This window comes from Streptomyces arenae, from assembly GCF_022343545.1.
Classification (GTDB): Bacteria; Actinomycetota; Actinomycetes; order Streptomycetales; family Streptomycetaceae; genus Streptomyces; species Streptomyces humi.
In genome coordinates this window covers 1-57,671 of the sequence record NZ_JAKQYH010000057.1, presented here as the reverse complement: position 1 = coordinate 57,671, position 57,671 = coordinate 1, and the positions used below count along the sequence as shown (strand labels likewise).

Sequence of the window (57,671 nt, the reverse complement as noted above, 5' to 3'; positions counted from 1 at the left end):
ACCATGAACAGGCAGCCCTTGAGGCAGCCGAGGCCGGGGATCCGCATCGGGTTGGCGCTGCGGCGGCGGGGCTCCCGGGGCTCTCGCGGGGCCCGCTGCGGTTCGGCGGGGGGCGCGTAGCGCTGCTGCGGCTGCTGCGGCGGGGCGTACTGCTGCGGCTGGTGGCCGTAGCCGGCCGGCTGCTGCTGCCCGTACCCGCCCGGTCCGCCCTGCTGTCCGCGCGGCTGCGGCCGGCGCACCGGCTGCTGCTGCGGGGCCTGGCGCGGCTGCTGCTGCGGCCGGGCCACCTGGCGCTGGGGACGGCGGCGCAGCGGGTCCTCGCCCGGGTCGAGGTACTGGACCTGGGTCTGCTCGTTGCGGTCACGGGCCGCGCGGAGCTGGGTCTGCCAGGGGTGCGGCTGCTCCGGCTGCTGCGGTCCGCCGCCCGGCTGCCCCTGGGGCACCGGCGGCATGACGGCGGTGGGGTCGGCGGCGCCGGTGTTCGGCAGCACCGCGGTCGGGTCCGCCGCACCGGCCGGACCGCCGGTGTGCGGGAGGACGCTGGTCGCGGCGTTCGGGTCGTACCCGCCGGTGTTCGGCAGCACCTGTGTGGGATCGGCGGAGCCCGGTACGGCCGCCGGCGCCGGGTCGGGAGCCAGCAGGGCGCCCACGCCCTCGGCCGCGGCGATCTGCGCGGAGTTCGCGTGCACGCCGATGCCCTCGGCGACGACCCGCAGGCCGCGCGCGAGGTTCTCGGCGCTGGGCCGGTCGTCGGGGTTCTTGCGCAGGCACCGCTCTATGACCGTCCACAGCGGGTCGGGGACGGTCGAGGGGCGGCGGGGTTCGGCGCTGAGATGCTGGTGGAGGACCTCGAGGGCACTGCCGCCGGAGAACGGCGGGCGGCCGGTGACCAGCTCGTACAGCAGGATGCCGGCGCCGTAGATGTCGACGGCGGAGGTCTGCGGGCGGCCCTCGGCGGACTCCGGTGCCACGTACGCGGGCGTGCCGACGAACTCGTGGGTGCGGGTCAGGCCCGGGGAGTCGGCGAGGCGGGCGATGCCGAAGTCGGTCAGCATCGGGTGCATCTGGCCGTTGAACTGCTGGAGCAGCACGTTGGCCGGTTTCAGGTCGCGGTGCACGACGCCGTCGGCGTGGCTGGCGGCGAGCGCGTCGGCGACCTGCGCGGTGAGCAGGGCGGCGGCGACGGGCGTGAAGGGGCCGCTCTCGCGCAGGTAGCGGTGCAGGTCGGGACCCTCGACGAGGTCCATGACCAGAGCCAGGAGATCACCCTCGACGACCAGGTCGCGGACCCGGACGATGTTCGGGTGGGTCAGCCGGAGCAGGACGGAGCGCTCCCGCAGGAAGCGCATCACGATGTCGGGGTCGCTCGCGAGCTCTTCCTTGAGGACCTTGATCGCGACGGTCTCACCGGGCTGGCCGGGCACGGCCGCCTCGGCGCCCGCGGTCTCCCGCTGGCGGGCACGCCAGACGGTCCCGGTGGCGCCGCGTCCGAGCGGCTCCTCCAGGAGGTACTTGCTGCCTACCGGCCGCACGTCATGCGCTCCCTGTTGCTTGCCGAGTTGCTTGCCGAGTTGCTTGCCGTGTTGTCTGTCGAGTCGCTTGCTGGTGTGTCCTGGTCCTGTGTGTCCGACCCACTGTAGTGCCGTGCCGCCCGGCACCGGTCTGTCGTCCGGCTTGCCTTCCCCGCCCCCGTAGGCAGCCGATAAGCGTTCCGGACGTATCCCCATACGTAGGTGTTCCCGCGCGCGTTCGATGGAAAGACGCTCGCTTCGGTCCGTCGGTTGCCGGGCCCGGACGTGACCGATCTCAAGTGATCGCGCACGCGGTACTGGTCAGGCACTTTTGGGGGCAGAGCTGACCAATCAAGATCACTTACCATCGGGTCGTGGGCGTGTTGTCAGTGGCAGGTGCGAGGATGCGTACGACAGCAGAACTGGCCGACGTGCTTGTGGCGGTGGGGGGAATTCCGCGCCCGCGCAGAAGGGACCGCTGACGGCGATGCAGATCCGGCTGACCGTCGTAGACCCGCTGGGCCCTGCCGCGCAGCGGGGCCGGGCCGTGAGCCGCGACGTGCTGGTGACGGCGCCGGCGGGCACGGATCTGGCCGCGGTGGCCTCCGGACTGGCCGCGGCGGTCACCGGGGACGGCAGCCTGGGCGGCCGCGAGCAGAGCAGCGCCCCGGTCGTGCTGTACGCCGGAGTGGAGCGGCTGGACGCCCGCCGCCGCATCCTGGGCGAGCCCCCGCTGGTCGACGGCGCCGTGCTGTCCCTGGGCGCCCCCGCGGCCCCCGAGCCGCATCCCGAGCTGGACGACGCCCCTACCCAGCTGCACGTGATCGCCGGCCCCGACGCGGGCGGGGTCCACCTGCTGCACGGCGGCCAGATCACCATCGGCCGCTCCGCCGACGCCGACATCCCGCTCGACGACCCGGACGTCTCCCGGCTGCACTGCGCCGTGACGGTCGGCGCCGACGGCCGGGTCTCCGTCGCCGACCTGCACTCCACGAACGGCACTGCGCTGGACGGCACCCGCGTCACCGACCGCCCGGTCCGCCTCACCCCGGGAGCGCTCCTGCGCGTCGGGGAATCGGCCCTGCGGCTTACGCCGTCCGGGGGGCCGGGGGCCCGGGTGGGCACGGCACCGGACGGCGAGGGCTGCGTACGGGTGCTGCTCGGAGACGAAGGGCCGCTCGCAGGCGAGGGCGAGGAGTCCGACGGGAGCGGTGCCACGGGCGGGACCGGCGGTCTCGCGGGCACCGCGCGCGGGACGGCGGTGGCCGACGGCCCGGCCGCCCCCGCGGGCCGCACCCAGCACGCCTATGGAACAGCGGGCTGGGGAGCCCCGGGCCCAGCGGCCGCGGGCCGGGAACACGGTCCGGCGCAGTCGCCGGTCGTACCCGCGCAGGGAGAGGCACCGAGGATCGAGCGCCGGGGCGGACCGACGCCCTCCGGGGCGGGCGCGGCCGGGCGGGCCGGCGGGGCCCTGGGCGGGCGCGCGGGCGAGTCGTCGTCAGCCGGGTCCGGGTCGGTGGACGGCCGGTTCCCGGCCGGGGCGGGACACCACGAGTCCTCGCCCATGGGACATCGCGGCGGACCGTCCGGCCCTCACGGCGCGGCCACGGACAGCTCAGGCCCCGGTCCCGACTCGCACCCCGGCTACGACTCGGGCCACGGTCACGGCTCGGGCCACCGTCACGACTCCGGATCCGGCACCCGCTCCGGCTCCGGCTCCGGTGACACGCACGCCGGCCGCGCTGGGCTCTACGGCGGTCCCGGGGCCCGGGACACCGGTGCCGACCGCACGCCGCCCGGGACCACGGCGCCCGCATCCGCGACGCCCGGGACCACCCGTCCGCCCGCCTCGGATCCGGCCGCCGCCGCACGGGCCGCCGCCGGCCCGGCCCCCACCCCTTCGGCACCGCACCGAACCGCGCCGGACGCCTCCGCGCCGGCCGACCACACCTCCGCCGGCACCCCTTCCGAGGGCGCCGCCCCCGCCGGCAGGCGCAAGGGCACCCCGCTGCGCGGTACCGACGCCCCCGTCCTGCCCGGTGCGCGCAGGCGCGGCGGTCTCGGGGCCTGGGCGCGGCGGCTGGCCGGCGGCCGCGGTGAGCCCCTGTCCGCCGCCGACGGCGAGACCGTGACCGAGGCCGGCCTCGCCCCGTCCGCCGATGTCGCCACCCAGCCCGAGACCTGGCCCGACCCTGCCGCCCTGCTGCTGACCGCGCTCGGCCCGGGCCCCCGCCTGTGGGAGCGCGGCCCCGGCCACCCGGAGGCGCTCACCGTCCGGCTCGGCACCGCGGACCGCCCGTCGCCCGACGGCTCCGGCCTGCTGCCCGCCGTCCCCGTCACCGCCGGCCTGCGCGAGGCCGGCGCCCTCGGCCTCGCGGGTCCGCGCAGCCGCCTCGCCGGGCTGGCCCGCGCGGTGCTGGCCCAGCTCACCGCGCTGCACTCGCCCGACCTGCTGGAGATCGTGCTGATCAGCGCGGACCGGGCCCGCCCCCTGGAGGACCGGACGGCCGAGTGGTCCTGGCTCGGCTGGCTCCCGCACGTCCGCCCCGGGCACGGCCAGGACTGCCGGCTGCTGCTGGCCTACGACCGGGAACAGGCGGCGGCCCGGGTGGAGGAGCTGCTGCGCAGGGTGGAGGACCTGTCCGCGCCCCGGCGCCCGGCCACCCCGGCCGACCGCCCGGCCCTGACCGGCACGGCGGACGCCCCGTCGGCGGCAGCCGCCCACCGGCCCTCCTGGGCCCGCGGTGACCTCGGCGACCCCGGCGCCGACGGTGCCGACGGCAGGGGCGGCTTCCCGGGTCCGTACACGGTCGTCGTCGTGGACGGCGATCCCGGCGGTGCGGCGCTGCGTGACGCGGTGGCCCGGCTGACCGTCGCCGGTCCCCGGGCCGGGGTGCACGTGCTCTGCCTGGCGGAGACGGCTCCCACCTCCCCCGCCTCCCCGGTCGCCGAGACCTACGAGCAGGCGTGCGCGGTCACGCCGACGTTCCGGGAGTGCGGGGCGGTGGCCCTGCTCAGCGGTGACGTGGCGACGGCGCTGCATCTCGTGCGGGTCTCCGCCGGTCCCGTCGGGCCCGGCACCCTGGCCGCGGTGGACGCGGTCTCCGCCGCCTGGGCCGAGCGGTTCGCGCGGGCACTGGCCCCGCTGCGCTCCGACGGCCCGGCCGGCGACCGGCACGCGCGCGTGGCCGCCCCACTGCCCCAGTCCGCCCGGCTGCTGGACGAGTTGGGGCTGGCCCGGGCCACCCCCGCCTCGTTGATGGCCCGTTGGGCCGACGCGGCCGACGACACCGAGTCGCTGGGCGGCCGGGCCCGAGCGGTGCTCGGCGCCGGACCGCACGGCCCGCTCGTCGCGGACCTGGTGACCGAGGGACCGCATCTGCTGATCGAGGGCCCGCCCGGCAGCGGCCGTACGGAACTGCTGCGGGCGCTGGTCGCCTCACTGGCGGCGGCCGAGCGCCCCGACCGGCTCGGGATCGTGCTGATAGACGGCCGTGACGGCGTCGGCACGGGAGCCGGGCAGGGCGAAGGCCTGAGGGTGTGTACGGACATACCTCACGTCACCACCCACCTCACCGCCAACGACCCCGTGCGGATGCGGGAGCTCGCGCAGTCGCTGAGCGCCGAGCTGAAGCGGCGGGCCGAGTTGCTGGGCCGCGGCGACTTCACCGAGTGGCACGCCCAGCGGGAGATCTCCGGCCGGATCGTCCCCCAGCGCGGCCGCCCGGCCGCCTCGGGAGCCGCGGACATAGAAGCCCCGCCCAGCTCGACGCTCCGGCTGCGCCCGTCGGCCGGTGCCGCGGCCCGCCGGCGCACCGAGACACCGCCGCCGCCCCCGCTCCCCCGCCTGGTGGTCGTGGTCGACGACCTGGACGCCCTGGTCTCCCCCGCGCTCGGCTCCCCGGGCCGCCCGGCCGCCGGTTCCGTGATGCGGGCGCTGGAGGCGGTGGCCAAGGAGGGCGAGCGGCTCGGCGTCCACCTGGTCGCGGCGGCCGGTACGGGCGGTCGTACGGCGGAGACCGAACCCGCCCGGCAGGCCACCCTGCGCGTCGCGCTGGACGCACCGGCCACCGGCCCCGACGAACCGGCACCGGGCCGCGGCCGTCTCACCACCCCGGACGGCCGTGCCACGGCGTTCCAGGCGGGCCGTGTCACCGGCCGTATCCCCCGCACCGCCACCCAGCGCCCCACGGTGGTCGCCCTCGACTGGCACCGCATGGGCGACCCGCCCGCCCGCCGCCCGGTCCGCGAACTGGGCAACGGCCCGACGGACCTGGCCCTGCTGGCGAGCGCGGTGGAACGGGCCGCGAAGGAAGTCTCGGCGGCGGAGGTCCCGTCACTCCTGTGATCCCGCCCCGGTGACCGGCCGCTGACCGGCCGATGATCACGAGGCGATCACGATCCCCCGTACTGACCTGTACGCACCCTTGCCGCGCAGGCGGCCCCCGCGTACACCGGAGCGCACGGGACAGAGTTCTGACGTTCAACGAAGAACGACGAACGGGGAAGTGATGCGCACAACCAGCAACACCATCCGGACACACAGGGCCCTCACCGGCCTCGCCGCGGTCCTCGCGGGAGCCCTCGCCCTCAGCGCCTGCGGAAGCAGCGACAAGAAGAAGGACGACGGCGGCGACACCACGAGTGCCGCCCCGACGAGCAGTCTCGCCCTCCCGAAACTCGACGGCACCACCCTGGAGGTCGCGGCCGTCTGGACCGGGCAGGAGCAGAAGAACTTCAAGCAGGTGCTGGCGGAGTTCGAGAAGCGCACCGGCGCGAAGGTGACCTTCGTGCCCGCCCAGGACCCGATCATCAACTTCCTCGGGTCGAAGATCGCGGGCGGTCAGCCGCCGGACATCGCGCTGCTGCCGCAGCCGGGCGCGATCAAGCAGGCCGTGCAGAAGGGCTGGGCGAAGCCGCTGAGCGCCGACACGGTCACGGAGGTGCAGAAGAACTACTCGCAGGGCTGGCAGGACATCGGCAAGGTCGGCGGGAAGCAGTACGGCGTCTACTACAAGGCCGCCAACAAGTCGCTGATCTGGTACAACACCAAGGTCTTCGAGAACGCGGGCGCCAAGGAGCCGAAGACCTGGCAGGAGCTGCTGACGGCGGCGCAGGCGGTCTACGACTCGGGCGTCACCCCGTTCTCCGTGGGCGGCGCGGACGGCTGGACGCTGACCGACTGGTTCGAGAACGTGTACCTCTCCCAGGCGGGCCCGGAGAAGTACGACCAGCTCGCCCAGCACAAGATCAAGTGGACCGATCCGTCGGTGAAGCAGGCGCTGACCACGCTCGCCCAGGTGTGGGGCAAGAAGGGGTACGTCGCGGGCGGCGCGGCGGGCGCGCTGCAGACGGAGTTCCCGGCCTCGGTCACCCAGACCTTCACCGGCGGTGACCAGCCGAAGGCCGCGATGGTCTACGAGGGCGACTTCGTGCAGGTCAACATCGGCGAGACCAAGGCGAAGGTGGGCACGGACGCCAAGGTGTTCCCGTTCCCGAGCGTGGGCTCGACCGCGCCCGTGGTCTCCGGCGGTGACGCGGCCGTGATCTTCAAGGACTCCAAGGGCGCGCAGGCGCTCGCGAAGTTCCTGGCCTCCCCGGACGCGGCGACGATCCAGGCGAAGCTCGGCGGCTACCTCTCGCCGAACAAGAGCGTGGCGAACTCGGCGTATCCGAACGAGGTGCAGCGCAAGATCGCCCAGGCCCTGATCGCCTCCGGTGACGACTTCCGCTTCGACATGTCCGACCAGGCCCCGCAGGCGTTCGGCGGCACCCCGGGCAAGGGCGAGTGGAAGGACCTCCAGGACTTCCTCCAGAACCCGAAGGACGTCGCGGGCACCCAGGCGAAGCTGGAGAAGGACGCGGCGGCCGCCTACGGCAGCGGAAGCTGACGCGGCGATGGCATCGCCCACCGCGGTGGGGGTCCCCGGGACCCCCACCGCGCCCGCCCCGCGCAAGAGCGTGACCGGCACCCGCAGAACCGTGGCGGCCCTGTTCCTGCTGCCCGCCCTGGTGCTGCTCGGTGCGCTCGTGGTCTACCCGATCGGGTACTCGCTGGTCCGCAGCTTCTACAACGCCGACGGCAGCGGATTCGCCGGCTTCGACAACTACAAGGCGATCTTCACGGACGACGGCATCCGCACCGCCCTGAAGAACAACGTCATCTGGGTGGTGTTCGCACCGACGGTCTCCACCGCCCTCGGACTGATCTTCGCGGTGCTGACCGAACGGATCCGCTGGGGAACGGCGTTCAAGCTGGTCGTCTTCATGCCGATGGCGATCTCCATGCTGGCCGCCGGCATCATCTTCCGGCTCGTCTACGACCAGGACCCGGACAAGGGCGTCGCCAACGCCGTCTGGGTGGGCGTCCATGACACCTTCGCCCGGTCGTCGGCGTTCCCGAACGCGCACCCGGGCCGGGAGTCGCCCCTGAAACCGGATCAGGGCGGCTTCCTCACCACGGCGGCCGTGCACACCGGCCGGACCGTCACCCTGCCCCTGGTCGGGGTCGCGCCCGACCAGATGCCCGACGGCGCGAAGAGCGCCGTGGCGGCGAAGCCGGACCCCGGGAAGATCACCGGGACCACCTGGCAGGACTTCACCCGCGGCAAGGGCGTCGGCAGGCCGGGCGCCCCCGACCCGTCCGAGCTCGGCTACGACGGGATGCGGATCGAGGCGGTGAAGGACGGCAAGGTGGTGGCGTCCACGAAGGCCGCCGCCGACGGCACCTTCACCCTGCCGGCCACCGCCGACGGGGCACGACTGCGACTGCCGGCGAGCAACTTCAAGCAGCCCTACAACGGCGTCGACTGGCTCGGCCCGTCCCTCGTCACCCCGGCCATCATCGGGTCGTACGTGTGGATGTGGGCGGGCTTCGCGATGGTGCTGATCGCGGCCGGGCTCGCGGGCGTGCCCCGGGAGCTCCTGGAGGCGGCACGGGTCGACGGGGCGACGGAGTGGCAGGTGTTCCGCAAGGTCACGGTGCCGCTGCTGGCGCCGGTCCTCGCGGTCGTCACCGTCACGCTGATGATCAATGTGCTGAAGGTGTTCGACCTGGTGTACATCATCGCGCCGGGCTCCTCGCAGGACGACGCGAACGTGCTGGCCCTGGAGCTGTACCGGAAGGGCTTCTCGGAGGGACAGCCGGGCATCGCGAGCGCGATCGCGGTGTTCCTGCTCCTCCTCGTCATCCCGGTGATGTGGTTCAACGTGCGCAGGCTGAGGCGGGAGGAGCGGCGATGAGCTGGCTGCTGGAGAAGGTCAACGGCGGTCTGGTGCGCGTCTTCCTGATCGTCGTGGCGCTGTTCTGGCTGGTGCCGACGATCGGGCTGCTGGCGTCCTCGCTGCGCTCGCCGGAGGACATGAGCGCGAACGGCTGGTGGCATGTGTTCAGCAAGCCGTCCCAGCTGACGTTCGACAGCTACCAGAAGCTCCTGGAGAACGGCGACATCACGCACTCCCTCTGGAACACGGTCCTGATCACCGTCCCGGCGACGATCCTGGTCGTGGTCATCGGGGCGCTGGCCGGGTACGCGTTCGCGTGGATGGAGTTCCCGGGCCGGGACTGGTGGTTCCTGATCGTGGTCAGCCTGCTGGTGGTGCCGGTCCAGGTGGCGCTGATCCCGATCGCCGAACTCTTCGGCAAGATCGGGCTGTTCGGGACGATCCTCGGGGTGATCCTGTTCCATGTCGGCTTCGGACTGCCGTTCGCGGTGTTCCTGCTGCGGAACTTCTTCGCGGAGATCCCGCGCGAGCTGCTGGAGGCGGCCCGCCTGGACGGCGCGGGTGAACTGCGGCTGTTCACACGGGTGGTGATGCCGCTCGGCGGGCCGGCGATCGCGAGCCTCGGCATCTTCCAGTTCCTGTGGGTGTGGAACGACATGCTGGTCGCGCTGGTGTTCACCAAGTCGGGCACGCAGCCGATCACGGTGGCGCTTCAGACCCAGGTACGGCAGTTCGGCAACAACGTCGACGTGCTGGCGCCCGGCGCGTTCATCTCGATGGTGATCCCGCTGGCCGTGTTCTTCGCGTTCCAGCGGCAGTTCGTGACCGGTGTGATGGCGGGCGCGGTCAAATAGCAGCACAAGCAGCACCAGAAGAGGGCGAGTCGGTCACCGGCTCGCCCTCACCCGCTCATCGGACGTAACCCGTATGACGTAAGGAACCGTAACCACATCACTCCATTGGCCGTTCCCGGGCAGAACGCCCGCGCCGACCGACCCATGGATGTCCCTTGCCCAGGTTCAGTGTCATTGTCCCCGCGTACAAGGTCCAGGCGTATCTGCCCGAGTGCCTGGAGTCGGTGCTCACGCAGTCGTATCCCGATCTCGAACTGATCGCCGTGGACGACCGTTCGCCGGACGCCTGCGGCACGATCATCGACGAGTACGCGGCCCGCGACGCGCGCGTGCGCCCGGTGCACCTGCCGGAGAACCAGGGCCTGGGCGGCGCCCGCAACGCGGGGATGGCCCAGGCGTGCGGCGACTACCTGGTCTTCCTGGACGGCGACGACACCCTGACCCCGGACGCGCTGCGGGCGGTCGCCGACCGGGTCAAGGAGACCGGCGAGCCGGACGTCCTGGTGTACGACTACGCGCAGACGTTCTGGACGGGCCGGGCGGAGCGCAACAAGCTGGCGTCACAGCTGACCGAGCAGGGGCCGGCGCCGTTCCGGCTCGATGACCGGCCGGGGCTGCTCCGGGTCCTGATGGTGGCGTGGAACAAGGCGTACCGGCGGGAGTTCGTCGAGGAGCAGGAGTTCGCCTTCCCGCCCGGCTACTACGAGGACACCCCCTGGACGTACCCGGCCCTGATGGCCGCCGGGTCCATCGCGACCCTGGACCGGGTGTGCGTGCACTACCGGCAGCGACGGCGGGGCAGCATCCTCGGCACCACCAGCCGCCGGCACTTCGACATCTTCGACCAGTACGACCGGGTCTTCGCGTTCGTCGACGCACGGCCCGAACTGGCCCACTGGCGGCCGCTGTTGTTCCGCCGGATGGTCGACCACTTCTCGACGGTCTTCACCAGGCGGGAGCGGCTGCCCCGCGGCACCCGCGGCGAGTTCCTGCGCAACGCCCGTGCGCACTGCCGCCGTTACCGGACCAAGGGCACCCCCGTCCGGTGGCGCACCCGGCTCCGGCACGCCCTCGTCCACCACGGCCTGCACCGCACCTACCGCGCCGTGCAGCTGGCGATGTGGGCCCGCCGCCGTACGGTCAAGGCGGGCGTCAAGGCCGCCCGCGGACTGCGCTCGGCCCTGCTCCAGCTGCACTACCGCGTCCAGCTGCGCCTCCCGCTGCGCGCCGACCGCGCGGTCTTCGCCGCCTACTGGAACCGCGGCCACGGCTGCAACCCGGGCGCGCTCGAGCAGGCGTTCCGCAGTCATGCCCCGCACATCCGGACCGCCTGGATCGCCCGCCCCGAGCACCAGCACACGATCCCGCCGGGCCCACGCCGGCTGCGCCCCGGCACCCTCGCCTACTGGACGGCGCTGGCCCGCTCCAAGTACCTGGTCAACAACGTCAACTTCGACCGGCGGCTGAGGAAGCGCCCCGGCCAGGTGTTCGTGCAGACCCAGCACGGCACCCCGCTCAAGCACATGGGCCTGGACCTCCAGGACCACCCGGCGGCCGCCGCCGACCTGGACTTCGAGGAACTCCTGCGGGGCGTCGACAAGTGGGACTACCTGCTGTCCGCGAACCGCCACACCACGCTGACCTGGGAGCGCGTCTACCCCGGCGACTACACCACCCTCGAGTACGGCTATCCGCGCAACGACGTCTTCCAGCAGGCCACTTCGGCCGACGTCAGCCGGATCCGCGCGTCGCTGGGCATCCCCGAGGGCTCGGTCGTCCTCCTCTACGCACCCACCCACCGCGACTACCGGCGCACCCAGCGCCCCGTCCTCGACCTGGACCGGATCGTGCGCCGCCTCGGCCCGCGCTTCGTGATCCTGGCGCGCGCCCACTACTGGCACGGCGGCCCCCTGGGGACGGGCCCCCGGGTGATCGACGTCAGCGGCCACCCGAGCGTGGAGTCCCTCTGTCTGGCCTCGGACGCGCTGGTCACCGACTACTCGTCGATCATGTTCGACTACGCCAACCTGGACCGGCCGATCGTCGTGCACACCGAGGACTGGGACGCCTATGACGCGGCCCGCGGCACCTACTTCGACCTGCGTTCCAACCCGCCCGGCGCGGTCGCCCGCACCGAGGACGAGCTGATCGACATCTTCGCCGACGGCCACTGGTGCGGCTCCCGCTCCGCCCAGCTGCGCACCGCCTTCCGGGAGCGGTTCTGCCGGTACGACGACGGGCGCGCCGCCGAACGGGTCGTACGCCATGTGGTGCTCGGCGAACCGGCCGGGCTGCCGGAGTTCGTCCCCCTGTCCGAACGGCACCCCGTTCCGTCGGCCGCCTCGGGCCTCGGCCAGTCCCCGTTGGCCACCGTTCCGCAACCTTCCGGCCATCTGCCCGTCACCGACGGGCACTGACCGCCGTTTGCCTTCCGAGGAGCTCTTCCATGCCCCCCAACACCTCGCGGCCCACTCCGTCCCGGCCGTCCACCTGGCGACCGGCGGGGCGACCGGGCCGCATGCACATCTGAGAAAGAGCAGCATGCCCCGCTTCAGCATCATCGTCCCGTCCCACGGGGTCGCCGGCCGGCTGTCCCAGGCGCTGGACTCCGTCCTCGCCCAGTCCTTCGGCGACCTGGAGCTGATCCCGGTCCCCGACGGTCCCGACGCCCCGGCCGCCTCGGTCGCCGCCGGATACGCCGAGCGGGACGCCCGGGTGGTCCCGGTGCACTCACCGCCGTCCGCCGGACTGGCCGGGGCCCGCAACACGGGGATGCGGGCGGCCCGCGGCACGTACCTGCTGTTCCTCGACGGCGACGACCTGCTGGTGCCGGGCGCGCTGGCGCGGCTGGCCGGACGGCTCACCGACACCGGTGACGTGGACGTCCTGTACTTCGGGCACGAGCGGGCACCGTGGTGGGAGGGCGAGCCGACCGCCCCGGCGGCACCGCTGCTGGCGGCCGCCCCGCCGGGCCCGTGCGCACCGGAGCAGGCGCCGGAGCTGACCGGGGTGGCGCTGCCGGCCTGGAGCGCGGCCTACCGCCGCGACTTCGTCGTGGACCGGCGGCTGGTGTTTCCCGACGGCCACTTCACGGACGTCGGCTGGGGCGGCCTGACCACCGTCGCCGCCGAGCGGATCGCGGCGCTGCGGTCGGTGGTCGTACGGCACCGGCTGCGCCGGCAGGGCAGCCGGCCGAACCTGCCAGGTGCGCACCAGCAGGACCTCCTCGACCAGGCGGAACTGGTGCTGGAGCGGGCGGCCGCGCTGCCGGGCGACCGGGCACGGGCGCTGTTCGAGCAGGTCTTCGCACTGGTGCTGCGGACGGCCGCGCGCCCGGACCGGATGCCGTCCGGGCACCGGGCCTTCTTCCGCCGGGCCGGACGGCTGCACCGCACCCACCGGCCGGCCGGGTTCCGGATGCCGGGCGGCAGCGTGGGCGTGCAGCACCGGCTCCTCGCGGCCGGGGCGTACACGGCGTTCCGCGCGCTGCGCGGGGCCAACCGGGTGGCGGCCGCCGTGGCCGCGCGGCTGCCCCGGCCGCGGATGCCGCTCACCCGGCTGCGCTACGCCCTGGAGCTGCGCCGCCCGCTGGACGCGAACCTCGCCGTGTACTGCGCCTACTGGGGGCGCGGCTACACCTGCAACCCGGCCGCGATCCACGCCGTGGCCCGCAACCTCGTCCCGCGCATCCACTCGGTGTTCCTGGTCGAGGCGGGCCGGGAACACACCCTGCCGAAGGGCGTCGACCACGCGGTGATCGGCAGCCGCCGCTACTGGCAGGTGCTGGCCCGCGCCAAGTACCTGATCAACAACGCCAACTTCGCCGAAGGGGTCGTCAAGCGGCCCGGCAGCGTCCACCTCCAGACGCAGCACGGCACCCCGCTGAAGAAGATGGGCGTCGACCAGTCGACGTACCCGGTGGTCGCCGCGCGCACCGGCAGCTTCACCAGGCTGCTCGGCCGCGTCGACCGCTGGGACTTCAACCTGTCCGCCAACCGCCACTCCACCCAGACCTGGGAGCGCGCCTTCCCCGGCTCGTACCAGGCACTGGAGTACGGCTATCCGCGCAACGACGTGTACTACACGGCGTCCGCCCACGACGTGATCCGGATCCGGCGGCGGCTGGGCGTCCCGGACGGCAGGACGGCCGTCCTGTACGCGCCGACCCACCGCGACCACCACACCGGGTTCGAGCCCGGCCTCGACCTGGAGGCGTTCTGCGAGGCGGCCGGCGAGGACGTGGTCGTGCTGCTGCGCGCGCACTACTTCTACGACCAGGGCCGGCTCACCGCGGGCACCGGCCGGGTCATCGACGTCACCGGGCACCACTCCACCGAGGACGTCTGCCTGGCGGCGGACGCGCTGGTCACCGACTACTCCTCCATCATGTTCGACTACGCCAACCTCGACCGGCCGATCGTGGTCTATGCCGACGACTGGGAGGTCTACCGGGAGACCCGGGGCGTCTACTTCGACCTGATGGCCGAGCCGCCGGGACCGGTCGCCCGTACCCCCGAGGAACTGGCCCGGATCTTTCGCGACGGCTCCTGGCGCGGCCCGGTGTCCAAGGAGCTGCGGTCCGCGTTCCGGCAGCGGTTCTGCCAGTTCGACGACGGCCTGGCCGCCGAACGGGTGGTACGGCGGGTGCTGCTGGGCCAGCCGCCGGAGTCGGTCCCGGCGGTGATCCCGCTGGCGGAACGCCTGCCCGCACCGGCCGCGACCCTCGTCAGGAGCTGACCGTGCCCCGATTCAGTCTGATCGTGCCCTGTTTCAAGGTGCAGGGCTTCCTGCGCGAGTGCCTCGACTCGGTCCTGGAGCAGTCCTTCCACGACATCGAGGTGATCGCCGTCGACGACCGCTCCCCGGACGGATGCGGCGCCATCCTCGACGAGTACGCGGCCCGCGACCCGCGCGTGCGGGCGCTGCACCTCCCGGAGAACGTCGGCCTCGGCCGCGCCCGTAACGCCGGACTCCCTTACGCCACCGGCGACTTCGTCTTCTTCCTCGACAGCGACGACACCCTCGTCCCGGGTGCGCTGCACGCGATCGCCGACCGGCTCGCGGAGTCCGGCGACCCGGACGTGCTGGTCTTCGACTACGCCCGCACCTACTGGTGGGGCGGTACCCGGCGCAACGCCCTCGCGGAGGTCCTCGGCGCCCGGTCGGACACCTTCACGGTCGCCGAACACCCGGAGATCCTCGACCTGTTGATGGTCGTCTGGAACAAGGTCTACCGGCGGGACTTCGTCGAGGAGCACGGCTTCCGGTTCCCGCCGGGCTACTACGAGGACACCCCCTGGACCTTCCCGGTCATGCTCAGCGCGGCCCGGATCGCCACCCTCGACCGGATCTGCCTGAACTACCGCCAGCGCCGCCAGGGCAACATCCTGTCCACCACCAGCCGCAAGCACTTCGACGTCCACGACCAGTACCTACGGGTCTTCGCCTTCGTCGACTCCCGGCCGGAACTGGCGGACTGGCGGCCCTACCTGCACCGGAAGATGGGCGAGCACTGCCTGGACATCCTGGCCAAGCCGGACCGGCTGCCGCCCGCCGCCCGGGCCGAGTTCTTCCGGCGCACGGCGGAGCTGTACCGGGCGTTGCGGCCGGAGGGGGCCGGCCTGGGCGTCCTGGGCGGCTCGTACACCGGGTACCGGCTCCGGCAGCAGGCCGGGCGGGCGGGCCGCGAGGCCGGCCGGCAGGCGCTGCGGGTACGGCGGGCGGCGGGCGTCCGGACCCGGCGCGCGCTCAGCGGCCTGCGTGCCCTGCGGCCGCTGGACGAGAACCTGGTCCTGTACTCGGCGTCCTCACACCGGGGCCTGCTGGGCGACCCGGCGGCCGTCTACCGCGCGGCCCGGGAGATCGCGCCGGACCTGCGCGGTGTGTGGGTGGTGAAGGACGAGGAGGTGGCGGCGGAGCTGCCCGCGGGGGTGGAGCACGTGCTCCTGGACTCCCCGGAGTACCTGCGGCTGACCGCCCGCGCGAAGTTCTTCGTCAACGACGTCAACTGGCCCGGCGCGCTGGTGAAACGGCCCGGGAGCGTGCACGTCCACACCCATCGGGGCACCCCGCTCAAGTACCTGGGCGCCGACCTGCTGGGCAAGCCCGGCGCCCGGCTCGGTTTCGACGTGCCGCAGATGCTGCGCCGGGCCGACCGCTGGGACCACAGCCTCGTCGCCAACCGCCACTCGGAGCTGGTCTGGGAACGGGCCTACCCCTGCCACTTCACCTCGGCCCGCACCGGCAGCCCCCGCAACGACGTACTGGTCGACGCGGCCCGCACGGGACCGGGCGGTGCCGGTGCCGGTGCCGGCGGCAGCGCGGGGGCGGGTGTGGTGGGTGGGGGTTTTCGGGAGCGGTTCGGTATTCCGGCCGATCACACCGTCGTGCTCTACGCGCCGACCCGCCGCGACTACGTCCGGGGCGGTCACACCGACCGCATCGACCTGACCGGGTTCGCGGCCGATCTCGGGCCGGGCCACACCCTCGTGGTCCGGCTGCATCCGGCGCTGGCGACCGGCCCGGCCCGCGGGCTCGGGCTGGCCGAGCTGCACCGGCGCGGGGTCGTGGTCGACGCGACCGGCGAACCGCACGTCGAGGAGGTCATGCTGGCCTCGGACGTACTGGTCACCGACTACTCGTCGATCATGTTCGACTACGCCAACCTGGACCGGCCGATCGTCGTGCACGCCGACGACTGGCCCGCGTTCACCGCGAGCCGGGGTGCCTACCTCGACATCACCGCCGAGGCGCCCGGCCATGTCTCGCGCTCCTACCGGGAGTTGGTCTGGCTGTTCACCTCGGGCGGCTGGCGGGACGAGGAGTCGGCGCGGCTGCGGGCCGACTTCCGGTCCCGGTTCTGCGAGTTCGACGACGGAAGGGCCGCCGAACGCGTCGTACGGACGCTGCTGCTGGGCGAGCCGATGCCGCCCGCCGCCGCCCGGGTGCCGGAACCGGCCTCCGGACACGATCTGCTGGCGTCGACATGAGACCGCGCACCTGGGTGCTGGTGCTGGCCGCCGTGTGCGCGGTGCTGCAACTCGCCGACGTCACCGGCCGGGACACCCCCGACTCCAAGAACTACGTGTCGTACGCGCTGGCGCTCGGCGGGACGGGCAAGCGGCAGGCGGCGGCCGAGACGGTCGACTGGGTGTGCGCCGGCCGGGCGTCGGCCGCGCGGCGCGCGCAGAGCGTGGACGTGCTGCGCTTCCACGCGCCGAGCCCGGCCGGCCGGGTGTACGCCGACTGCCGGTCCGCGGAACTGCGCCGGGTGACACGGCGGTTGCGGGCGGGCGGCGCCCAGACGGACGGGCACATCGTGCCGTTCGTCGGCCCCCGGCTGCGGGCCGTCTTCGAGGTGCGGCCCGGTTATCCGGTGTTCCTGCTGCCGTTCGTCGCCGTGTTCGGGGTGACGTGGGGGGTGTGGCTGGCGAGTGTGCTGGTCACGGTCGCGGGCGGGATGCTGGTCTTCCTGGTCCTGCGGACGCTGTCGGTCCCGGTGCCGCTCGCGCTGACCGGCCAGGCCCTGTACTACGTCCTGCCGGTCGGTACGACCGCGATGCGTCCCATGGCCGAGGGCCTGCTGCTGGCGCTGACCCTGACGGCGGTGTGGGGCTGCGCGCTGGCCCTGACCCGGCGGGCGCGGACGGGCACGGCGCTGGTCGCGGGCGCACTGCTCGCGCTGTTCACCGTGAAGCACTCGCAGGCGCTGTTCCTCGGGGCGGACCTGGCCGGGGCGGGAGCGGCGGTCGCGCTGTGGCGCGGGCGGCACGGCCGGGCCCCCGGGCGCGGGGTGGTGGCGATCGCGGCCGCCGGGTGCCTGGCGGTCGCGGGCACGCTGCTGCTGGCCCGGCTGCTGCGCTACCCCTCCGAGACGGAGAGCGTGCAGGACCTGCTGACCAACCACTACGCCCACCCGGACCGGCTCCGTCCGTGGCGGGAGTTCCTCCATCTGGAGGGGAACTTCTGGGTGGAGTGGCTGCGCCGGCAGGCGAAGGAGCCCCTGTTCGCGGCCGCGCTGGCGGCCGGGGCGTGGGGGACGTGGCGGCGGCCCGCCTTCGGGGTCTTCCTGCTGGCGGCGGCGGGCACCGGGATCCTCACCCAGGCCGGGCACCCGGACATCACCATCGGCGGCGACCGGCTGATCGTGCTGGCCTGGCTGCTGCCGGTGGTGGGGGTGCCGCTGCTCCTGGAGCCGCTCGCGCACCGGATGGCTGCGGTGCCCGCGCAAGGGGCCCGTGCGGCGGTCGGCGTTCACCCGATGAGGTGAGCGTCGAGGTCTTTTCTTCGGACCACTCGATGAGGTGATGGTCGGCACATCGGACCGGGCGGGCGGGAACACCTCCCCAATGGTCCGCCCCGTCCGTCCCCGCCGGTGAGCACCGGCGCCCTGGTCCGGCGCGCCGCGCGCGGCTCCACGGCCCTGCGCGGCGGCCGGGTCCGCAGGCTCACCCCGTACCAGCTCTTCGGTCTGCTGTTCTGGCTGCTGATGACGCTGGCGTACTGGCGGTTGCCGCCGTGCTGCGACGCCGGCCGGCACGCGGCGGCGGTGGAAGGGCTGCGGGCCGGCCTGGCGGACCCCGCCGTCTCCCCGTACGTGCTCGCCCAGGGCACGCTGGCGAGGCTGACCGGTCTGACCGGGTGGCAGGTGCTGCGGCTCTGCGGCCCGCTGAACCTGCTGGTGCTGCTGACCGGGCTGGGACGGCTGGTCCGGGTGCTGACCCCGCGCCCGTTCGCGCCGGTGCTGGCGCTGGCCTTCATGGCGGTGCTGTGGGGCACGGAACCGGTCCGGGGCGGCGGCTCGGTGGCGTTGCTGCCGCTGGCCGGGAGCCTCGGCTATCCGTCCGCCTTCGCCCTCGGCCTCACGTTCTGGGCCTGGGCCCTGACCGGCGCCCGGGCCCGCGATCTGCGCCGGGTCCGCTTCGTCGGCCCGACCGGCCTGCGCAGCCCGACCGGATACGCGGCGCTCGGCGTCCTGTACGGGGTGGTGGCGCTGGCCGACCCGGTGCTCGGGGCGGGCGCGGCGGCCGGCGCGGCGGCGTTCACGGCGGGCCGGCAGCGGGGGTGGCGGGGCGCGGTGTGGATGCGGTGGGCGCTGCTGTGCGCGGTGGCGGCCGGCGTGGTCGCGCTGGGAACACACGCCCACGTGCCGCCCCAGCCGTACGAGCGGTACGACGCGCTGGCCACCCAGTGCTGGCTGGCCCTGCTGCCGGGCGTACCCGCACTGTGGCTGCGGTCCCGGAGGGCAGGGGAAGTGAACTGCGACTGGCCGGGCCGGTGGGTCGCGGATGGGGGTCGGCGCGGGAGGTGGGCGGCCGGGGGTGCCGTGTGGGGTGCGGTCCGGCGTGATCCGCTGGTGCTGCTGTTCGCGGTGGAGTGCCTGGTGATGGCGGTGGGTGGCCGGCGGCACGGCTTCGGCGAACTGCTCGGTCTCGCGCTGCTGGCCCCGCAGTGCGCGCTGGCCGTGGAACTGGCGGCACCGCGGCCCTGGCCCGGGTGGCGGCGGGCGCTCGGCTGGGCCACGGCCGGCGGGACCTGCCTGGGCTTCCTGGCCGCGCAGGCCGGAGCGGTCGTACCCCGCTCGGTGGACCCGGTCGGCTTCGTGCAACCGCCGCGCTGGCCGTCGTACGACTGGGCGGTGCGGCACATCGGCCCCGGCGAACCGGTGGTCACGGACGCGTACTACGCCGTGCGCCTGCTCCCCGGCTACGGCGTCGAGCTGGCCGACGGACACGACCACCGCCCCCGGGTGCGCTGGCTGCTGCTGACGCGGCGGGAGAGGCTGCCCGCGGAGGCGGTGGTCGTGGACTGGAGCCGGCGGACCGGTGAGGTGCTCGCGCGGCTCACCCGGCCGAAGGAGGCACCGGTGGCGGCGCGGCCGGCTACTCGACGATGAGCTCGACGGGGATGTTGCCCTTGGTGGCCTTGGAGTAGGGGCAGTAGTCGTGGGCCTGGTGGACCAGCTTCTCGCCGGTCTCGTTGGCGAGCTCCTCGGGGAGCTCGACGCGCAGGGTGACCTTGAGCGCGAAGCCGCCGTCGGACTCGTCCTTGCCGATGCCGACCTCGGCGGTCACGGAGATCTCACCGGTGTCGACCTTGGCCTGGCGGCCGATGGCGCCGAGGGCGCTGGCGAAACAGGCGGCGTAACCGGCGGCGAAGAGCTGCTCGGGGTTGGTGCCCTGGCCGTTGCCGCCGAGCGCGGGCGGGAACGCCAGCGCGAGGTCCAGCTGCCCGTCCGAGCTGACCGCCCGTCCCTCCCGGCCGGTGGCGGTGGCGGCTGCGGTGTAGAGCGCGTCCATGGAAGACCATCCCTCTCGAGGTTGGTGGTTCGGTGTTCCGGCGGCTCCGTTCCGGCCGCCCTCACGACGCCAAGTAGAGCACACAATTAAGTTGTGCACAACTTAATGGCTCGCAAGCGCTACGATGGGGCCATGACCGCGACGACTCCGACCCCCGCGCCTGAGGCAGAGTGGCTCCGCCTGGACCGCCAGATCTGCTTCTCCCTGCACGCCGCGTCCCGCGCCTTCAACGGCGTCTACCGGGTGATCCTCAAGGACCTGGGTCTCACCTATCCGCAGTACCTGGTGATGCTGGTGCTGTGGGAAGAGGGCGACCTGCCGGTCAAGAGGCTCGGCGAACACCTGCGCCTCGACTCCGGCACCCTCTCGCCGCTCCTCAAGCGCCTGGAGGCGGCCGGCCTGGTCCGCAGGGAGCGCAGCACACGGGACGAACGCTCGGTGGAGGTACGGCTGACGGAGACCGGGACGGCGCTGCGGGAGCGGGCGTTGGAGGTGCCCCGCCGGATCGTCTCGGCGACCGGTTTCGACGTGGACGAGATCCGCGATCTCAAGGCCCGCCTGGACCAGCTGACGGGGACCCTGGACGCGGCGGCCCTGGAGGAGGGTTCCTGCTGACCGCCCCGCGGTTCACGGCTGACCGTCACCACCCCGGATCGGCCGCACGTACAGCCGCAGCGCGATCCGGTCCACCACCATCTCCTGCCGCAGCACGAACTGCTGGTTCAGCACGGCGTACTTGGCGCGCTCCGTGGGCAGCCGCGGCCGGTACCCCCGGACCATCGCGTACTTCTCCACCACCGCCCACACCTCGTCGGCACCCGCCAGCCTCCGCCGCAGCGTCGCCACTCCCACCTCGCGCCCGTACAGGGTTCCCGAGGCCGGCCCCGGCTCGGCCAGCGCCACGTCCCTCGTGCCCCTGAAGTCCTCCGGATAGGTCAGCTCCGTACCGCGCGCGTGGGCCGGCAGGAACAGCACCGGGTCGCCGGGCCGCAACACGCGCGCCACCGCCCTCGCGACCGCGCCGAGGTCGTCCGGCCGGGTCCCCGGCACCCGGTCGGCCCGCAGCAGCGGAACCTGGTGGGTGAAGGCGAGGACCACCGCGAGCACCCCGGCCAGGGTGAACGCCGGCGACCTGGGCGCGGTCCCCGTGCCGTGGGACCAGAGCCTGCCGAGCATCCCGGCGAGCCGGTCCGCGCCGAGCGCCACCAGCAACGGCGCTCCCGCGAGCGCGTACAGCACATACCGGTCGACGTACAGCGGTGTGAACTGCGACGCCAGCATCAGCGCCACCGGTGGCAGCACCGCGAGCGGCAGCGCGACCGCCGCGAGCGTCACCTCACCGCGCCGGCCCACCAGCCGGGTCAGCCCGAGCAGCCCCAGCGCCAGGCACGCCCAGTACACCCCGTCGGTCGGCCCGAGGTACTGGCGCAGCAGCTCCTGCGCGGTCTCCACGTCCGGCTCCGTCAGCCATGCCACCTGGGCCGACTGGGTGCCCGAGACGACGACCATCGGCAGCAGCGACAGCACCACGCCCCCGGCCGCGCAGCACCACCCCCGCCACACCCTTCCCGACGAACGGGCCAGCGCCAGAGTTCCCGCGTGCGCGAGCAGCAGCAGGACCGCGAACTCGTGCAGCCAGCAGGTGACCGCGAGGACCCCGCCGTACAACGCCCAGGTCCGCCGCCCCCCTTCGGCCGCCGCCCGCACGAACACCAGGGTCGCGCCGGTCGCCCCGGCGGCGACCAGGGCGTAGGAGCGGCCCTCCTGCGCGTAGTGGCCGACCAGGGGGGTGACCGCGAACAGCAGCCCGGCCCACAGGCCGACGCGGGGCCGGGCGAGGCGGGCACCGAGGGCGGCCACCAGGCTCGCGGTGACGGCGGCCGCGCACACCGAGGGCAGCCGGAGATCCACCTCGCCGGGACGGCCTGGGGCGACGGCGAGGACGACGTGCATCAGCAGGTAGTACAGGCCGTGCACCGCGTCCACGCCGTGCAGCAGCCGCCAGATCTGCGGCACCGTGCGCCGGGCGACCTGGTACGTGACGGCTTCGTCCCGCCACATGCCGCCGCGGTGCAGCCCCCAGAGCCCGACGGCGAGCATCACAGCGCCCGGAACGGCGACGGCCGCGGCACGACGCAACCGCCCCGTGCGCCCGGAGGGCCCACGGCGCCCGGGCGAGGGCCCGGGGCCTTCGCCGGGCGGCACCTCGGGTGACGGTGCGTCCGACGGTTCCGGCCGACTCGACGGAGTCGGCCGGCCGACGTCCGTCGAGCGCCTGGTCCGCGGACGTGCTTTTGCGAGAGGCCCGATACTCACCACGGCCCGATCTTTTGCGATTAGCCAACCTTTGCCGGGTAATGACGGCGTATCGGCATGGATACACCATCCGGGCGGCTTACGCTCACGGTTGATGAATCGCCGCCCGTACTTCCCGCTCCCACCCGCCCCGTTCGCCTCACCTGTTCGACTCCCGCGCCCGGAGCACTCCCTGCGGCTCCTCCGGCTCGCCGCCGGCTGGCTCGCCACGCGCGCGCTGATGCTGTGGCTCCTCGCCCACAACAACGAGCGACCCCTGGGACACGGAGCGGTCGCGCGCGAAGTCTGGCGGCTGTACTTCCACTGGTACGGCGTCCTGTCGCACGGCGCGTTCCCGGCGCACGACACGTTGTGGCAGTACCCGCCGGGCGCCGGGGCGGTGCTGCTCGCGCCGGGACTGGTGCCCGGACTGAGTTACTTCCAGGCGTTCGTGGCGCTCACCCTGCTCACCGACGCGCTGGTCACGGCGGCCCTGGCCCGGGCCGGCGGCCGCCCTGGCCGCACCCTGCTCGGGGCGGCCCTGTGGACCGGCGGCCTCCCCCTCCTCCTCCACCTCCCGCTCGCCCGCTACGACGTGGAGGTGACCGCCTTCGCCGTGCTCTCCCTGCTGGCACTGTCCCGCTCCCCGCGCGCGTGCGGGACGCTGGCGGCCCTGGGCGCGCTGGTGAAGGTGTGGCCGGCGCTGGTCCTGCTGGGTCTGGAGCGGGGCAGGCCGACGCGGTCGGCGTGGCTGTCGGCGGCTCTGACGGGGACCGTGACGCTCGCCGCGCTCGTGGTGTCGTTCCGCAACCCGCTGGCCTTCCTCCGCCAACAGGGCGGCCGGGGTGTGCAGATCGAGTCGCTCGGCGGCACCGCGCTCAGCCTCGCGCGGCACGCCGGCTGGCGCGGCAGGGTCCGCTACCGGTACGGCGCGATGGAACTCGTCGGCCCGCACGTGCACGCCGTCGCGACCGCGTCCCTCGCGCTCACCGCGGCCGCCTTCGCGCTCCTGCTGGTGTGGCGGGTACGGGCGAGACACTGGACCGCGGCCACCCCGTACGACGCGGCGCTGAGCGCCGTCCTCCTCTTCACCGTCACCAGCCGGGTGATCAGCCCGCAGTACATGATCTGGCTGCTCGGCCTGGCCGCGGTGTGCCTGACCTCCCGGCACACCACGCAGCGCCCGGTCGCCGCGCTGGTCGTCGCGGCGACCGCGCTCAGCTCCGTCGCCTATCCCACGTTCTACGCCGAGGTCGTCGGCTGCACCTGGACGGGCTGCCTGCTGATGCTCGTCCGCAACGGCCTGCTGGTCACCGCCGCCGTCCTGTCCCTGACCCGCCTGTGGCGGGCCACGGGCGGGCCGCGGAGCACGGCGCCCGACGCTGCCGCAGGCGCCCCGGTCGGCGCCCCTGTCACGGGGAGTCACCTCGCGCGCCCCCAGTTGTCGGCGGCACCTGCTTCACTGAAGGGTGACTGAGGACCTGCACGGCAACTGACGGAGGGGACCGCCACCCATGACCTGGCTGATCACCGGCGGCGCCGGTTACATCGGGGCGCACGTCGTACGCGCGATGACCGAGGCGGGCGAGCGGACGGTGGTCTACGACGACCTGTCCACCGGCATCGCCGAGCGGGTGCCCGAGGACGTGCCGCTGGTGACGGGCTCCACGCTGGACGGCGAGAACATCGCGCGCGTGCTGGCCGAGCACGAGGTGACGGGCGTGGTCCACCTCGCGGCGAAGAAGCAGGTCGGCGAGTCGGTGGAGCTCCCCCTGCACTACTACCGGGAGAACGTCGAGGGCCTGCGCGTCCTCCTGGAGGCGGTGACGGAGGCGGGCGTCCCGTCCTTCGTGTTCTCCTCCTCCGCGGCGGTCTACGGCATGCCGGACGTCGACGTGGTGACGGAGGAGACGCCGTGCGCACCGCTGTCGCCGTACGGCGAGACGAAGCTGGCGGGCGAATGGCTGGTCCGCGCCACGGGCCGGGCGACGGGCCTCGCGACGGCCTCCCTGCGCTACTTCAACGTGGCGGGCGCGGCCGGCCCCGAACTGGCCGACGTCGGCGCCTACAACCTGATCCCGATGGTCTTCGAGAGACTCACCGAGAACGCGCCCCCGCGCATCTTCGGCGACGACTACGCGACCCCGGACGGCACCTGCGTCCGTGACTACATCCACGTGGTGGACCTGGCCGAGGCCCATGTGGCCGCGGCCCGCGCCCTCCAGGCCGAGCCGGGCCGCACCCTGACCCTCAACATCGGGCGCGGGGAGGGCGTCTCGGTCCGCGAGATGATCGACCGCATCAACGCGGTCACCGGCTACGGCCTCTCCCCGGCCGTCGTCCCCCGCCGCCCCGGCGACCCGGCGCGGGTGGTCGCCTCCGCCGACCGCATCGCCACCGAACTGACCTGGAAGGCCAAGCACGACGTCCAGGACATGATCACGTCGGCCTGGCAGGGCTGGATCCGGCTCCACCCGGAGGCGGCCCGCAACTGACCCGGTGCCGTGGCGCGCACCGACGCCCTGGGGTCCGTCAGTCCGTCTCCGCCGTTCCCCGGGTCCTCTTGAGTCGTTCGGAGATGGTCCAGGCGTCGGCCACCGGACCCAGGTGGGCGAGTTTGTCGGGGTTGAGGACCACGCGGACGGCCTGGACGCGACCGTCGAGGATGTCGAGGGACAAGGTCTGCAGGACCCTGCCGTCGCGGTCGCGGAAGACCGCGCCGGGCTGGCCGTTGACCTCGTGCCGCTCGCAGGTCACCTCGACACGGTCGAGCGCCGGGAAGACGGCGGCCAGGAGGCGGGCCACGTTGCGGGCACCGGCCACCGCGCGGGCCAGCTGCGGGGCCTTGCCGCCGCCGTCGCCGACCAGGGACACGTCGGCGGCGAGCAGGTCCTGGAGGCCGGCCATGTCGCCGTCGTGGAGTGCCTCGAAGAAGCGGGACGCCAGTGCGTCGCGTTCCCTGCGGTCCGCGTCGAAGCGGGGGCGGCCCGCCGCCATGTGCCGGCGGGCCCTGACCGCCAGCTGGCGGCACGCCGTCTCCGAGCGGCCCACCGCCGACGCGATGTCGGGGAAGCCGAAGTCGAACACCTCCCGCAGGACGAAGACGGCGCGCTCCAGCGGGCTGAGGCGTTCCAGGAGCAGCAGCGCCGCCATGGACACCGAGTCGGCGAGCTCCGCGGACCGCTCCGGGTCCTCGTAGGGGTCGGCGAGCAGCGGCTCGGGGAACCACGGGCCGACGTACGTCTCGCGCCGCACGCGGGCCGAGCGCAGTACGTCGATCGAGATCCGGGTCACCGCGGCCGACAGGAAGGCCTTGGGCGACCTGACCTCCGTGGGCGAGCCGTCGAAGCGCAGCCAGGTCTCCTGCACCGCGTCCTCGGCCTCGGCGACACTGCCGAGGATCCGGTAGGCGATCGAGAACAGCAGCGGGCGCAGTTCCTGGAACTCCGTGGTCCTGTTCATGTCCACTCCCCCTTCGACCTCAGAACGCACCGGGGCCGAACCGGCCCACCGCGACGACCAGCGCGAGCACCAGGTAGGCCAGGTTCAGCGCCACGAACGCCCGTTCGCCGCGCCGGCCGTGGGTGATCATCGCGCCGATCATCAGCAGGGTCCAGCACACGGCGGTGACCGGCACCAGCACCGGCGCGACGCCGGTGACGGCGGGCAGCACCAGGCCCGCCGCGGCCAGGAGTTCGAGGACGCCGAGCGACTTCACGAACCCGTCGCCCGCGTCCCCGGTCCAGCCGCCGCCGTGGGCCGCGGCGAGCTTCTCCCTCGGCACGAACGTCTTGGTGATGCCACCGGTCAGCGCCACGGCGGCGAGCAGTCCGGCGGCGGTCCACAGGGCGAGGTTCATCGTCCACTCCCGGGTCGAGGATGTCTGCGCCCCCTACGACGAGACGGCGGGCCCGCCTGTGACATCCCCGGCCGAGCGGGTCACAGCGCCTTGAGCGCCTCCGTGGTCCCGCGGGCCAGCGCCGCGAGGTACCCCTTGGGCAGCTTGGGGGTGCGGATCACCACCGAACGCCAGTACAGCGGGCCGGAGATCAGGTCCATGGCCAGGTCGTCGTCGAGGTTCCCGGCGAGTTCACCGCGCCGCTGCGCCGCCTCGATGATCTTGCTGGCGACGCCTTCCTGGCCCTCCCGCAGGGTCTTCTGCATGGCCTCGGCGATGTCGGGGTTGCGGGCCGCCTCGGCCTGGAGGTCGGGGATGATCTGCGAGGCGACCGGGTGGCGCAGCGCACGCGAGGTGACCTCGTACAGCAGGCGCAGGTCGCCCTCCAGGGAGCCGGTGTCGGGCACCGGCAGGCCCAGCACGGCGAGGGCCGAGACGACGTCGAGGACCAGGTGCAGCTTGGAGCGCCAGCGGCGGTAGACGGCGGTCTTGCCGACGCCGGCGCGGCGCGCGATGCCCTCGATGGACATCCGGGCGTACCCGACCGCCGCGAGTTCCTCGAAGACGGCGGCACGGATGGCCTCGGTCACGTCCTCGCGCAGCACGGCCGCTCCGGCGGGGGCTCGTCGGCGCGGACGCGTCTGGGACTCCTCGGCGTTCGTCGTCATACCCCCCAGCATAGGGGCGTAACGACGAAACGGTTGCGTTCCGACGGGACCCGCCACCCGATCGCCGCAACCGCCACCTGCTGAACGACGCCCAGCTCACCGCCGTACCGGACACCGGCCGGACACCGATCCGGTCCGCCCTCCGCAACGAAACGATCGCGGCCCGAGCTCGGGAGTGTCACGGCGCACAGGTCTCCGTGACGACGAAACGGTTGCGTTCCGACGCCGACTCGGCCTACGCTCCCGTTGCGACGAAACGGTCCCGTTCCGACGTAAGAAAACGTGAAGAGAAGCGTAAGGAAACGCCGGGTGACGGACCGGGCGCCCAGCCGGACGCCGCAGCACCCCCACCCCCCGAGTGAGAAAGCAGCGGATGTGACCCAGGTTCTCCACACACCGCCCCCGACTCCGGTCACGGCCGAGGACGACCTCGCGGCGCTCGCCGCCCGGCACGGCCTCTCGGTCAGCGGCGCCCGCCCCTCCCTGCCGGCGTACATCCGCCAGCTGTGGGAGCGGCGCCACTTCATCACCGCTTTCGCCACCGCCAAGCTCACCGCCCAGTACGCCCAGGCGAAGCTCGGGCAGGTCTGGCAGGTCATGACCCCGCTGCTGAACGCGGCGGTGTACTACTTCATCTTCGGTGTCCTGCTGCACACCAAGAAGGGCGTGCCGGACTACATCCCGTTCCTGGTCACGGGCGTGTTCATCTGGACGTTCACACAGAGCTCGATCATGGTCGGCACGCGCGCGATCTCCGGCAACCTCGGCCTCGTCCGGGCCCTGCACTTCCCGCGGGCCGCGCTGCCGATCTCCTTCTGCATCCAGCAGCTCCAGCAGCTGCTGTTCTCCATGGGCGCCCTGGTCGTCATCCTGCTCTGCTTCGGCGTGCCGCCGGCCGCCTCCTGGCTGCTGGCGATCCCGGCACTCGTCCTGCAGTTCAGCTTCAACGCCGGCGTGGCGATGATCATGGCCCGGTGGGGCGCCAAGACCCCGGACATCGCCCAGCTGATGCCGTTCGTGCTGCGCACCTGGATGTACGTCTCCGGCGTCATGTGGAACATCGACAAGCTGACCGGCAACCACAGCGGCCTGCCGAGCTGGGTGAACCCGGTGCTCAAGGCGCAGCCGGCCGCGGTCTACATCGACCTGATGCGCTACGCCCTGATCGACAGCTTCCACGCGCACCAGCTTCCGCCCCACGTCTGGATCCTCGCGACCGGCTGGGCCCTCGTCGCCGGCGTCGGCGGCTTCATCTACTTCTGGAAGGCTGAGGAGACGTACGGCCGTGGCTGAGAACCTGAGCGACACCCCCATCCCCACGGTCGTCGCCGACAAGGTGGACATCGTCTACCGCGTCCACGGCACCGGCGCCGGCCGCGGCTCCGCCACCGCCGCCCTCAACCGCATGCTGCGCCGCAAGCAGGCCGAGAAGGCGGCGGGCACCCGCCTGGTGCACGCGGTCAAGAGCGTGTCCTTCGTCGCCTACAAGGGCGAGGCGATCGGCCTCATCGGCACCAACGGCTCCGGCAAGTCCACCCTGCTCAAGGCCGTCGCCGGCCTGCTGCCGGTGGAGAACGGCGCCATCTACACCGACGGCCAGCCCTCCCTCCTCGGCGTCAACGCCGCCCTGATGGGTGACCTGACCGGTGAGAAGAACGTCTACCTCGGCGGCCTCGCCATGGGCATGTCCCGCGAGGAGATCAGGGACCGCTACCAGGACATCGTCGACTTCTCCGGCATCAACGAGAAGGGCGACTTCATCACCCTGCCGATGCGGACCTACTCCTCCGGCATGGGCGCCCGGCTGCGCTTCTCCATCGCCGCCGCCAAGGACCACGACGTGCTGCTCATCGACGAGGCGCTGGCCACCGGTGACGCGTCCTTCCGGATGCGCTCGGAGGAACGCATCCGCGAGCTGCGCCAGCACGCGGGCACGGTGTTCCTGGTCAGCCACAACAACAAGTCCATCCGAGACACCTGCGAGCGGGTGCTGTGGCTGGAGCGTGGTGTGCTGCGCATGGACGGGCCGACCGAGGAGGTCCTCGCCGAGTACGAGTCCTTCACCGGCGACAAGTCCGACAAGACGAAGCCCAAGCCGAAGCCCAAGCCGAAGGCCGCCCCGCCGGAGCAGGCCGCGGCGACGGCCGGCCGGCCTTCCTGACACAGCCGTACGACGCGAAGGGCGCCCCGAGCCGGTGAGGCTCGGGGCGCCCTTCGCGTCGTACGTACGGCTGCTGTCCTACGGCTACGCGTGCGTGCGCAGCAGCGTGCGCATCGTCCGCATGGCCACCGACAGGTTGGCCAGGTCGAAGGAGTCCGAGCCGCGGATCTCCTCCAGGGTGGCCCGGGCCCGGCCCAGGATCGCCGTGTTCTTCTGCTCCCAGGCCTGGTAGCGCTGCTCGGGCGTCGACGTGCCGTCGCCCGCGGCGAGGACGTCGGCGGTGAGCATCGCGTGGGCCGCGTACAGGTCCTCCCGGATGGAGGCACGAGCCATCGACTGCCAGCGGTCGGCGCGCGGGAGCTCGATGATGCGGTCCATCAGCTGGGAGACGCCGAGACGGTCGGCGAGGTCGTAGTACACCTCGGCGACGTCCAGCGGCTCCTTGCCCGTGCGGTCGGCCACCGAGACGATGTCCAGCGCCGGGAAGGCAGAGGAGAAACCGGCCACCCGGGTCGCCGGCTCGTCCGGGACACCGGCCGCGGACAGCTCGTCGTACACGTGCTGGTACCACTCCAGGTCCGCGCCGCGCAGCAGCTTCGGCAGCTGCTGCCAGACCTGTTCGACCCGCTCGGAGAAGAAGTCGACGGTCTCCAGCAGTTGCAGCGGCTGCGGCCGGTTATTGAGCAGCCAGCGGGTGCCGCGCTCGACCAGGCGGCGCGAGTGCAGCCGGATCCGGGTCTGGACGGCCGCGTCGACCTTGTTGTCCAGCTCCTCCACCGCGTCCCACACCGGTGCCGAGCGGAAGATCGCGCGGGCCGCGGTCTGCGCCCGGACGATCTCCTCGAGGGAGGCCCCGGTCTCCTCGCGCAGCCGGTGCAGATAGGTCGTACCACCGGTGTTGACCGTGTCGTTGACCAGGACCGTGGTCGTGATCTCGCGGCGCAGCGGGTGGGTGGCGAGCGCCGCGGCGAACCGGTCGCGCAGGGCCGTCGGGAAGTACGCGTGCAGCAGGCCGCTCAGGTACGGGTCGTCGGGCAGCGAGGTCGCCAGCAGCTCGTCGGAGACCGTGATCTTCGTGTACGCCAGCAGGACGGCCGTCTCCGGGCCGGTCAGGCCCTGGCCGGTGCCGATGCGCTCGCGGATCTGCCGGTCGGTGGGCAGGAACTCCAGGGCACGGTCCAGGTGGCCTTCCCTGACCAGGTGGCGCAGGAAGCGCTGCTGGGCGTGGAGCATGTCCCCGGACTGGGCGAGGGCGTTGGCGATGGCCACGTTCTGCGCGTAGTTGTTGCGCAGCACCAGGGCGCCGACCTCGTCGGTCATCTCGGCGAGCAGCTTGTTGCGCTGCTTGACCGTCATGTCGCCGTCCGCGACCACGCCGTTGAGCAGGATCTTGATGTTCACCTCGTGGTCGGAGGTGTCCACGCCGGCGCTGTTGTCGATCGCGTCGGTGTTGATCTTGCCGCCTCGGCGGGCGAACTCGATCCGGCCGAGCTGGGTCAGGCCCAGGTTGCCGCCCTCGCCGACCACCTTGACGCGCAGGTCGGAGCCGTCGACACGGATGGCGTCGTTGGCCTTGTCGCCGACGTCGGCGTGGGACTCGGTCGACGCCTTGACGTAGGTGCCGATACCGCCGTTCCACAGCAGGTCGACCGGCGCGTGCAGGATCGCCTTCATCAGGTCGGCCGGGGTCAGCTTGGCGACCTTGTCCTCGATGCCGAGGGCTTCGCGGATGTGGCCGTTGACCGGGATGGACTTGGCGCTGCGGGGGAAGACGCCGCCGCCCGCCGAGAGCAGTTCGGTGTTGTAGTCGGCCCAGCTGGAGCGGGGCAGCTCGAACAGGCGGCGGCGCTCGGCGTAGGAGGTGGCCGCGTCCGGGTTCGGGTCGATGAAGATGTGCCGGTGGTCGAAGGCGGCAACCAGCCGGATGTGCTCGGAGAGCAGCATGCCGTTGCCGAACACGTCACCGGACATGTCGCCGACGCCGACGACCGTGAAGTCCTCGGTCTGGGTGTCGACGCCCAGCTCCCGGAAGTGCCGCTTCACGGACTCCCAGGCACCGCGCGCGGTGATGCCCATGCCCTTGTGGTCGTAGCCCGCGCTGCCGCCGGAGGCGAAGGCGTCGCCGAGCCAGAAGTCGTAGCTGCCGGCCACCTCGTTGGCGATGTCGGAGAACGTCGCCGTGCCCTTGTCGGCGGCGACCACCAGATAGGTGTCGTCCTCGTCGTGCCGGACCACGTCCTGCGGGGGCACGACCTCGCCGGCCACCATGTTGTCGGTGATGTCGAGCAGCGCGGAGATGAACGTCTTGTAGCTGGCGATGCCCTCCGCGAGCCACGCGTCGCGGTCCTTGGCCGGGTCCGGCAGCTGCTTGGCGACGAAGCCGCCCTTGGCGCCGACCGGCACGATGACGGTGTTCTTCACCATCTGCGCCTTGACCAGGCCGAGAATCTCGGTGCGGAAGTCCTCACGCCGGTCGGACCAGCGCAGGCCGCCGCGCGCGACCTTGCCGAAGCGCAGGTGCACGCCCTCGACGCGCGGCGAGTACACCCAGATCTCGTACGCCGGGCGGGGCGCCGGCAGGTCGGGGATGGCCTGCGGGTCGAACTTCATGGAGACGTAGGAGTGCGGCCGGCCGGCCGCCGTCTCCTGGAAGAAGTTGGTGCGCAGCGTCGCCTTGATGACGGTCAGGAAGGACCGCAGGATGCGGTCCTCGTCGAGGCTGGCCACCTGGTCGAGCGCCGCGTCCAGTTCCTCGAGGAGCGCGTCGACGATCTCCAGGCCGGCCTTCTGCCGGTCCGGCGACATCCGCGCCTCGAAGAGGGAGACGAGCAGCCGGGTGGTGTGGACGTTGTGCCGGAGAGTGGTCTCCATGTAGTCCTGGCTGAACGTGGAACCGGCCTGCCGCAGGTACTTGGCGTACGCCCGCAGCACCATCGCCTGCCGCCAGGTCAGCCCGGCGCTCAGCACCAGGGCGTTGAACCCGTCGTTCTCCGCCTGTCCGGTCCAGGTCGCCGCGAAGGCCTCCTGGAACCGCTCGCGGCCGTCCTCGCCCAGGTAGTCGCCGCTCGCGGCGCCCTGGGACTTCGGCATGCGCAGCCCGAAGTCGTAGATCCACGCGGTGGTCCGGTCCGCGCAGCGCAGCTCGTACGGCCGCTCGTCGATCACCTCGACACCGAGCGTGTTGAGGACCGGCAGCACCGCCGACAGGGAGATCGCCGCGCCCTTGCGGTAGATCTTGAAGCGGCGCTCGCCGGGGGCGGCGCCCACCGGCTCGTAGAGGCTGAGGGCGAAGTCGTTGCCCGCCTCCTCGGTGAGCCGCTCCAGGTGGACGAGGTCGGCGACCGCCGCGCGCGGGGTGTGATCGGCCTTGTAGCCCTCGGGGAAGGAGTTGGTGTACTTGCGCTGCAGTTCGGCCGCGCGCTCCTCGCCGAGTTCCGCGTTCAGCGCCTCGGCGAAGCCGTCGGCCCAGGAGCGGGCCGCCTCGACCAGGCGGGCCTCGATGCGGTCCTTGTCGACGTCCGACAGCTCGGGCAGTTCGGTGCCCTGCGGGACGCGGACCACGAAGTGCAGCCGGGACAGGATCGACTCGGTGTTCCAGGCCGTGAAGTCGACGCTGGTGCCGCCGAGTTCCTCCTTGAGGATGTCGATGATCCGCAGCCGGACGCCGGTGGTGTAGCGGTCGCGGGGCAGGTAGACGAGGGCCGAGTAGTAGCGGCCGTACTCGTCCTGGCGCAGGTAGAGGCGGAGCCGGCGGCGTTCCTGGAGGTAGAGGACGCTGGTGACGATCGACTCCAGCTCCGGGACCGGGGTCTGGAACAGCTCGTCGCGCGGGTAGGTCTCCATGATCTGGAGCAGGTCGCGGCCGTCGTGGCTGTTGGGTGAGAACCCGGCCCGCTCGAGGACCGCGTCGACCTTGCGGCGGATCACCGGCACCCGGCGCACCGACTCGGTGTACGCGGCCGACGAGAACAGCCCCAGGAAGCGCCGCTCACCGACCACGTTGCCGGCCGCGTCGAACTTCTTGACGCCGATGTAGTCCAGGTACGACGGCCGGTGCACGGTCGCCCGGCTGTTCGCCTTGGTCAGCACCAGGAGCTTGTGCTCGCGGGCCTTGGCGCGCGCGTCGGCCGGGAGCCGCTCGAAGGAGGGGCTGACGGGGTGACCCTCGTCGACGGCGTGGTGCGGGTCGGAGCGCAGGATGCCGAGGCCGGTGCCGGGCACGGCGGCCAGGGAGTCGTCCTCGCGCAGCTGGTACTCGCGGAAGCCGAGGAAGGTGAAGTGGTCCGCGGCCAGCCAGCGCAGCAGCTCGCGGGCCTCCTCGACCTCGGGGCCGGGCAGGTCGGCGGGAACCGGCTCGTCACCGAGGTGCTCGGCGACGCGGACGGCGCACTCCCGCATCTTCTCCCAGTCCTCGACGGCCTCACGGACGTCCGACAGGACGCGCAGCAGATCGGCGGTGATCTGCTTGAGGTCGGAGCGGTCGGTCTCACGGTCGATCTCGACGTGGATCCAGGACTCGATGTGCGTGTCGTGCGGCAGCTCGTCGCCGGGGGCCGGGGTGGGCAGCACCTCGATCAGCTTGCCGGTGAGATCACGGCGCACCACGAACTGGGGGTGGATGACGACGTGGATGCCGCGTCCCTGCCGGGTCAGCTCGTTGGTGACCGAGTCGACGAGGAAGGGCATGTCGTCGGTGACGACCTCCACCACGGTGTGGCTGCAGGTCCACCCGTTCTCCTCGACCGTCGGGGTGTGGACCCGGACGTTGGCGGTGCCCTGCGGGCGGGTCTCCGCGAGACGGTAGTGCGAGACGGCCGCCCCGAAGACGTCGACCGGGTCGCGGTCGGCCAGGTCCTCCGGTGCGGTGTGCAGGTAGTAGCGCTGGAGGAACGTGAGGACGGACTCCTGGTCCACCTCTCCCGTCGTCCCAGTCGGTAGGTGCCCCCCGGCCGGGCTGTTCTCAGCTACCCGGGCGGCCCGATCGAGCAGCTCGGCCTTGGCTTCGTCCAGCTTGGTCTGCATTGTCCTCTGGCTCCTGTCGCGCGCCATTGCGTGACGTAGAAGGAAGTACGGGCTCTTCCCCCTGCGGCTCGACGCCACGGCCGGGGTCTCCGGTCGGCTTCGACGCTATGCCGCAAGGCGAGATGAGCGGGGGGTATTCGGCCATTCTCGACGGGCCCCAAGGGTGTGACGTCTCTCTCGGCGCCACCACTGCCAGGGCCGTCCGCGACGCCCTCCGCACGAGAAGACCAGCGACCGCCGCCCGGTCACGGAGGTGTTCCGTGCTCACCGGGCGCAGGGCAGGGGCGCCGACGCCCCCGCGAACTATCGCGCTGATCACGCCACCAAGGCTATCGCTCCCGACCGGGGGCCCGTCATGAGCCGTATGTGTACAAAACAGGGGGTGCAACTTTGACGTTCTGCACAGCGACGACGGCTCGCGGGGGTGTCGGGACGGCTCCTGCGCCCCCGGCTCACGCCACGAGTCTCTCCGCCTCCTCGACCGCCTCCGCCAGTGAGTCCACCACCGGCACACCGGCCTCCTCCAGGCTCGCCCGGCCGTGCGACCCCCCGGTGTACAGCACGGCCTTCGCGCCCGCCGCGTGCGCGGCCACCGCGTCGTCCGCCGCGTCCCCGATCACCACGGTCCGCCCGGGCGCCACGTCCGCCAGCTGCCGCAGGTGCCGCACCATGTGCTCGGCCTTGCTGCCCCCGGACGGCCCGACACGCCCCTCCACCCGCAGGAAGTGCGGTTCGATGCCGAATCCGCGCACCAGCGGCACCAGTTCGTCGTGCACGTACATGCTCAGCAGCGACTGGCTGCGCCCCACCGAACGCCACCCGGCCAGCAGCTCGGCCGCCCCCTCGGTGAGCCCGCACAGAACGCGGTGCTCGGCGTAGTACCGGTGGAAGATCTCGTCCATGACCTCCCACTCCGCCTGCGTGGGCAGCCGCCCCATCAGCCGCTCGTAGAACTTCGGCACCGGCACGCAGTACAGCGCCCGGTACTGCTCCAGCGTGATCGGCGCCAGGCCCAGCTCGGCCGAGGCCGCGTTCGTCGCCCCGATGATCGCGTCGTTGTCGTGGAAGAGGGTCCCGTTCCAGTCCCAGACGATGTGTGCCTTTTCGTGCTTCCCCATGCCGAAAACGCTACCCGCCATCACTGACAGTCAAGACCGGACGGAGCATCACCGCAGGTCACAGAGGTGTTGCCAGGCCTCGGCAGGCCCGTTCAGCCGCCCTGTCCCACCAGGTTCGGGATCTCCTGCGTGGCGTACCAGAGCAGTTCGTGGTCCTCGGCCCCGTCCACCACGAACTGTGCGTCGTCGTCCCCGCCGTCCGCGGCCGCGAGCGCTCCGGCCGCGGCGGTCACGTCCTCGTCCGCGTCGTCGGAGTCCACGTGCACCGCGGCGGCCCTGGCCAGCGCCACCGTCGCGGTCACCCGCACCTCGCCCAGCGCCGCCGGGTCCAGGCCACGGTCCGGATCGGCCGCCGCCGTGCCGTCGGGCACGTCCACGGCGACCACGACCCGGCGCCGCGGCGCGTCCGGGCCGGCGGCCAGCAGCCGCAGGGAGGCCAGCGCGGCCCGGCTGAGCGCCGCGTACTCCAGTTCCTCTATGTCATCGGAGAGGTACCACTCGCGCAGCGCGGGTGTGACGGCGTAGGCGACGAACGGACCGGTCCCCAGCTCGCCCGTCTTGTGCGCCTCGGCCAGCGCGGGGAGGGTCAGGGGGACGTAGACGCGCATGCTGGCCGCTCTCTCTGGACGCTTCGACTCTGCCGGTACCGCTTCCCGCGACGACCGTCGCGGAGGGCCTTCAGGATACGTGCGGGCGTCCCCTTTCGGGTCCCGGGCGGTGACCTCGGAGGCGTCCACCCCACGCCCCTCGGTTCACCCGGTGCCGCCGCCTGTCCGGCGGGTTTTCTCTGCCCCCGACCACTCGGATAGGTGAATCTTCCGGGGCCTCGACACGGGCTGCCTTCGCCTTGCTGTCGCCGTCCCGGGCCCCGTACAAGATCCTCAACCTCAAGTTACCGCCCGGTATCAGCCGGGCCGCCGAACGGGGACCCCCATGAACAAGGTCATGACCAGGACCACCAAGCTCCGTCCGGACACCCGTCCGCCCGGTCGCCGTGACTCCCGCCGCCCCGGCACCCCCGCCTCCCGCAGGCCGCTCACCCCGCCGGCCGCACCGACGGGCCCCCGGCCCACCGACCTCTTCGCGGAGCGTCTGCTGGCCGTGCTGAGCGGCCGCCGCCCGGTCCACTGGATGCTCCGGCACACCGCGGGCCCCGCTTATGACGACCTGGCCCGCCTCGCCGAACGCGGCCCGCTGCGCGCCCGTGGCGCCGACCCCGTGGTCCGCGACATCGGCTACTACGTGCCGCGCGCCGGCGCCCTCGAGGTCTTCGCCCGTATCGCGGCGGGCGAGCAACTGCGCGCCATGGCCTTCCGCCTGGAACAGGGCGCCGACCTCCGCTGGCGCTGCACGGCGGTGGAACTGGGCGGCCCCCGCCCACCCCGGGGCAGCTGACGGACCGCCCCGAGGCAGGGACCGACCGGCCGAGGGGCACGGCGACAGGGACCGACCGGCCGGGGGGTACGGCGACAGCCGTCCCGCGCACACGGGCGCGGCAGCAGCCGTCTCGCTCACGCGGGCCCGGCGACAGCCGTCCCCTCGCATGGGCGCGGCGACAGCCGTCCCCCTCGCACGGGCCGCCAATCCCGCACAGGCGCGGCCCCAGTCATGCCTCCCGCACAGGCGCGGCGACGGCCATGCCTGTCCTCCCCTCGGCGCCGGGCGTACGCCGAGGGGCCGGCCTCCTCTGGCGAGGTGGCCGGCCCCTGGGCGGTGGTGTCGGTGCCGTCACTTCCTGCGGCGGCGGCTGCCCTTCGCCTGCTTGCGGCGCTCGGCGCGGGTCAGGCCGTCGGCCTCGGAGCGGGCCGGCTCGTCATCGTCGTAGGCGAAGTCGCCCTCGACGAGGCCGCCCTCCCCGTCCACGGTCGCCGCCGAGAAGTGCATGCCCCGGCGCTGCGGCGCCTCCAGACCCTTGGCCCGGATCTCGGGACGGGAACCCGCCTGGGCCGGGACCGCGTCCTGGACCCCGTCCACGGGCACGGCGTCCTCGACGGGGACCTCCTCGACCTGCTGCTCGACCTGGACCTCCAGGTTGAACAGGTAGCCGACGGACTCCTCCTTGATGCCGTCCATCATCGCGGTGAACATGTCGAAGCCCTCGCGCTGGTACTCGACCAGCGGGTCCTTCTGGGCCATCGCGCGCAGGCCGATGCCCTCCTGGAGGTAGTCCATCTCGTAGAGGTGCTCGCGCCACTTGCGGTCCAGGACGGACAGCACGACCCGGCGCTCCAGCTCGCGCATGATCTCGGAGCCGAGCTGCGTCTCACGCGACGCGTACTGCTCGCGGATGTCGTCCTTGATGGACTCGGAGATGTACTCGGCGGTCAGACCCGCACGGTCGCCGGCCGCCTCCTCCAGCTCCTCGACGGTGACCTTGACCGGGTAGAGCTGCTTGAAGGCGCCCCACAGACGGTCGAGGTCCCAGTCCTCCGGGAAGCCCTCGGCGGTCTCCGCGCCGACGTACGCGTCGATCGTGTCGTCCATGAAGTGCTGGATCTGCTCCTGCAGGTCCTCGCCCTCCAGGACGCGGCGGCGCTCGCCGTAGATGACCTCGCGCTGCCGGTTGAGGACCTCGTCGTACTTCAGGACGTTCTTACGGGTCTCGAAGTTCTGCTGCTCGACCTGCGACTGCGCGGACGCGATCGCGCGGGTGACCATCTTGTTCTCGATCGGCACGTCGTCCGGCACGTTCGCCATGGACATCACGCGCTCGACCATCTGGGCCTTGAAGAGCCGCATCAGGTCGTCGCCGAGGGAGAGGTAGAAGCGGGACTCGCCGGGGTCGCCCTGCCGGCCGGAACGACCACGCAGCTGGTTGTCGATCCGGCGCGACTCGTGCCGCTCGGTGCCGAGGACGTAGAGGCCTCCGAGGTCCTTGACCTCCTCGAACTCGGCCTTGACCGCCTGCTGGGCCTTCTCCAGGGCGGCCGGCAGCGCCTGCGCCCACTCCTCGATGTGCTCCTCGGGGTCGAGGCCGCGCTGCCGCAGCTCCGCCTCCGCGAGGTCCTCCGGGTTGCCGCCCAGCTTGATGTCCGTACCACGGCCGGCCATGTTGGTGGCCACCGTCACGGCACCCCGGCGCCCCGCCTGCGCGACGATCGACGCCTCGCGCTCGTGGTGCTTGGCGTTGAGCACCTCGTGCTGGATGCCGCGCTTGGAGAGCTGCTGCGAGAGGTACTCCGACTTCTCGACGGACGTCGTGCCGACCAGGATCGGCTGGCCCTTCTCGTGCTTCTCCGCGATGTCGTCGACGACCGCCTCGAACTTGGCGACCTCGGTGCGGTAGATCAGGTCCGACTGGTCCTTGCGGACCATCGGCCGGTTCGTCGGGATCGGGACCACGCCGAGCTTGTAGATCTGGTGGAACTCGGCGGCCTCGGTCATGGCCGTACCGGTCATGCCGGACAGGCCGGGCAGTTCCTTGCCGTTGTGGTCGTGGCGCTTGTAGAGGCGGAAGAAGTTCTGCAGGGTGATCGTGGCGAGGGTCTGGTTCTCGTCCTTGATGTCCACCCCTTCCTTCGCCTCGATCGCCTGGTGCATGCCCTCGTTGTAACGACGGCCGGCGAGGATACGGCCGGTGTGCTCGTCGACGATCATGACCTCGCCGTCGATGACGACGTAGTCCTTGTCCTTCTTGAAGAGCTCCTTCGCCTTGATGGCGTTGTTCAGGTAGCCCACCAGAGGGGTGTTCACCGACTCGTAGAGGTTGTCGATGCCCAGCCAGTCCTCGACCTTGGAGACGCCGGACTCGTGGATGGCGACGGTGCGCTTCTTCTCGTCGACCTCGTAGTCGCCGGTCTCCTCGATGCCCTTGAGCGGGTTGCCCGCCTCGCCCTTCTTCAGGCGCAGGACCAGCTTGGCGAAGTCGCCGTACCACTTGGTGGCCTGGTCGGCCGGACCGGAGATGATCAGCGGGGTACGGGCCTCGTCGACCAGGATGGAGTCGACCTCGTCGACGATGGCGAAGTTGTGGCCGCGCTGGACGAGCTCGTCCTGGGCCCAGGCCATGTTGTCGCGCAGGTAGTCGAAGCCGAACTCGTTGTTCGTGCCGTACGTGATGTCGGCGTTGTACTGCTCGCGGCGCTCGGCCGGCGTCATGTTGGCCAGGATGCAGCCGACGTTCAGGCCGAGGAACTTGTGGACGCGGCCCATCATCTCGGAGTCGCGCTCGGCCAGGTAGTCGTTGACCGTGATGAGGTGGACGCCCTTGCCCGCCAGCGCGTTCAGGTACGCCGGCAGGGTGCCGACGAGGGTCTTGCCCTCACCGGTCTTCATCTCGGCCACGTAGCCGAGGTGGAGGGCCGCGCCGCCCATGATCTGCACGTCGTAGTGGCGCTGGCCGAGGACGCGCTTGGCGGCCTCGCGGACGGTCGCGAACGCCTCGGGGAGCAGGTCGTCGAGGCTCTCGCCGTCTTCGTAGCGCTGCTTGTACTCATCGGTGAGGGCCCGCAGCTCGGCGTCGGAGAGGTCGACGAAGTCCTCTTCGATGGAGTTGACCTGGTCCGCGATGCGGTGCAGCTTGCGCAGGATCTTGCCTTCGCCTGCACGCATGATCTTCGAGAGGACGGACACGGGGGTTTGTCTCCTTGCCGGTCGGGCCTGGGACGGTCGGTTTCCATTTGACTTACTGAGCAACGGCCATCGTATGCGAGGACCCGGGCGCGCCGGGAGGCCCGGCGGTCCGAGGACCGTCGACGCTTTTCCGATTCATACGGGACAACGGCCCGGACGCGCGGATAGTGCCGCGCCGGGCAAGGAATTGCGCGAATTGTGATCACGCGCTCACCGAGCGCGAAAGGGATGGCGGGCCGGACGCCCGGCCGAGCAGAATCAGCCGATGGAACCCGTCACGCTCACCACCCCGCGTCTGCTGCTGCGCGCGGTCGGCCCGCAGGACACCGACGCGGTGTACGCGGCCGTCCAGGACCCCGACATCCAGCGCTGGACGACGATTCCCTCCCCCTACCTCCCGGAACACGCCCGCGGCTTCACCGAGCAGATGGTTCCCGACGGCTGGTCCGAGGGCTCGATGTTCACCTTCGGCGTCTTCCTCCCCACCAAGGGCCTGGCCGGGATGCTCGGCCTCACCATGCGCTCGCTGGGGACGGCCGAGGTGGGCTTCTGGGCCGCCCGCGAGCACCGCGGGCGCGGTCACATCACGGAGGCCACCCTGGCCGTCGCCCGGTGGGCCTTCACCGAGATGGCGATCGACCGGGTCGAATGGCGTGCCGAGGTCGGCAACCAGGCCTCCCGCGCGGTCGCCCGGCGCGCCGGTTTCGCCATGGAGGGCACGCTGCGCTCCGGCATCAACAACAAGGGCGTACGACGCGACTGCTGGGTGGGCTCCCTGCTCCCCTCGGACCTGGGCCTGCCGTCGGCCGCGCCCTACCTGCCGGCCCCCTCGCAGGACTGAAACCGCAGTTCGCGCCGCACTGTCAGTGGCAGCCTCTAGGGTCCGAGTCATGACGACCCTCCCGCGCCCCGCCGCCCTCTCGGCGGACGAAGCCCGCCGTATCGCACTGAAGGCACAGGGGTTCCTCGGCGCCCCCGACCGCCGCTCGGGCGTCCGGGGCGTGCTCCGCCACCTCGGCGCGGTCCAGCTGGACACGATCTCGGTCCTCGCCCGCTCCCACGAACTCATCCCGTACGCCCGCCTGGGCCGGGTCGGCCGCAGGGCGGTCGAGGCCGCCTACTGGCAGGACACGCACGCCTTCGAGTACTGGTCGCACGCGGCCTGCATCCTCCCCATCGAGGAGTGGCCGCACTTCGCCTTCCGCCGCCGCGCCTACCGCGACCGTCCGCACTGGAACCACGACCTCCCGACAGGCGTCTACGACCAGGTCATCAAGCAGCTGCGCGCCGAAGGCCCGCTGACCGCCACGGAGTTGGGCGGCGCGAAGAAGACCAGCGAATGGTGGGACTGGTCGGGCACCAAGGTCGCGGTGGAACGCGCGCTGATGTACGGCGAGGTGGTGTGCGTCGAGCGCCGCGGCTGGAAGCGGGTGTACGACCTGGCCGAGCGAGCCGTCCCGCCGGAGTTGCTGCACGACGATCTGGACGACACCGAGTGCCTGCGTCGTCTGGTGCGGCTGGCCGGGCAGTCACTGGGGGTCGGCACGCGCGCGGACATCGCCGACTACCACCGGCTCAAGGGCGAGCAGGTCGACGCGGTGATCGCCGACTCGGGGCTGGTACCGGTGGAGGTGGCGGGCTGGGGGAAGCCGGCCTGGGCGGACCCGGCGGCGCTGGCCGCACCGCTGCGTGGCCGGCACCGTACGACGCTGCTCTCGCCCTTCGACTCCCTGATCTGGGACCGGGCGCGCACCGAGCGGATCTTCGGCTTCACCCATCGCCTGGAGGCCTACGTGCCGAAGCCGAAGCGGGTGCACGGCTACTACGCGATGCCGGTGCTGGCGGGCGGGCGACTCGTGGGCCGGGTGGACCCGGCGCGCGAGGCGGGCGGGGTCCTGGTGGCCCGGCAGGTCACGCTGGATGGCCCGAAGGCGGTTCCGGCGGTCGCGGAGGCCCTGGTGGAGGCGGCGAGCTGGGTGGACTGCACCACGGTCCGTGTGGAGCGTGTGGACGCGCCCGAACTGCGCGAGCCCCTGCTGCGGGAAGTGACCCGTTCGCTGACGGCCGCACTGCGCTGAGCGGTTCCGGCCCGTGCCGGGCGGTCAGCGGATCTCGAGGATCTTCTCGCGCATCGCGTAGACCACCGCTTCCATCCTGGAGTGCAGCTGGAGCTTCTCCAGGATGTTGCGCACGTGGTTCTTCACGGTGTTCTCGGAGATGAACAACTCCTTCGCGATATCGCGGTTGTTCATCCCCGTGGCGACGAGTTTGAGCACTTCGAGTTCACGGTCGGTGAGCCGGGGCGCCGGCACCAGTCGGCGCTCGTCGGTGCGCTGGATCATCGACTTGAACTCGGTGAGGAGTTTCGACGCCATGGACGGGCTGATCTGCGACTGTCCGTCGGCCACCGCGCGAATGGCGGTGGCCACCTCGTCGGTGGAGATCTCCTTGAGGAGGTATCCGGTCGCGCCCGCCTTGATCGCCTCGTAGAGATCGGCCTCCTCGTCGCTGATCGTCAGCATGATGATCTTCGCGCTGGGGGCGACCTCCTTGATGGAGGTGCAGGCCTCGATACCGCCGCGCTTGGGCATCCTGACGTCCATCAGCACGATGTCGGGCAGCAGGTCGGCGGCCTTGTCGACGGCCTCGGCGCCGTCGCCGGCCTCTCCGACGACCTGGATGTCCTCCTCGGCGGCGAGCACGATCTCCAGGCCGCGGCGGAAGAGGGCGTGGTCGTCCACGACAAGGACTCTGATCGGTTCCTTGCGTGGAGTGCCGCCCGCGTCCGGGCCCATGCCGACAACGCCGTCGTCGGCGTCACCGTCCCGCATCGGTCCGAAGCTTTCCGCCATCGTTCCTCCCCCTGAAGGCTGTGGCCTGTGGTGCTGTGCCATCGCCAACCCAAGGCAGCGGCCCACCGGTTGGGCCGTTGCCGCCATGATTCCATGTCCGGCCGACAACGCGGTGACAGAGCGGGACGCGAAGTGGTCGCACACCGGTGCCCCCGGGGGCGCACACGCGCTTCCAGGGGCACAGGTTCAGCTGTCGGCCGGGCAGGTCAGCCGCCCAGCGTGCCTCCCGCCGCCGGGGGTTGCGCCTGGGTGACCATCGGGTCGGTGCTGAGGTGGATGACGCCGTAGTCGTACGCGTGCCGCCGGTAGACGACGCTCGGCTCCTTGGTCTCGGAGTCGACGAACAGGTAGAAGTCGTGTCCGACCAGTTCCATCTCGTAGAGGGCCTGGTCGAGGCTCATCGGAGAGGCGACGTGGGTCTTCTCGCGGACGACCAGGGGGCCTTCGCCCCGGACCTCCAGCGAGCCGATCTTCTTGGTGGGTACGCCGTCCGTGTCGTCCGCCGGCACGGGGGTGCCGTTCCCGTTGAGCGTGGCCGCGCCCGGGACATGGTCGGCCACCTCGGCCGCCGGGATCCGCTGTGCGCCACGACGCGAGAACCGCTTGTCGTGCTGCTTGCGCAGCCGCGCGTCCAGCTTCTCCGCCGCCAGGTCGAGTGCCGCGTACGGGTCACTGGCCGCTGCCTCCGCCCGGATCACCGGACCGCGGGAGCGGAGCGTGATCTCCACTCGGTCGCAACGGTCGGCCTGTCGGGGGTTGGGCTCCTTGGACACCTCGACGTCGAGGCTGATCACCTTGCCGTCGAGCTTCTGGATCTTCTCCAGCTTCAGCTTCTCGGCCACGTGCTTGCGGAACCGCTCGGGCACCTCGGTCTTGCGGCCCTTGACGACGATGTCCACGCAGAACTCCGTTCCCGGAGCGCTCCGCTTCGCCGCGGAGCATCTCCCTTTTTGCACCCGACTCCGGTGAACCCCGGAGCCTCGGACTCGGTGACTTCACCTCCTCCTCCCCCATGGGCAAGATCTCCACCCCGGCACCGCGATGATTACGGAAAACCCGCGGCACGGCATTCGGATACGGGAGGCATGGCCTGCGGCTTTCTCCCTCACAACCGAACATATCTCGCCCGGACGGATGTCGTCACCCTCTACTGATGCGTACCTCCATTCAGGTGAATTGACCCGGTCACTACCTGCAACGATGCTCGCTCGCAGTCAGTTCCGGTTCTTTTCGAAAGAATCCGGTACGGCCGCGATCACAGCCGCACGGACCGGTCCCGCGAGGGCGTTCCCCGCAGCGATTCCCGGTGCGTCCCGTGTCCACTTCGCTCGTTCTTCTCCTGATCCGGCCGTCCGTTCCTCCCTTACTTCCCAGGTCGCGCGCCGATACACAGCCGTTGCCGTCTCTCCTTTCCCATCGGTCGCCGCCGCCTCCCGTACCGCTCGTGCCGCCTCGCTGAGAGTGGCGCCCGTGGTGACCAGGTCGTCGACGAGGACGATCCGGCCCCCGGCGAGCAGCCCGGCACCGCCCCGCGTCACCTCCAGCGCGCCGGCGACGTTGGCCATCCGCTGCCGGGAGTCGAGCCCCGACTGGTCGGCCATCGCCCGCCGCTGCCGCAGCACCGGGACGACCCGGGCCGGGGCCCCGGTCCGCCGCAGCTCGGCGGCCGCCGCGAGGGCGATCCGCCGCACCGGATCGTGCCCCCGTGCCCGCACGGCCCAGGGCGCGGAGGGCACCGGCACAAGCAGCACGGGCCGCGTGGGAGGGGCGACGCCAGTTCCGTCACCTGTCGGGGTACCCGCACCGAGCGACAAATCCCCCCGAGAGGTGAGGATCCGCACGGTCCGGGGCTCCCGCAACCCCGCCCGCACGGCTCCCGCCAGCGCCGCGCCCAAGGTCCCGGCGAGCGCCAGCGCACCCCGTTCCTTGTGGGCGAGGATCGCCGCCCGCACCGCGTCGGCGTAGGTCGCCGCCGCGTACACCGCCGGCAGCCCCGGCGGCTCCGGCACCGGTCGCACCCGGCGCGGTGCGGCCCCGCTCAGGGCGGCACGGCACTCGTCGCAGAGCACCGTGCGAGGCGTCCCACAGCCTCCGCACTTGGCCGGGAGCACCAGGTCGGTGAGGTCCTGCCACCACCCCCGCATGTGCCCACTGTGCCCACGCCGGACCGGACCGGCCACCCCTGTGGACAACCACCTGTGGACAACTCCACCCGCCCCGCACGGCAGATCACCCACACGGCCGTAGGAAAACCGACGCGACACCAGAGGACCGCCGCCCCCGCCCACGATCGCGGAACCCACGCACAACGAAGCGCCGCGCTCGCGCACGACGAAGCGCCGCACCCCGGAACAACGAAGCGGCCGTCCCCACCCGGCCGTGTGCCGGGCCGGGACGGCCGCTCACCCGCTGTGGCGGGTTCAGCCCGGATAGACCGGGACCGACCCGTCCTTGACCACCTTCTGCCACTGGTCCCCGGACGGCAGCCGGACGATCCCGTCGTCCTGCGAGTCGGCCACCAGCGGCACCCGGTCGTCCTCCGACGCGGCGATCGCCAGGACACCCGTGAGAGCCGCCGGCGCCGGCCCGTCCGGCGTGGAGCCGTCGACCTGAACGTAGCGCGTCTGCTGCACACCGCCCTGCTCGCGCCCGACCACCACGAGCCGGCTGTCCCCGGCCCAGGACATCGCGGTGACCTCCTCGGCTCCGGGGGTCGCGGAGCGCAGTTCGAGGACCGAGACCTCCTGCTGGTCGTCGGACTTGGTGCGCTCGATCCGCCCGACGAGCAGCGACTGCTTGCCGTCCTTCTCCACGACGAGCGCGATCCGCGCCCCGTCGGCGGCGACCCGCACGTCCTGGATCCGGCCGTTCAGTTCCGGTACCTGCACCGCCAGCGGCTGGGCGACGCCCTGCGCCAGCATGTACAGCTGCGGCTTGCCGGGATCGCGGTCGGCCACCCACAGATCGCCGCGGGCGTCCCAGCTGGGCGCCGTCAGCCGGTCGGCGGCACTCGCACCGTGGCTGGTCAGCACGGCGTCACCGAGCGAACCGTCCGACGTGAGCGAGGAGACGTACAACGACCTGCCGTCGCTGGTGACCCCGGCCGCGGTGCGCTCGTCACGGGAGACCGCCACCGACCGCAGTGGCCTGGTGCCCGCGCCGAACGGTCCCGGTACCGCGACCGCGCTCGTGCCGGTGCCACCGGTCGCCATCCGCACCAGCCGGTGCTTGCTGTCCAGAAGGTACAGGTACTCGGGCCGCTGGTCGGAGGCGCGCCAAGCCGTGTTCCCGGCCTGCTCCTCGTCGACGTCGCACATGTGGGCACCGCTGACGGACCGCAGGGCGACCGAGTCCACCGTGGGCGTCAGGTTCCGCAGGGTGAACAGCAACTGGGTCGCCATCTCGGTGCACTTGGCCGCACCGATCCGGGACGCCTTGACGTTCAACGGCACCGTGAGCTGGTTCTGGTCGTCGGGCGTCAGCCCGGACACGCCCTTCTTCAGCGCCGTACCGGTCGGGAAACTCGACCGGACCACCGGTTCGAGCCAGGTCGTGGGACCGTTGAGCAGCGAACGCACCAGCTGGGTCGTCGGATCCACCCGGCTGCGCAGGAACACGGGGTCGGCGACCGCCACCGGCTGCCCGGTCTCCCCCGTCGACGTGTCCGAGGCGAAGTAGTACTTGTCGACGGACGTGTAGTTGCGCTGGAAGTCGGACTTGCCCATCACGACACCCTGCGGCAGCGAGTCGATCCGCCACTGCCGGCTCTTGCCGTCCTTCGTCAGGTGCACCGTCTTGCGGTACGCCCCGTCGGAGGGCGCGTACGCCTGCTCCGCGTCGACAGTGGCCACCCGGCTGCCCTGGAGCAGGTAGGTGATGCTGTCCGTGTCGTCCTGGTCGGTCGGGCGCCCGGTGGTCTGGATGCTCGGCCCGTTCGCGAGCACCGTCGCCCGCGACTCCGGCCGCCAGGTCTTCGCCGCGGCCGTCGTCAGGTACTTGCGCGCCGTGTCGAAGTGCGGGTCGTCACTGGTCAGGGCCTCCAGGAAGCCCTGCACGATCTCGGTGGCCGAGGCGTCCTGCTGCGGCGGCATGGCGAACACCCGTACCTGGGTGTCCTGCCGTGGCGTCGACTCGACGTCCCGCAGGTCGCCGTTGTCCGGCATGGAGGCACAGCCCGCCAGCAGCACGACCCCACAGACGGCGTACGCCGCCGCGCGCACCGGTCTACGTCGGGCGCCCCCCTCGCGGTCAGCGCCCACGAAATGCCTCCCCTGACTTGTTCGAGTCGTCCGCCTCGCCGGCCTGGCCGGCCTCGGGCGTGCCCTCCTGACGCCGAGCGCCCTGGGCCGGCCGGGGCACCACGCGCGCGCCGTTGCCGGGCAGCGCGGTCGGGTCGGCGGTCGGAGCCGCGGTGGCCGCCCGCTGCGTCATCGAAGCGAGCGGGGACTGCTGGCCACCGCCGGACTGCACCGGCACGGTCGCCCGCTTGCCCTCGCCACCGCCTGAACCCGCCTCGGCGAGTCCCCGGTTGCGCCGGGAGTCCTTGGGCTCCAGGGGTATCGGCGAGCCCCGCAGCGGCTCGTCCGCGGTCCTCGGCAGGGTCAGCCGGAACTGCGAACCGCCGCCCGGCTCCCCCCACGCCTGCAACCAGCCGCCGTGCAGCCGCGCGTCCTCCAGGGCGATCGACAGCCCCAGCCCCGTACCACCGGTGGTACGCGCGCGTGCCGGGTCCGCCCGCCAGAAGCGGCTGAAGACCCGGGTCGCCTCACCCGGCTTGAGTCCGACGCCGTAGTCGCGCACCGCGACCGCGACGGCGCCTCCGGCCGCGGCCAGCTTGACGACGACGTCCCGGCCCTCGCCGTGCTCCACGGCGTTGACGACGAGATTGCGCAGCACCCGCTCGACCCGGCGCGCGTCCGCCTCGGCCACCACCGGCTGCAGGTCGCCGACCACGCGTATGTGCGTGCCCTTGCGCTCCGCGAGCGGCTCGGCTCCGCTGACCACCCGCCGGACGACCTCCCTGAGGTCTATCGGCTCGGCCTCCAACGCCGCCGCGCCCGCGTCGAAGCGGCTGATCTCCAGCAGGTCGGCCAGGAGCGACTCGAACCGGTCCAGCTGGTCGGCGAGGAGTTCCGCCGACCGCGCGGTGATCGGGTCGAAGTCCTCGCGCGCCTCGTGGATGACGTCGGCCGCCATCCGCACGGTCGTCAGCGGGGTGCGCAGCTCGTGCGAGACGTCCGACACGAACCGGCGCTGCATCCGCGACAGGTCCTCCAGCTGCTGGATCTTCAGCTGGAGGTTCTGCGCCATCTTGTTGAAGGCCTCGCCGAGCCGCGCGATGTCGTCCTCGCCGGTGACCTTCATCCGCTCCTGGAGCCGCCCGGCCGACAGCCGCTCGGCGATCCCGGCCGCCATCCGCACGGGTGTGACGACCTGCCGCACCACCAGCCAGGCGATGGCCCCGAGCAGGACGACGACGAACAGCCCCGCGGTCGCGAGCGTGCCCTTGACCAGGCTGAGCGACTTCTCCTCCTGGGTGAGCGGGAAGAGGTAGTACAACTCGTACGGATTGTTGCCCGGGTCGTTGACCTGCTTGCCGATGACCAGAGCGGGCTGCGACTCCTTGTCGCTGTCCGTGTACATGATCCGGGTGTAGCTCTGCGCGGCCGTCGTGCTGTCGTTGATCCGCGCGCGCAGGTCGTCGGGCACGCTGGCCGTCGGGTCGACGAACCCGGAGGCACGGGTGCGCCCGCCACCGCCGTTGTTGTCACCCGCGGGCAGCGTCACCACGTCGAAGGCGCCCTGACCACCACTGGACAGGGACTCCACGAGGTCGCTCATCCACGAGGTGAGGTTCTGCGACTGCCGTCCGTCCGACGTGTCAGCGGTGTCGGTGGCACCGGCCGCGGCCTCGTCGGCCTTCTGTTTGGCCACCGAGAAACCGCCGGTGGCCTGGCTCTGCGAGGCCTTCACCTTGGCGTCCAGCAGGCCGTTGCGCACCTGGCCGATGACGACGAAGCCGAGCAGCAGCACGACGCCCAGCGACATCAGCAGGGTCGTGACGACGACCTTGAGCTGGATGTTGCGGCGCCACAGCCGCATGACCGGCAGCAGCGGCCTGCGCACCCAGCGCAGGAAGAGCCGCAGTACCGGGCTGCCCTGCACCCCGCCCTCGAGCAGGCCGCCCTCGAAGAGCAGCCGCAGGCGCGAGCCGGGCCTCTTTCCGCCGACAGGCCGCTCCGGACGGTCCCCGGACCGGCCGGGGGCCGTAGCGGCACTGTCCCCGGACATGTCAGCTGGGTCCGGCCTTGTATCCGACACCACGGACGGTCACCACGATCTCCGGCCGCTCCGGGTCCTTCTCGACCTTGGAGCGCAGCCGCTGGACGTGAACGTTGACGAGACGGGTGTCCGCCGCGTGCCGGTAGCCCCAGACCTGCTCCAGGAGCACCTCGCGTGTGAACACCTGCCACGGCTTGCGGGCGAGCGCGACCAGCAGGTCGAACTCCAGCGGGGTCAGCGCGATCGACTGGCCGTCCCGCTTCACCGAATGCCCCGCCACGTCGATGACCAGGTCACCTATGGTGAGCTGCTCCGGCGCCGGCTCCTCCGACCTCCGCAGCCGGGCCCGGATCCGGGCCACCAGCTCCTTCGGCTTGAACGGCTTCACGATGTAGTCGTCCGCGCCCGACTCCAGGCCCACGACCACGTCGACGGTGTCGCTCTTCGCCGTGAGCATCACGATCGGCACCCCGGACTCCGCCCTGATCAGGCGGCACACCTCGATGCCGTCCCGGCCGGGCAGCATCAGGTCCAGCAGCACCAGGTCGGGCTTGGTCTCACGGAAAGCGGCCAGCGCCTTGTCGCCGTCAGCTACGAAAGACGGCTCAAAACCTTCACCACGCAGCACGATGCCGAGCATCTCGGCCAGTGCGGTGTCGTCGTCGACGACAAGGACTCGTCCCTTCATAAACGACATCATCCCATTCTCATAACGGTGAAGGTTGCGCAGGTGACCAGGGTCACCGGCCAGTGACCATAGTCGCAGGAGACGGTCACTGTCTGCCCCGTGCCTACGCTGCGTCGCGAAGGACCGGGACGGGGCGGTGCCGGCCGCGTTGCGCGAGGGGCGGGGAACGATGGGGCAATCGCAGGTGGCGGCCGGACCACCGGAGCGCGTCCGGTACCGGTTGACGCGCCCTCAACGTCTGCTGTCCACGTTTCCGATGGTCATCGCCGCCTGCTTCCAGATCCTGCTCTGGCTGGACGGTGGGCCGTTCCAGCCCCTCTCGTTCACACTGCTCCTGTGGGGTGTCCTGGTGCTCCTGATGCTCACCACCACCCGGACCCTCGGCGTCACGCTCACACCGTCGGCGGCCGTCGCGCACAACTTCCGCCGCAGGACGATCCCCTGGTCGAACGTCCAGGCCGTCCAGGTCGAGACCCTCCTCGGCAGCCGGACCGTCGTGATCCACGAGGCGGGCGGCCGCACCACCCGCCTGCGGGCACCGGTCACCGGGTTCCTGAACTGGGACCGCCGCTTCGAGGAGAAGTTCCACACCATCGGCAGATGGTGGCTGGACCACCGCGGCCCGGACTGGACCCCCGTCCCGCCACCGGCGGCCTGGTGGCGCGGCCCGCTGACCCCGGACGGGAACCCCTACGCCCCGCCCGGCCAGCCAGGACGGCGCCCCCGCCCGACTATCCAGGACGGCGGCCCCGGCTAGCTCGCCACCTGACGCGACCCGACACCCAGCCCGGCAAGGGCCTCGGCCGTCACGGGCGAGACGACGCCCTCCTCGGTGACGATCGCCGTCACCAGCTCCGGCGGCGTCACGTCGAACGCCGGGTTGTACGCCTGGGTCCCCAAGGGAGCCACCGGAAGGCCGCCACCCGCTCCCGTCACCGGCGCCTGCGGCGCTGTGATCTCGGTCACCTCGTACCCGGGGCGCTGTTCGACCTCGATGGCCGCCCCGTCCGGTGTCTCCGGATCAATCGTCGTCGTCGGCGCCACCACGATGAACGGCACATGGTGGTACCGCGCGAGCACCGCGAGCGGATAGCTCCCCACCTTGTTCGCCACCGAGCCGTCGGCCGCGATCCGGTCCGCCCCGACCAGCACCGCGTCCACCTCCCCCGCCGCGAACAGCGAACCGGCCGCGTTGTCGGTGAGCAAGGTGTACGCCATACCGCTGCGCGCGGCCTCGTACGCCGTCAGCCGAGCGCCCTGGAGCAACGGACGCGTCTCGTCCACCCACAGCCGCCGCAGCCGACCCGAGCGATGCGCCCGAAGGGCCACCGCGAACGCCGTGCCCTCCCCTCCCGAAACCAGCGCACCGGTGTTGCAGTGGGTCAGGATCCGGTGTCCGCCACCCGGCAGCAGCTCGTCGAGCAGCGCCAGCCCGTGCCCGGCCATCCGGGCGCTGGCCTCGGCATCCTCCCGGTGCAGCGCCCGCGCCGCGGCCAGCGCCGCGGTCGCCGCCGCCCCGATGTCGCCGCCTCCGGCCATCGCGGACCGGTACGCCGACGCGGCCCTGCGCACCCCCACCGACAGATTCACGGCGGTCGGCCGGGCACCCTCCAGCGCCGCCGCGGCCTCGTCCACGTCGAAGCCCCGCGCGGCGGCGAGCGCGACGCCGTACGCCCCCGCGATGCCGAGCAGCGGAGCCCCGCGCACCGAGAGCGACCGGATCGCCTCCACCAGCGCCGGTGCGTCCGTGCACACCAGCTCGACCTCCTCCGCGGGCAGTCTGGTCTGGTCGAGAAGGACCACCACAGGCCCCTCGGGCGGCTCCTCCCATTGGATCGCGGGTATTCCCGCCGGCCGCTTGTCCTCGCCGCTTTGCGCGTACTGATCAGCCATGCGGTCAGTCTTCCCCGTATCCGGCGGACAATTGGAGGTGCGCAGCCTGCACCGCGGCAGGTCACTGGGCGACCGCCCCATGGCACGATGGCAGCCAACCTGCCACCGCGACCGCGGACGGGCACCGTGAAGGAGCTTCGATGAACGACACTCCGGGCTGGGCCTCGCCCGGATCCGCCCCGTCCGACGGGCGGGAACCCGGCGCGTCCGCCCCTGCCGAACAGCCCGCCGACCAGCCGGTCACGGACCCGCAGGGCCCCGGCTCGAAGTGGTCCAAGGAACAGCCGCCACCCGGCCAGTGGTCCGCGCCCACCGGAGCCCCGGCACCAGGCCAGGCACCGCCGCCCCCACCCCCGGGCCCCGGCTGGGGCGGCGGCCCCTCCGGTGGCGGCTACGGAGGCCCCTCCGGACCTGGCGGCCCCGGAGGTCACGGCGGCCCCGGGGGATACGGCGGCCCCGGCGGATACGGTCCGCCCGGCGGCTACGGAGCCTGGGGCGGCGGCTGGGGCGGTCCTCCGCCCGCCGCCAAGCCCGGCGTGATCCCGCTCCGCCCGCTCGGGGTCGGCGAGATCCTCGACGGCGCCGTCTCCACCATGCGCACCTACTGGCGGACGGTCCTCGGCATCTCGCTGACGGTCGCCGTCGTCACCGAGGTCGCGGTGATCCTCCTGCAGGGCCTCGTCCTGAACGACACGGAGACCACTGACGCCCTCAACGACCCGAACGCCTCGCTCAGCGAGGTGGGCCACGCCGCGGGCGGCATCTTCGTCAGCTCCGGCGCCGTTCTGCTGATCACCCTGGTCGGCACCATCATCGCGACCGCCCTGCTCACGACCGTCACCAGCCGCGCCGTGCTCGGCAGGTCCGTGACCATCGGCGAGGCCTGGCGCGACGCCCGCCCGCAGGTCCTCAGACTGTTCGGGCTCCTCGTCCTGATGGGACTCATCGCGGTCGGCGTCCTGCTCGTCGGCGCACTGCCCGGCATCGTCGTCGCCATCGCGGGCGGCCCCGACGGAGCCATCGCCGGCCTGCTCGGACTCGGCATCCTCGCCGGTGTCGTCGTCGCCGTGTGGCTGATGATCCGCTTCTCGCTGGCCTCGCCCGCCCTCATGCTGGAGAAGCAGGGCATCACCAAGTCGCTCGGCCGCTCCGCCAAGCTCGTCCGCGGCTCCTGGTGGCGGGTCTTCGGCATCCAGTTCCTGGCCGGCATCATCGCCAACATCGTCTCGTCGCTCACCGTCATCCCCTTCACCCTGCTGGCGGCCGTCCTCGGCGGCGGCGGGTTCTCCGGCTTCCTCGAGACCGGCAGCGACAACCCCGGCTGGACGTTCCTCGTCATCAGCGGCATCGGCTCGGTGATCGGCTCCATGCTCACCTTCCCGATCAACGCCGGTGTCACCGTGCTCCTCTACATCGACCAGCGCATCCGCCGCGAGGCCCTCGACCTCGAACTGGCCCGCGCCGCCGGCGTCGAGAACCACGGCACCGCCACCCCCGGCGCCGTCCCGGGGAGCTGATGCGGTGAGCCGGACGGGGGGAGTCCTCACAGCAGTGCCCGCGGCCCTGCCACGCGCCGCCGACGAGGCCGTGAGAGGCCTGCTGCGGGCCCGCCAAGCGGCCTTGCCGGCCGGCTCCGGCGACGAGCCGCCCGTGACCATCCCGCGCGACCCCGCGCGAGAGGCGGCACGGCACGAGCTGTCCAAGCGGATGTACCACGAGAACGACCCCGGGCTGGTGCAGCGCGCCCTGAACGCGGTCTTCGACTGGATCGACCGCCTGCTCTCCGCCGCCGCGTCCGCGACACCGGGAGGCACGCTGGGCCTGGTCGTCGTGGTGGTGGCCGTCGTCGCCGTCCTGGGCGCCCTGTGGTGGCGCCTGGGCACCCCACGCCACCAGCCCGCCTCCACCGCGGCCCTGTTCGACAACCGTCCGCGCAGCGCCGCCGAACACCGCGCGGCAGCCGAGGCCCACGCCGCCCAGGGCCACTGGAACCAGGCCCTCCAGGAACGCATGCGCGCCGTCGTACGCGCCCTGGAGGAACGCGCCCTGCTCGACGTCCGCCCGGGCCGCACCGCCGACGAGGCCGCCGCCGAAGCGGGCCGCGCCCTGCCCGCCCACACGGACCGGCTGCGCACCGCCGCCCGCGAGTTCGACGACGTGACGTACGGCGGCCGCCGGGCGACCCAGGCGTCGTACGACCGCATCGCCGAACTCGACCGCGACCTGGACCGCACCAGGCCGGTACTCACCGACAGCACCCACCACACGGCCCACAGCACGGCCCCCAGCACGACCCACGACGCCCGCCGGGGAGCCGCGGAATGACCACCGGTGTGGCGCCTGCCCCGACCACCTCCACCGCGCCCGGCGGCCGCCAGGTGTGGACCCGCACCCGAGGCGTCGTCCTCGCCGTGGTGCTCCTCCTCGCCGGTGCCGTCGCCATCGCCGTCATCCGCTCCGACACCAGGCACGGCTACCTCGACCCGCGCTCCGCGGACCCCGCCGGCAGCCGCGCCGTCGCCGAACTCCTCGCCGACCGCGGTGTGTCCACCCGGGTGGTGACCACCCTCACCGAAGCCCGCGCCGCGGCCGGCCGCGACACCACCCTGCTCGTCGCCGCCCCCGACCTGCTCACCCCACACCAGCAGACCCGGCTGCGGGCGGCGACCGCCGGGGCGGGCGGCCGTACCGTCCTGGTCGCCGCGGGCAGTGTGTCCGTCGAACGGCTCGCTCCCGGCGTCACCGCCGACCCCGCCACCAGCTCCAGTTCCACGCTCGACCCGCACTGCGGCCTGCCCGAGGCCCGCCGCGCGGGCAGCGCCGACACCGGCGGCATCCGCTACACCACCACCCACCTCGACGCCGACTCCTGCTACCCCAGCCAGCGCCTGGCCACGCTGGTCCGCGTCCCCGCCGCCTCCGGAGGCGGCGACACCGTCGTCGTCGGCGGGCCCGACATCCTGCTCAACGACCGCCTCGACGAGCAGGGCAACGCCTCGCTCGCCCTCCAACTCCTCGGCTCCCGCCCGCATCTGGTCTGGTACCTCCCCTCGCTCTCCGACTCCTCGGCCACCGGCGCCGACGACCAGAAGAGCCTGTTCGACCTGCTCCCCTCCGGCTGGCTCTGGGGCACACTCCAGCTCTTCATCGCCTCGGTCATCACCGCCTTCTGGCGGGCACGCCGGCTCGGCCCCCTCGTGCCCGAGAACCTCCCCGTGACGATCCGCGCCTCCGAGACCGTCGAAGGCCGCGCCCGCCTCTACCGCAAGGCCGACGCCCGCGACCGCGCGGCCGCCGCTCTTCGCTCCACCGCCCGCAACCGCCTCGCCCCCCTCGTAGGCGTCCCCGTCTCCCAGGCCCACTCGCCCGAGACCCTGCTCCCCGCCCTCTCCGCCCACCTGCACGGCGACGGACAGGCCCTGCACGCACTGCTCTTCGGACCGCCGCCCGGCGACGACACGGCCCTCATCGCCCTCACCGACCAGCTCGACGCCCTCGAAAGAGAGGTACGCCGTCCATGATGGACCCGACCACTGACAACGCCGGGAGCACCGGGAACCCGGCCGACGCCAGGGCCTCCCTGGAGGCCCTGCGCGCCGAGATCGCCAAAGCCGTGGTCGGCCAGGACCCCGCCGTCACCGGCCTCGTCGTCGCTCTCCTCTGCCGCGGACACGTACTGCTCGAAGGCGTCCCCGGAGTCGCGAAGACGCTGCTCGTCCGCGCCCTCGCCGCCACCCTCGAACTGGACACCAAACGCGTCCAGTTCACCCCCGACCTGATGCCGAGCGACGTCACGGGCTCCCTCGTCTACGACACCCGCACCGCCGAGTTCTCCTTCCAGCCCGGCCCGGTCTTCACCAACCTCCTGCTCGCGGACGAGATCAACCGCACCCCGCCCAAGACCCAGTCGTCCCTCCTCGAAGCCATGGAGGAACGCCAGGTCACGGTCGACGGCACACCCCGGCCGCTCCCCGACCCCTTCCTGGTCGCCGCCACCCAGAACCCCGTCGAGTACGAGGGCACCTACCCCCTCCCGGAAGCCCAACTCGACCGCTTCCTCCTCAAACTGACGATCCCGCTCCCCTCCCGCCAGGACGAGATCGACGTCCTCACCCGCCACGCCGAGGGCTTCAACCCACGCGACCTGCGCGCCGCCGGCGTACGCCCCGTGGCCGGCCCCGCGGACCTCGAGGCCGCGCGCGCCGCGGTCGCCAAGACGGCCGTCTCCCCCGAGATCACCGCCTACGTGGTGGACATCTGCCGCGCCACCCGTGAGTCGCCGTCCCTCACCCTGGGCGTCTCCCCGCGCGGCGCCACCGCCCTCCTGGCCACCGCACGCGCCTGGGCCTGGCTCACCGGCCGCGACTACGTCATCCCCGACGACGTCAAGGCCCTCGCGTTGCCCACGCTCCGCCACCGGGTCCAGCTCCGCCCCGAAGCGGAGATGGAGGGCGTGACCGCCGACTCCGTCATCAACGCGATCCTCGCCCACGTCCCGGTCCCCCGCTGATGCCCCTCACCGGACGGGCCGCCCTCCTCGCGGCCATCGGATCGATCCCCGTCGGCCTGTGGGGACCGAGCTGGACCGGCGTCCTCGCGGTCGACGGCACGCTGGCCCTCGCCTGCGCCTGCGACTTCGCCCTGGCGGCTCCGGTACGACGGCTCGTGCTCAGCCGCTCCGGTGACACCTCCACCCGCCTGGGCGAGACCGCGGACGTCACACTGACGGTGACCAACCCTTCGGGGCGCCCGCTCCGGGCCCGCCTGCGGGACGGCTGGCCGCCCAGCAGCTGGCAGCCCGGTACGGAGGTCGAGGCCTCGCGCCACCGCCTGACCGTCCCCCCGGGCGAACGCCGACACGTCACCACCCGCCTGAGTCCCACTCGCCGCGGTGACCGCCGGGCGGACCGCGTCACGATCCGCTCCTACGGCCCGCTCGGCCTGTTCTCCCGCCAGGGCGGACACAGAGTGCCCTGGTCCGTACGGGTTCTGCCCCCGTTCACCAGCCGCAAGCACCTCCCGTCGAAACTCGCACGATTGCGTGAACTCGACGGCCGCACCAGCGTCCTGACCCGAGGCGAGGGCACGGAGTTCGACAGTCTGCGCGAGTACGTGCCCGGTGACGACACCCGGTCCATCGACTGGCGGGCCACGGCACGGCAGTCGGCGGTGGCCGTACGCACCTGGCGCCCCGAACGCGACCGGCACATCCTGCTGGTCCTCGACACCGGACGCACGTCCGCCGGCCGGGTCGGCGACGCCCCGCGCCTGGACGCCTCCATGGACGCGGCACTCCTCCTGGCCGCTCTCGCCTCACGTGCGGGTGACCGGGTGGACCTGCTCGCCTACGGCCGTCGCGTTCGCGCTCTCGTCCAGGGCCGCGCGGCAGGCGATGTGCTTCCCTCTCTGGTCAACGCGATGGCGACACTCGAACCGGAGCTCGTCGAGATGGATGCCCGGGGTCTCGCCGCCACGGCGCTCCGTACGGCGCCCCGACGCTCGCTCGTCGTGCTGCTCACCACGCTCGACACCGCCCCGGTCGAAGAAGGCCTGCTTCCGGTGCTCTCCCAGCTGACGCAACGCCACACGGTTCTGCTCGCTTCCGTGGCCGACCCGCACATCGCCCGCATGGCGACGGCCCGCGGGGACGCCGACGCGGTGTACGAGGCAGCGGCGGCCGCACAGGCCCAGGACGAACGGCACCGGACCGCGGAACAGCTCCGCCGGCGCGGGGTGACCGTCGTGGACGCGACGCCCGATGACCTCGCTCCCGCGTTGGCGGACGCGTACCTGGCTCTGAAGGCGGCGGGCCGGCTCTGATTTCCCCGTCGGCAGGCCCGCTCATCGGGCCTGCCGACAGTTACACAGGCCCATGAACGCGAAAAGGCCCACGCCATACGGCGTGGGCCTTTCCCAATATTTGTTCGGCGGCGTCCTACTCTCCCACAGGGTCCCCCCTGCAGTACCATCGGCGCTGTGAGGCTTAGCTTCCGGGTTCGGAATGTAACCGGGCGTTTCCCTCACGCTATGACCACCGAAACACTATGAAACTGTTCAGCCGCACCATGTCGTGACCTGGCATGGGGCCGTTCGTGGTTTCAGAACCAACACAGTGGACGCGAGCAACTGAGGACAAGCCCTCGGCCTATTAGTACCGGTCACCTCCACCAGTTACCTGGCTTCCAGATCCGGCCTATCAACCCAGTCGTCTACTGGGAGCCTTACCCTCTTATAGAGGTGGGAGTCCTCATCTCGAAGCAGGCTTCCCGCTTAGATGCTTTCAGCGGTTATCCCTCCCGAACGTAGCCAACCAGCCATGCCCTTGGCAGAACAAC

At 72.3% G+C, this 57,671-nt stretch carries 40 protein-coding genes and 2 rRNA genes (1 of these 42 running past the window's edge); 23 read left to right on the top strand and 19 right to left on the bottom strand.

The annotated features are described in order from the left end of the window. Positions 1 to 1,532, bottom strand: partial view of a serine/threonine-protein kinase gene (locus MB828_RS25485; RefSeq protein ID WP_301650232.1) — the 5' portion only. Its footprint begins 154 nt before the window's first position; the window shows 1,532 of its 1,686 coding nt (coding positions 1–1,532); its start codon is at positions 1,530 to 1,532; its stop codon lies beyond the left edge, outside the window. A gap of 466 nt (positions 1,533 to 1,998) precedes the next feature. Between MB828_RS25485 and MB828_RS25480 the strand changes: the two genes are divergently transcribed. The 9 genes from MB828_RS25480 (at position 1,999) to MB828_RS25440 (ending at position 19,484) form a co-directional block, all read left to right on the top strand. Then, on the top strand, positions 1,999 to 5,859 hold the full coding sequence (locus MB828_RS25480; protein WP_301650231.1) for an FHA domain-containing protein: 3,861 nt from the start codon (positions 1,999 to 2,001) through the stop codon (positions 5,857 to 5,859). A gap of 163 nt (positions 5,860 to 6,022) precedes the next feature. Continuing rightward, a complete protein-coding gene (locus tag MB828_RS25475) occupies positions 6,023 to 7,402 on the top strand; it encodes an ABC transporter substrate-binding protein (protein WP_133021580.1) in 1,380 nt (459 codons plus the stop codon). A 7-nt stretch (positions 7,403 to 7,409) separates the two neighbouring features. Further along, positions 7,410 to 8,753, top strand: a complete 1,344-nt coding sequence (locus MB828_RS25470; protein WP_301650230.1) for a carbohydrate ABC transporter permease — start codon at positions 7,410 to 7,412, stop codon at positions 8,751 to 8,753. Further along, positions 8,750 to 9,589: a carbohydrate ABC transporter permease gene (locus MB828_RS25465; protein ID WP_301650229.1), complete on the top strand. Its 840-nt coding sequence runs from the start codon at positions 8,750 to 8,752 to the stop codon at positions 9,587 to 9,589. Before MB828_RS25470 ends, MB828_RS25465 begins: the two co-directional genes overlap by 4 nt. A gap of 155 nt (positions 9,590 to 9,744) precedes the next feature. Beyond that, positions 9,745 to 12,006 (top strand): bifunctional glycosyltransferase/CDP-glycerol:glycerophosphate glycerophosphotransferase, encoded by a 2,262-nt coding sequence (locus tag MB828_RS25460; RefSeq protein WP_301650228.1) that lies wholly within the window; start codon positions 9,745 to 9,747, stop codon positions 12,004 to 12,006. 124 nt (positions 12,007 to 12,130) lie between these two features. After that, complete coding sequence (locus MB828_RS25455) at positions 12,131 to 14,326, top strand: bifunctional glycosyltransferase/CDP-glycerol:glycerophosphate glycerophosphotransferase (protein ID WP_301650227.1); 2,196 nt, start codon at positions 12,131 to 12,133, stop codon at positions 14,324 to 14,326. 2 nt (positions 14,327 to 14,328) lie between these two features. Beyond that, complete coding sequence (locus tag MB828_RS25450) at positions 14,329 to 16,578, top strand: bifunctional glycosyltransferase/CDP-glycerol:glycerophosphate glycerophosphotransferase (RefSeq protein ID WP_301650226.1); 2,250 nt, start codon at positions 14,329 to 14,331, stop codon at positions 16,576 to 16,578. Then, positions 16,575 to 17,858 carry a hypothetical protein gene (locus MB828_RS25445; RefSeq protein WP_301650225.1) on the top strand — a complete coding sequence of 428 codons (1,284 nt, stop codon included), beginning with the start codon at positions 16,575 to 16,577 and terminating at the stop codon, positions 17,856 to 17,858. Before MB828_RS25450 ends, MB828_RS25445 begins: the two co-directional genes overlap by 4 nt. 105 nt (positions 17,859 to 17,963) lie before the next feature. Then, on the top strand, positions 17,964 to 19,484 hold the full coding sequence (locus MB828_RS25440) for a hypothetical protein (protein WP_301650224.1): 1,521 nt from the start codon (positions 17,964 to 17,966) through the stop codon (positions 19,482 to 19,484). On the opposite strand, the gene MB828_RS25435 is transcribed toward MB828_RS25440, so the two are convergent. After that, the gene (locus MB828_RS25435) at positions 19,471 to 19,887 is read right to left on the bottom strand and encodes an organic hydroperoxide resistance protein (protein WP_133021573.1); all 417 of its coding nucleotides are present in this window, start codon (positions 19,885 to 19,887) and stop codon (positions 19,471 to 19,473) included. The two genes, MB828_RS25440 and MB828_RS25435, sit on opposite strands and share 14 nt — an antisense overlap. A 132-nt stretch (positions 19,888 to 20,019) precedes the next feature. On the opposite strand from MB828_RS25435, the gene MB828_RS25430 reads away from it, so the two are divergent. After that, positions 20,020 to 20,502, top strand: coding sequence for a MarR family winged helix-turn-helix transcriptional regulator (locus MB828_RS25430; protein ID WP_301650223.1), 483 nt, complete (start codon positions 20,020 to 20,022; stop codon positions 20,500 to 20,502). Positions 20,503 to 20,514: 12 nt separating this feature from the next. On the opposite strand, the gene MB828_RS25425 is transcribed toward MB828_RS25430, so the two are convergent. Then, positions 20,515 to 21,987: a glycosyltransferase family 39 protein gene (locus MB828_RS25425; protein WP_301650222.1), complete on the bottom strand. Its 1,473-nt coding sequence runs from the start codon at positions 21,985 to 21,987 to the stop codon at positions 20,515 to 20,517. Between the two features lie 436 nt (positions 21,988 to 22,423). On the opposite strand from MB828_RS25425, the gene MB828_RS25420 reads away from it, so the two are divergent. Further along, positions 22,424 to 23,659, top strand: a complete 1,236-nt coding sequence (locus tag MB828_RS25420; RefSeq protein WP_301650282.1) for a glycosyltransferase family 87 protein — start codon at positions 22,424 to 22,426, stop codon at positions 23,657 to 23,659. A 37-nt stretch (positions 23,660 to 23,696) separates the two neighbouring features. Further along, positions 23,697 to 24,677: a UDP-glucose 4-epimerase GalE gene (gene galE, locus MB828_RS25415; RefSeq protein ID WP_301650221.1), complete on the top strand. Its 981-nt coding sequence runs from the start codon at positions 23,697 to 23,699 to the stop codon at positions 24,675 to 24,677. A gap of 37 nt (positions 24,678 to 24,714) precedes the next feature. On the opposite strand, the gene MB828_RS25410 is transcribed toward galE, so the two are convergent. From MB828_RS25410 to MB828_RS25400, 3 genes are all read right to left on the bottom strand, one after another. Then, positions 24,715 to 25,644 (bottom strand): RNA polymerase sigma-70 factor, encoded by a 930-nt coding sequence (locus MB828_RS25410; protein ID WP_301650220.1) that lies wholly within the window; start codon positions 25,642 to 25,644, stop codon positions 24,715 to 24,717. A gap of 19 nt (positions 25,645 to 25,663) precedes the next feature. Beyond that, the gene (locus MB828_RS25405; RefSeq protein ID WP_301650219.1) at positions 25,664 to 26,041 is read right to left on the bottom strand and encodes a DoxX family protein; all 378 of its coding nucleotides are present in this window, start codon (positions 26,039 to 26,041) and stop codon (positions 25,664 to 25,666) included. Positions 26,042 to 26,121: 80 nt separating this feature from the next. Beyond that, positions 26,122 to 26,748: a TetR/AcrR family transcriptional regulator gene (locus tag MB828_RS25400; protein ID WP_046729218.1), complete on the bottom strand. Its 627-nt coding sequence runs from the start codon at positions 26,746 to 26,748 to the stop codon at positions 26,122 to 26,124. 375 nt (positions 26,749 to 27,123) lie between these two features. Between MB828_RS25400 and MB828_RS25395 the strand changes: the two genes are divergently transcribed. Next, on the top strand, positions 27,124 to 28,041 hold the full coding sequence (locus MB828_RS25395) for an ABC transporter permease (RefSeq protein WP_301650218.1): 918 nt from the start codon (positions 27,124 to 27,126) through the stop codon (positions 28,039 to 28,041). Further along, positions 28,034 to 28,909 carry an ABC transporter ATP-binding protein gene (locus MB828_RS25390; protein WP_301650217.1) on the top strand — a complete coding sequence of 292 codons (876 nt, stop codon included), beginning with the start codon at positions 28,034 to 28,036 and terminating at the stop codon, positions 28,907 to 28,909. Before MB828_RS25395 ends, MB828_RS25390 begins: the two co-directional genes overlap by 8 nt. Before the next feature lie 84 nt (positions 28,910 to 28,993). Here the strand turns inward: MB828_RS25390 and MB828_RS25385 are convergent, their stop codons facing one another. The 3 genes from MB828_RS25385 to MB828_RS25375 form a co-directional block, all read right to left on the bottom strand. Continuing rightward, positions 28,994 to 33,931, bottom strand: coding sequence for an NAD-glutamate dehydrogenase (locus tag MB828_RS25385; RefSeq protein ID WP_301650216.1), 4,938 nt, complete (start codon positions 33,929 to 33,931; stop codon positions 28,994 to 28,996). Positions 33,932 to 34,383: 452 nt separating this feature from the next. Continuing rightward, entirely contained in the window at positions 34,384 to 35,049 is a 666-nt protein-coding gene (locus MB828_RS25380; protein ID WP_133021564.1) for an HAD family hydrolase, read from the bottom strand. Positions 35,050 to 35,141: 92 nt separating this feature from the next. After that, positions 35,142 to 35,657: a DUF6912 family protein gene (locus tag MB828_RS25375; protein ID WP_301650215.1), complete on the bottom strand. Its 516-nt coding sequence runs from the start codon at positions 35,655 to 35,657 to the stop codon at positions 35,142 to 35,144. Between the two features lie 325 nt (positions 35,658 to 35,982). Here MB828_RS25375 and MB828_RS25370 point away from each other — a divergent pair, with 325 nt between their 5' ends. Further along, complete coding sequence (locus tag MB828_RS25370; RefSeq protein ID WP_133021562.1) at positions 35,983 to 36,444, top strand: Rv3235 family protein; 462 nt, start codon at positions 35,983 to 35,985, stop codon at positions 36,442 to 36,444. A 333-nt stretch (positions 36,445 to 36,777) separates the two neighbouring features. Here MB828_RS25370 and secA read toward each other — a convergent pair whose 3' ends face one another. Continuing rightward, a complete protein-coding gene (gene secA, locus MB828_RS25365) occupies positions 36,778 to 39,621 on the bottom strand; it encodes a preprotein translocase subunit SecA (protein ID WP_133021561.1) in 2,844 nt (947 codons plus the stop codon). A 265-nt stretch (positions 39,622 to 39,886) separates the two neighbouring features. Here secA and MB828_RS25360 point away from each other — a divergent pair, with 265 nt between their 5' ends. After that, positions 39,887 to 40,462, top strand: coding sequence for a GNAT family N-acetyltransferase (locus tag MB828_RS25360; protein ID WP_133021560.1), 576 nt, complete (start codon positions 39,887 to 39,889; stop codon positions 40,460 to 40,462). Positions 40,463 to 40,511: 49 nt separating this feature from the next. Beyond that, on the top strand, positions 40,512 to 41,699 hold the full coding sequence (locus tag MB828_RS25355; RefSeq protein WP_301650214.1) for a winged helix-turn-helix domain-containing protein: 1,188 nt from the start codon (positions 40,512 to 40,514) through the stop codon (positions 41,697 to 41,699). A gap of 24 nt (positions 41,700 to 41,723) precedes the next feature. On the opposite strand, the gene MB828_RS25350 is transcribed toward MB828_RS25355, so the two are convergent. The 6 genes from MB828_RS25350 to mtrA all read right to left on the bottom strand — a co-directional run bounded on the left by MB828_RS25350 (position 41,724) and on the right by mtrA (position 49,455). Further along, positions 41,724 to 42,473: a response regulator gene (locus MB828_RS25350; RefSeq protein WP_133021558.1), complete on the bottom strand. Its 750-nt coding sequence runs from the start codon at positions 42,471 to 42,473 to the stop codon at positions 41,724 to 41,726. 206 nt (positions 42,474 to 42,679) lie between these two features. Beyond that, positions 42,680 to 43,372 (bottom strand): ribosome hibernation-promoting factor, HPF/YfiA family, encoded by a 693-nt coding sequence (gene hpf, locus MB828_RS25345; RefSeq protein ID WP_133021557.1) that lies wholly within the window; start codon positions 43,370 to 43,372, stop codon positions 42,680 to 42,682. Positions 43,373 to 43,687: 315 nt separating this feature from the next. Further along, positions 43,688 to 44,617, bottom strand: coding sequence for a ComF family protein (locus MB828_RS25340; protein ID WP_301650213.1), 930 nt, complete (start codon positions 44,615 to 44,617; stop codon positions 43,688 to 43,690). A 276-nt stretch (positions 44,618 to 44,893) separates the two neighbouring features. Continuing rightward, entirely contained in the window at positions 44,894 to 46,732 is a 1,839-nt protein-coding gene (locus MB828_RS25335; protein WP_133021555.1) for an LpqB family beta-propeller domain-containing protein, read from the bottom strand. After that, a complete protein-coding gene (gene mtrB / locus MB828_RS25330) occupies positions 46,722 to 48,764 on the bottom strand; it encodes an MtrAB system histidine kinase MtrB (RefSeq protein WP_301650212.1) in 2,043 nt (680 codons plus the stop codon). Before mtrB ends, MB828_RS25335 begins: the two co-directional genes overlap by 11 nt. A gap of 1 nt (position 48,765) precedes the next feature. Next, positions 48,766 to 49,455 carry a two-component system response regulator MtrA gene (mtrA, locus tag MB828_RS25325; protein ID WP_191870552.1) on the bottom strand — a complete coding sequence of 230 codons (690 nt, stop codon included), beginning with the start codon at positions 49,453 to 49,455 and terminating at the stop codon, positions 48,766 to 48,768. A 157-nt stretch (positions 49,456 to 49,612) separates the two neighbouring features. On the opposite strand from mtrA, the gene MB828_RS25320 reads away from it, so the two are divergent. Further along, positions 49,613 to 50,200 carry a hypothetical protein gene (locus MB828_RS25320; protein ID WP_301650211.1) on the top strand — a complete coding sequence of 196 codons (588 nt, stop codon included), beginning with the start codon at positions 49,613 to 49,615 and terminating at the stop codon, positions 50,198 to 50,200. Here the strand turns inward: MB828_RS25320 and mtnA are convergent. After that, positions 50,197 to 51,336 (bottom strand): S-methyl-5-thioribose-1-phosphate isomerase, encoded by a 1,140-nt coding sequence (gene mtnA / locus MB828_RS25315; RefSeq protein WP_301650210.1) that lies wholly within the window; start codon positions 51,334 to 51,336, stop codon positions 50,197 to 50,199. The genes MB828_RS25320 and mtnA overlap by 4 nt on opposite strands. Positions 51,337 to 51,476: 140 nt before the next feature. Here mtnA and MB828_RS25310 point away from each other — a divergent pair, with 140 nt between their 5' ends. The 5 genes from MB828_RS25310 to MB828_RS25290 are packed head-to-tail and all read left to right on the top strand — an operon-like array spanning position 51,477 to position 57,156. Further along, complete coding sequence (locus MB828_RS25310; RefSeq protein ID WP_301650209.1) at positions 51,477 to 52,853, top strand: DUF7544 domain-containing protein; 1,377 nt, start codon at positions 51,477 to 51,479, stop codon at positions 52,851 to 52,853. A 4-nt stretch (positions 52,854 to 52,857) separates the two neighbouring features. Next, complete coding sequence (locus MB828_RS25305; RefSeq protein ID WP_301650208.1) at positions 52,858 to 53,661, top strand: DUF4129 domain-containing protein; 804 nt, start codon at positions 52,858 to 52,860, stop codon at positions 53,659 to 53,661. After that, positions 53,658 to 54,857, top strand: coding sequence for a DUF4350 domain-containing protein (locus tag MB828_RS25300; protein WP_301650207.1), 1,200 nt, complete (start codon positions 53,658 to 53,660; stop codon positions 54,855 to 54,857). Before MB828_RS25305 ends, MB828_RS25300 begins: the two co-directional genes overlap by 4 nt. After that, positions 54,857 to 55,846 (top strand): AAA family ATPase, encoded by a 990-nt coding sequence (locus MB828_RS25295; protein ID WP_107483224.1) that lies wholly within the window; start codon positions 54,857 to 54,859, stop codon positions 55,844 to 55,846. Before MB828_RS25300 ends, MB828_RS25295 begins: the two co-directional genes overlap by 1 nt. Further along, positions 55,846 to 57,156, top strand: a complete 1,311-nt coding sequence (locus MB828_RS25290) for a DUF58 domain-containing protein (protein ID WP_301650206.1) — start codon at positions 55,846 to 55,848, stop codon at positions 57,154 to 57,156. Before MB828_RS25295 ends, MB828_RS25290 begins: the two co-directional genes overlap by 1 nt. A gap of 102 nt (positions 57,157 to 57,258) precedes the next feature. Here MB828_RS25290 and rrf read toward each other — a convergent pair. Then, positions 57,259 to 57,375: ribosomal RNA gene (gene rrf / locus MB828_RS25285) — 5S ribosomal RNA — on the bottom strand. An 89-nt stretch (positions 57,376 to 57,464) separates the two neighbouring features. Continuing rightward, a 23S ribosomal RNA gene (locus MB828_RS25280) occupies positions 57,465 to 57,671 on the bottom strand; the annotation flags it as partial.

Bases quoted from the DNA above. Each gene is read 5' to 3' on its own strand.
- MB828_RS25480 (WP_301650231.1), top strand. From the start codon at position 1,999: ATGCAGATCCGGCTGACCGTCGTAGACCCGCTGGGCCCTGCCGCGCAG.
- MB828_RS25475 (WP_133021580.1), top strand. From the start codon at position 6,023: ATGCGCACAACCAGCAACACCATCCGGACACACAGGGCCCTCACCGGC.
- MB828_RS25470 (WP_301650230.1), top strand. From the start codon at position 7,410: ATGGCATCGCCCACCGCGGTGGGGGTCCCCGGGACCCCCACCGCGCCC.
- MB828_RS25465 (WP_301650229.1), top strand. From the start codon at position 8,750: ATGAGCTGGCTGCTGGAGAAGGTCAACGGCGGTCTGGTGCGCGTCTTC.
- MB828_RS25455 (WP_301650227.1), top strand. From the start codon at position 12,131: ATGCCCCGCTTCAGCATCATCGTCCCGTCCCACGGGGTCGCCGGCCGG.
- MB828_RS25445 (WP_301650225.1), top strand. From the start codon at position 16,575: ATGAGACCGCGCACCTGGGTGCTGGTGCTGGCCGCCGTGTGCGCGGTG.
- MB828_RS25435 (WP_133021573.1), bottom strand. From the start codon at position 19,887: ATGGACGCGCTCTACACCGCAGCCGCCACCGCCACCGGCCGGGAGGGA.
- MB828_RS25430 (WP_301650223.1), top strand. From the start codon at position 20,020: ATGACCGCGACGACTCCGACCCCCGCGCCTGAGGCAGAGTGGCTCCGC.
- MB828_RS25425 (WP_301650222.1), bottom strand. From the start codon at position 21,987: ATGCTCGCCGTCGGGCTCTGGGGGCTGCACCGCGGCGGCATGTGGCGG.
- MB828_RS25420 (WP_301650282.1), top strand. From the start codon at position 22,424: ATGCTGTGGCTCCTCGCCCACAACAACGAGCGACCCCTGGGACACGGA.
- galE (WP_301650221.1), top strand. From the start codon at position 23,697: ATGACCTGGCTGATCACCGGCGGCGCCGGTTACATCGGGGCGCACGTC.
- MB828_RS25410 (WP_301650220.1), bottom strand. From the start codon at position 25,644: ATGAACAGGACCACGGAGTTCCAGGAACTGCGCCCGCTGCTGTTCTCG.
- MB828_RS25405 (WP_301650219.1), bottom strand. From the start codon at position 26,041: ATGAACCTCGCCCTGTGGACCGCCGCCGGACTGCTCGCCGCCGTGGCG.
- MB828_RS25400 (WP_046729218.1), bottom strand. From the start codon at position 26,748: ATGACGACGAACGCCGAGGAGTCCCAGACGCGTCCGCGCCGACGAGCC.
- MB828_RS25385 (WP_301650216.1), bottom strand. From the start codon at position 33,931: ATGCAGACCAAGCTGGACGAAGCCAAGGCCGAGCTGCTCGATCGGGCC.
- MB828_RS25380 (WP_133021564.1), bottom strand. From the start codon at position 35,049: ATGGGGAAGCACGAAAAGGCACACATCGTCTGGGACTGGAACGGGACC.
- MB828_RS25375 (WP_301650215.1), bottom strand. From the start codon at position 35,657: ATGCGCGTCTACGTCCCCCTGACCCTCCCCGCGCTGGCCGAGGCGCAC.
- MB828_RS25370 (WP_133021562.1), top strand. From the start codon at position 35,983: ATGAACAAGGTCATGACCAGGACCACCAAGCTCCGTCCGGACACCCGT.
- MB828_RS25360 (WP_133021560.1), top strand. From the start codon at position 39,887: ATGGAACCCGTCACGCTCACCACCCCGCGTCTGCTGCTGCGCGCGGTC.
- MB828_RS25355 (WP_301650214.1), top strand. From the start codon at position 40,512: ATGACGACCCTCCCGCGCCCCGCCGCCCTCTCGGCGGACGAAGCCCGC.
- MB828_RS25350 (WP_133021558.1), bottom strand. From the start codon at position 42,473: ATGGCGGAAAGCTTCGGACCGATGCGGGACGGTGACGCCGACGACGGC.
- MB828_RS25340 (WP_301650213.1), bottom strand. From the start codon at position 44,617: ATGCGGGGGTGGTGGCAGGACCTCACCGACCTGGTGCTCCCGGCCAAG.
- mtrB (WP_301650212.1), bottom strand. From the start codon at position 48,764: ATGTCCGGGGACAGTGCCGCTACGGCCCCCGGCCGGTCCGGGGACCGT.
- mtrA (WP_191870552.1), bottom strand. From the start codon at position 49,455: ATGATGTCGTTTATGAAGGGACGAGTCCTTGTCGTCGACGACGACACC.
- MB828_RS25320 (WP_301650211.1), top strand. From the start codon at position 49,613: ATGGGGCAATCGCAGGTGGCGGCCGGACCACCGGAGCGCGTCCGGTAC.
- mtnA (WP_301650210.1), bottom strand. From the start codon at position 51,336: ATGGCTGATCAGTACGCGCAAAGCGGCGAGGACAAGCGGCCGGCGGGA.
- MB828_RS25310 (WP_301650209.1), top strand. From the start codon at position 51,477: ATGAACGACACTCCGGGCTGGGCCTCGCCCGGATCCGCCCCGTCCGAC.
- MB828_RS25300 (WP_301650207.1), top strand. From the start codon at position 53,658: ATGACCACCGGTGTGGCGCCTGCCCCGACCACCTCCACCGCGCCCGGC.
- MB828_RS25295 (WP_107483224.1), top strand. From the start codon at position 54,857: ATGGACCCGACCACTGACAACGCCGGGAGCACCGGGAACCCGGCCGAC.
- MB828_RS25290 (WP_301650206.1), top strand. From the start codon at position 55,846: ATGCCCCTCACCGGACGGGCCGCCCTCCTCGCGGCCATCGGATCGATC.